At 56.3% G+C, this 57,391-nt stretch carries 52 protein-coding genes and 1 other RNA gene (2 of these 53 only partly in view); 32 read left to right on the forward strand and 21 right to left on the reverse strand.

Going from position 1 to position 57,391, the window contains the following annotated elements:
- From carB to grpE, 6 genes are all read right to left on the reverse strand, one after another.
- Positions 1–351, reverse strand: partial view of a carbamoyl-phosphate synthase large subunit gene (gene carB, locus ACP7BO_RS21395; RefSeq protein WP_426212617.1) — the start only. It extends 2,871 nt beyond the left edge of the window; the window shows 351 of its 3,222 coding nt (coding positions 1–351); its start codon is at positions 349–351; its stop codon lies off the left edge, out of view.
- Between the two features lie 114 nt (positions 352–465).
- Positions 466–1,602: a glutamine-hydrolyzing carbamoyl-phosphate synthase small subunit gene (gene carA / locus ACP7BO_RS21400; RefSeq protein WP_397454851.1), complete on the reverse strand. Its 1,137-nt coding sequence runs from the start codon at positions 1,600–1,602 to the stop codon at positions 466–468.
- A 259-nt stretch (positions 1,603–1,861) separates the two neighbouring features.
- The gene (gene dapB, locus ACP7BO_RS21405; RefSeq protein ID WP_426212620.1) at positions 1,862–2,668 is read right to left on the reverse strand and encodes a 4-hydroxy-tetrahydrodipicolinate reductase; all 807 of its coding nucleotides are present in this window, start codon (positions 2,666–2,668) and stop codon (positions 1,862–1,864) included.
- A 10-nt stretch (positions 2,669–2,678) separates the two neighbouring features.
- A complete protein-coding gene (dnaJ, locus tag ACP7BO_RS21410; RefSeq protein ID WP_060695328.1) occupies positions 2,679–3,803 on the reverse strand; it encodes a molecular chaperone DnaJ in 1,125 nt (374 codons plus the stop codon).
- A 322-nt stretch (positions 3,804–4,125) separates the two neighbouring features.
- Positions 4,126–6,036 (reverse strand): molecular chaperone DnaK, encoded by a 1,911-nt coding sequence (dnaK, locus tag ACP7BO_RS21415; RefSeq protein ID WP_426212622.1) that lies wholly within the window; start codon positions 6,034–6,036, stop codon positions 4,126–4,128.
- Between the two features lie 100 nt (positions 6,037–6,136).
- Positions 6,137–6,703 (reverse strand): nucleotide exchange factor GrpE, encoded by a 567-nt coding sequence (gene grpE / locus ACP7BO_RS21420; protein WP_060695332.1) that lies wholly within the window; start codon positions 6,701–6,703, stop codon positions 6,137–6,139.
- Between the two features lie 253 nt (positions 6,704–6,956).
- On the opposite strand from grpE, the gene recN reads away from it, so the two are divergent.
- Positions 6,957–8,639 (forward strand): DNA repair protein RecN, encoded by a 1,683-nt coding sequence (recN, locus tag ACP7BO_RS21425; protein ID WP_397454854.1) that lies wholly within the window; start codon positions 6,957–6,959, stop codon positions 8,637–8,639.
- A 96-nt stretch (positions 8,640–8,735) separates the two neighbouring features.
- On the opposite strand, the gene fur is transcribed toward recN, so the two are convergent.
- Positions 8,736–9,149 (reverse strand): ferric iron uptake transcriptional regulator, encoded by a 414-nt coding sequence (fur, locus tag ACP7BO_RS21430; protein ID WP_003439580.1) that lies wholly within the window; start codon positions 9,147–9,149, stop codon positions 8,736–8,738.
- 97 nt (positions 9,150–9,246) lie between these two features.
- Between fur and ACP7BO_RS21435 the strand changes: the two genes are divergently transcribed.
- Complete coding sequence (locus tag ACP7BO_RS21435; RefSeq protein WP_397454855.1) at positions 9,247–9,780, forward strand: outer membrane protein assembly factor BamE; 534 nt, start codon at positions 9,247–9,249, stop codon at positions 9,778–9,780.
- A 57-nt stretch (positions 9,781–9,837) separates the two neighbouring features.
- On the opposite strand, the gene ACP7BO_RS21440 is transcribed toward ACP7BO_RS21435, so the two are convergent.
- The 3 genes from ACP7BO_RS21440 to ACP7BO_RS21450 are packed head-to-tail and all read right to left on the reverse strand — an operon-like array spanning position 9,838 to position 11,993.
- Positions 9,838–10,155 carry an RnfH family protein gene (locus tag ACP7BO_RS21440; protein WP_426212626.1) on the reverse strand — a complete coding sequence of 106 codons (318 nt, stop codon included), beginning with the start codon at positions 10,153–10,155 and terminating at the stop codon, positions 9,838–9,840.
- Entirely contained in the window at positions 10,148–10,582 is a 435-nt protein-coding gene (locus ACP7BO_RS21445; protein WP_397454857.1) for a type II toxin-antitoxin system RatA family toxin, read from the reverse strand. The genes ACP7BO_RS21440 and ACP7BO_RS21445 overlap by 8 nt, the downstream gene beginning before the upstream one ends.
- Positions 10,583–10,589: 7 nt before the next feature.
- Positions 10,590–11,993, reverse strand: a complete 1,404-nt coding sequence (locus ACP7BO_RS21450) for a sodium-dependent transporter (protein ID WP_426212628.1) — start codon at positions 11,991–11,993, stop codon at positions 10,590–10,592.
- 140 nt (positions 11,994–12,133) lie between these two features.
- On the opposite strand from ACP7BO_RS21450, the gene smpB reads away from it, so the two are divergent.
- A complete protein-coding gene (gene smpB, locus ACP7BO_RS21455; RefSeq protein WP_003439570.1) occupies positions 12,134–12,616 on the forward strand; it encodes an SsrA-binding protein SmpB in 483 nt (160 codons plus the stop codon).
- 60 nt (positions 12,617–12,676) lie between these two features.
- On the opposite strand, the gene ACP7BO_RS21460 is transcribed toward smpB, so the two are convergent.
- Positions 12,677–13,444 carry a GntR family transcriptional regulator gene (locus tag ACP7BO_RS21460; RefSeq protein ID WP_426212632.1) on the reverse strand — a complete coding sequence of 256 codons (768 nt, stop codon included), beginning with the start codon at positions 13,442–13,444 and terminating at the stop codon, positions 12,677–12,679.
- A gap of 252 nt (positions 13,445–13,696) precedes the next feature.
- Here ACP7BO_RS21460 and ACP7BO_RS21465 point away from each other — a divergent pair, with 252 nt between their 5' ends.
- The 9 genes from ACP7BO_RS21465 (at position 13,697) to ACP7BO_RS21505 (ending at position 24,615) form a co-directional block, all read left to right on the forward strand.
- On the forward strand, positions 13,697–15,391 hold the full coding sequence (locus ACP7BO_RS21465; protein WP_073510079.1) for a lactate permease LctP family transporter: 1,695 nt from the start codon (positions 13,697–13,699) through the stop codon (positions 15,389–15,391).
- Positions 15,392–15,530: 139 nt separating this feature from the next.
- Positions 15,531–16,355, forward strand: coding sequence for a (Fe-S)-binding protein (locus ACP7BO_RS21470; RefSeq protein ID WP_426212635.1), 825 nt, complete (start codon positions 15,531–15,533; stop codon positions 16,353–16,355).
- Positions 16,352–17,812 carry a LutB/LldF family L-lactate oxidation iron-sulfur protein gene (locus tag ACP7BO_RS21475; protein ID WP_426212637.1) on the forward strand — a complete coding sequence of 487 codons (1,461 nt, stop codon included), beginning with the start codon at positions 16,352–16,354 and terminating at the stop codon, positions 17,810–17,812. The genes ACP7BO_RS21470 and ACP7BO_RS21475 overlap by 4 nt, the downstream gene beginning before the upstream one ends.
- Positions 17,809–18,480 (forward strand): lactate utilization protein C, encoded by a 672-nt coding sequence (locus ACP7BO_RS21480; RefSeq protein WP_397454863.1) that lies wholly within the window; start codon positions 17,809–17,811, stop codon positions 18,478–18,480. The genes ACP7BO_RS21475 and ACP7BO_RS21480 overlap by 4 nt, the downstream gene beginning before the upstream one ends.
- A complete protein-coding gene (locus tag ACP7BO_RS21485) occupies positions 18,477–21,281 on the forward strand; it encodes an FAD-binding and (Fe-S)-binding domain-containing protein (protein WP_426212639.1) in 2,805 nt (934 codons plus the stop codon). Before ACP7BO_RS21480 ends, ACP7BO_RS21485 begins: the two co-directional genes overlap by 4 nt.
- A 241-nt stretch (positions 21,282–21,522) precedes the next feature.
- A complete protein-coding gene (locus ACP7BO_RS21490) occupies positions 21,523–21,822 on the forward strand; it encodes a hypothetical protein (RefSeq protein ID WP_073510082.1) in 300 nt (99 codons plus the stop codon).
- A 76-nt stretch (positions 21,823–21,898) separates the two neighbouring features.
- Positions 21,899–22,290, forward strand: a transfer-messenger RNA (tmRNA) gene (ssrA, locus tag ACP7BO_RS21495).
- Positions 22,291–22,472: 182 nt separating this feature from the next.
- Positions 22,473–23,708, forward strand: a complete 1,236-nt coding sequence (locus tag ACP7BO_RS21500; RefSeq protein ID WP_090399718.1) for an integrase domain-containing protein — start codon at positions 22,473–22,475, stop codon at positions 23,706–23,708.
- A gap of 244 nt (positions 23,709–23,952) precedes the next feature.
- Complete coding sequence (locus ACP7BO_RS21505) at positions 23,953–24,615, forward strand: hypothetical protein (protein ID WP_090399716.1); 663 nt, start codon at positions 23,953–23,955, stop codon at positions 24,613–24,615.
- A 3-nt stretch (positions 24,616–24,618) separates the two neighbouring features.
- Here ACP7BO_RS21505 and ACP7BO_RS21510 read toward each other — a convergent pair whose 3' ends face one another.
- Both ACP7BO_RS21510 and ACP7BO_RS21515 read right to left on the reverse strand, forming a co-directional pair.
- Positions 24,619–25,704: a hypothetical protein gene (locus ACP7BO_RS21510; protein WP_426212642.1), complete on the reverse strand. Its 1,086-nt coding sequence runs from the start codon at positions 25,702–25,704 to the stop codon at positions 24,619–24,621.
- Between the two features lie 364 nt (positions 25,705–26,068).
- Positions 26,069–26,293 carry a helix-turn-helix transcriptional regulator gene (locus tag ACP7BO_RS21515; protein WP_090399712.1) on the reverse strand — a complete coding sequence of 75 codons (225 nt, stop codon included), beginning with the start codon at positions 26,291–26,293 and terminating at the stop codon, positions 26,069–26,071.
- 366 nt (positions 26,294–26,659) lie between these two features.
- Between ACP7BO_RS21515 and ACP7BO_RS21520 the strand changes: the two genes are divergently transcribed.
- Both ACP7BO_RS21520 and ACP7BO_RS21525 read left to right on the forward strand, forming a co-directional pair.
- Positions 26,660–26,989 (forward strand): hypothetical protein, encoded by a 330-nt coding sequence (locus ACP7BO_RS21520; protein ID WP_090399709.1) that lies wholly within the window; start codon positions 26,660–26,662, stop codon positions 26,987–26,989.
- Between the two features lie 49 nt (positions 26,990–27,038).
- Positions 27,039–28,007, forward strand: coding sequence for a DUF932 domain-containing protein (locus ACP7BO_RS21525; protein WP_090399707.1), 969 nt, complete (start codon positions 27,039–27,041; stop codon positions 28,005–28,007).
- Positions 28,008–28,069: 62 nt separating this feature from the next.
- Here ACP7BO_RS21525 and ACP7BO_RS21530 read toward each other — a convergent pair whose 3' ends face one another.
- A complete protein-coding gene (locus ACP7BO_RS21530) occupies positions 28,070–28,315 on the reverse strand; it encodes a helix-turn-helix domain-containing protein (RefSeq protein WP_090399705.1) in 246 nt (81 codons plus the stop codon).
- A 151-nt stretch (positions 28,316–28,466) separates the two neighbouring features.
- Here ACP7BO_RS21530 and ACP7BO_RS21535 point away from each other — a divergent pair, with 151 nt between their 5' ends.
- Entirely contained in the window at positions 28,467–29,135 is a 669-nt protein-coding gene (locus tag ACP7BO_RS21535; RefSeq protein WP_143513823.1) for a hypothetical protein, read from the forward strand.
- 75 nt (positions 29,136–29,210) lie between these two features.
- Here the strand turns inward: ACP7BO_RS21535 and ACP7BO_RS21540 are convergent, their stop codons facing one another.
- The 5 genes from ACP7BO_RS21540 to ACP7BO_RS21560 all read right to left on the reverse strand — a co-directional run bounded on the left by ACP7BO_RS21540 (position 29,211) and on the right by ACP7BO_RS21560 (position 35,604).
- The gene (locus ACP7BO_RS21540) at positions 29,211–32,327 is read right to left on the reverse strand and encodes an N-6 DNA methylase (RefSeq protein WP_203307652.1); all 3,117 of its coding nucleotides are present in this window, start codon (positions 32,325–32,327) and stop codon (positions 29,211–29,213) included.
- A gap of 94 nt (positions 32,328–32,421) precedes the next feature.
- Positions 32,422–33,507, reverse strand: a complete 1,086-nt coding sequence (locus ACP7BO_RS21545) for a DNA cytosine methyltransferase (protein ID WP_426212647.1) — start codon at positions 33,505–33,507, stop codon at positions 32,422–32,424.
- The gene (locus ACP7BO_RS21550; RefSeq protein WP_162207700.1) at positions 33,488–33,637 is read right to left on the reverse strand and encodes a hypothetical protein; all 150 of its coding nucleotides are present in this window, start codon (positions 33,635–33,637) and stop codon (positions 33,488–33,490) included. The genes ACP7BO_RS21545 and ACP7BO_RS21550 overlap by 20 nt, the downstream gene beginning before the upstream one ends.
- An 866-nt stretch (positions 33,638–34,503) precedes the next feature.
- Entirely contained in the window at positions 34,504–34,761 is a 258-nt protein-coding gene (locus ACP7BO_RS21555) for a hypothetical protein (RefSeq protein WP_426212649.1), read from the reverse strand.
- A gap of 66 nt (positions 34,762–34,827) precedes the next feature.
- Positions 34,828–35,604 (reverse strand): DNA-binding transcriptional regulator, encoded by a 777-nt coding sequence (locus ACP7BO_RS21560; RefSeq protein ID WP_426212651.1) that lies wholly within the window; start codon positions 35,602–35,604, stop codon positions 34,828–34,830.
- Between the two features lie 134 nt (positions 35,605–35,738).
- Between ACP7BO_RS21560 and ACP7BO_RS21565 the strand changes: the two genes are divergently transcribed.
- The 8 genes from ACP7BO_RS21565 to ACP7BO_RS21600 all read left to right on the forward strand — a co-directional run bounded on the left by ACP7BO_RS21565 (position 35,739) and on the right by ACP7BO_RS21600 (position 44,681).
- Positions 35,739–37,397, forward strand: coding sequence for a bifunctional 3-(3-hydroxy-phenyl)propionate/3-hydroxycinnamic acid hydroxylase (locus tag ACP7BO_RS21565; protein WP_426212653.1), 1,659 nt, complete (start codon positions 35,739–35,741; stop codon positions 37,395–37,397).
- A 1-nt stretch (position 37,398) separates the two neighbouring features.
- Complete coding sequence (gene mhpB / locus ACP7BO_RS21570) at positions 37,399–38,352, forward strand: 3-carboxyethylcatechol 2,3-dioxygenase (RefSeq protein WP_426212655.1); 954 nt, start codon at positions 37,399–37,401, stop codon at positions 38,350–38,352.
- 17 nt (positions 38,353–38,369) lie between these two features.
- Complete coding sequence (locus ACP7BO_RS21575; RefSeq protein ID WP_060695365.1) at positions 38,370–39,233, forward strand: alpha/beta fold hydrolase; 864 nt, start codon at positions 38,370–38,372, stop codon at positions 39,231–39,233.
- A 14-nt stretch (positions 39,234–39,247) separates the two neighbouring features.
- Positions 39,248–40,054: a 2-keto-4-pentenoate hydratase gene (mhpD, locus tag ACP7BO_RS21580; protein WP_073510085.1), complete on the forward strand. Its 807-nt coding sequence runs from the start codon at positions 39,248–39,250 to the stop codon at positions 40,052–40,054.
- Between the two features lie 32 nt (positions 40,055–40,086).
- On the forward strand, positions 40,087–41,022 hold the full coding sequence (locus tag ACP7BO_RS21585; protein WP_426212657.1) for an acetaldehyde dehydrogenase (acetylating): 936 nt from the start codon (positions 40,087–40,089) through the stop codon (positions 41,020–41,022).
- Positions 41,023–41,032: 10 nt separating this feature from the next.
- Positions 41,033–42,052: a 4-hydroxy-2-oxovalerate aldolase gene (gene dmpG / locus ACP7BO_RS21590; RefSeq protein ID WP_397454875.1), complete on the forward strand. Its 1,020-nt coding sequence runs from the start codon at positions 41,033–41,035 to the stop codon at positions 42,050–42,052.
- 85 nt (positions 42,053–42,137) lie between these two features.
- Positions 42,138–43,343 (forward strand): 3-(3-hydroxy-phenyl)propionate transporter MhpT, encoded by a 1,206-nt coding sequence (gene mhpT / locus ACP7BO_RS21595; protein ID WP_426212660.1) that lies wholly within the window; start codon positions 42,138–42,140, stop codon positions 43,341–43,343.
- 72 nt (positions 43,344–43,415) lie between these two features.
- Positions 43,416–44,681: an OprD family porin gene (locus tag ACP7BO_RS21600; protein WP_426212662.1), complete on the forward strand. Its 1,266-nt coding sequence runs from the start codon at positions 43,416–43,418 to the stop codon at positions 44,679–44,681.
- 187 nt (positions 44,682–44,868) lie between these two features.
- Here the strand turns inward: ACP7BO_RS21600 and ACP7BO_RS21605 are convergent, their stop codons facing one another.
- Positions 44,869–45,750 (reverse strand): LysR family transcriptional regulator, encoded by an 882-nt coding sequence (locus tag ACP7BO_RS21605; RefSeq protein WP_426212664.1) that lies wholly within the window; start codon positions 45,748–45,750, stop codon positions 44,869–44,871.
- A 116-nt stretch (positions 45,751–45,866) separates the two neighbouring features.
- Here ACP7BO_RS21605 and ACP7BO_RS21610 point away from each other — a divergent pair, with 116 nt between their 5' ends.
- The 9 genes from ACP7BO_RS21610 (at position 45,867) to ACP7BO_RS21650 (ending at position 54,839) form a co-directional block, all read left to right on the forward strand.
- Entirely contained in the window at positions 45,867–45,995 is a 129-nt protein-coding gene (locus ACP7BO_RS21610; protein WP_426212666.1) for a hypothetical protein, read from the forward strand.
- Between the two features lie 3 nt (positions 45,996–45,998).
- The gene (locus tag ACP7BO_RS21615; RefSeq protein ID WP_426212668.1) at positions 45,999–47,036 is read left to right on the forward strand and encodes an SDR family oxidoreductase; all 1,038 of its coding nucleotides are present in this window, start codon (positions 45,999–46,001) and stop codon (positions 47,034–47,036) included.
- 272 nt (positions 47,037–47,308) lie between these two features.
- Positions 47,309–48,037: a helix-turn-helix transcriptional regulator gene (locus ACP7BO_RS21620; protein WP_426212670.1), complete on the forward strand. Its 729-nt coding sequence runs from the start codon at positions 47,309–47,311 to the stop codon at positions 48,035–48,037.
- A 369-nt stretch (positions 48,038–48,406) separates the two neighbouring features.
- Positions 48,407–49,279 carry an alpha/beta hydrolase gene (locus ACP7BO_RS21625; RefSeq protein ID WP_426212672.1) on the forward strand — a complete coding sequence of 291 codons (873 nt, stop codon included), beginning with the start codon at positions 48,407–48,409 and terminating at the stop codon, positions 49,277–49,279.
- A gap of 20 nt (positions 49,280–49,299) precedes the next feature.
- A complete protein-coding gene (locus ACP7BO_RS21630) occupies positions 49,300–49,740 on the forward strand; it encodes a hypothetical protein (protein ID WP_426212674.1) in 441 nt (146 codons plus the stop codon).
- A 162-nt stretch (positions 49,741–49,902) separates the two neighbouring features.
- Positions 49,903–50,793, forward strand: coding sequence for a LysR family transcriptional regulator (locus tag ACP7BO_RS21635; protein ID WP_060695386.1), 891 nt, complete (start codon positions 49,903–49,905; stop codon positions 50,791–50,793).
- A gap of 248 nt (positions 50,794–51,041) precedes the next feature.
- Entirely contained in the window at positions 51,042–52,358 is a 1,317-nt protein-coding gene (locus tag ACP7BO_RS21640) for an MFS transporter (protein WP_426212676.1), read from the forward strand.
- Positions 52,359–52,436: 78 nt separating this feature from the next.
- Positions 52,437–53,420 carry a M14 family metallopeptidase gene (locus ACP7BO_RS21645; RefSeq protein ID WP_426212678.1) on the forward strand — a complete coding sequence of 328 codons (984 nt, stop codon included), beginning with the start codon at positions 52,437–52,439 and terminating at the stop codon, positions 53,418–53,420.
- 738 nt (positions 53,421–54,158) lie between these two features.
- Positions 54,159–54,839 carry a response regulator transcription factor gene (locus ACP7BO_RS21650; protein ID WP_426212680.1) on the forward strand — a complete coding sequence of 227 codons (681 nt, stop codon included), beginning with the start codon at positions 54,159–54,161 and terminating at the stop codon, positions 54,837–54,839.
- A gap of 156 nt (positions 54,840–54,995) precedes the next feature.
- Here ACP7BO_RS21650 and ACP7BO_RS21655 read toward each other — a convergent pair whose 3' ends face one another.
- Positions 54,996–57,391, reverse strand: partial view of an aminotransferase class III-fold pyridoxal phosphate-dependent enzyme gene (locus ACP7BO_RS21655; protein ID WP_397454887.1) — the 3' portion only. The gene runs 142 nt beyond the window's last position; the window shows 2,396 of its 2,538 coding nt (coding positions 143–2,538); its start codon lies off the right edge, out of view — the gene reads right to left on this strand; it ends in the stop codon at positions 54,996–54,998.

The following is a 57,391-nucleotide window of genomic DNA, read 5'->3' on the forward strand; positions in this document are numbered from 1 at the left end:
GCCGATCATTTCTACGCCGAACTTCTCCAGAACGCCTTCACGCTCCAGATCCAGTGCGCAGTTCAGAGCAGTCTGGCCGCCCATGGTCGGCAGGAGAGCGTCCGGACGCTCTTTTTCGATGATCTTGGCAACAGTCTGCCATTTGATCGGCTCGATGTAGGTCGCGTCGGCCATGTCCGGGTCGGTCATGATGGTGGCCGGGTTAGAGTTCACCAGGATGACGCGATAGCCTTCCTCGCGCAGAGCCTTGCAGGCCTGGGCGCCGGAGTAGTCAAATTCACACGCCTGGCCGATAACAATCGGGCCAGCGCCGAGAATCAGGATGCTTTTAATGTCTGTACGTTTTGGCATGGGTTTGTCACTCAAATCCGCAGGTCAGTCGGCAAGCTGTCGATCAAGTCTCTGAAGCACCCAAGGGGCCGCCGGAGTACGGGGCCGCCATTGGGCACTACAACTAGAGGATGATCAGCGGCGCTTGGCCATCTCATTGATGAAGCGATCGAACAGCGGTGCTACGTCGTTCGGGCCAGGGCTGGCTTCAGGGTGACCCTGGAAGCTGAAAGCGCTCTTGTCGGTCAACTCGATACCTTGCAAGGTGCCGTCAAACAGCGACTTGTGGATCGCACGCACGTTGGCAGGCAAAGTCGCTTCATCAACCGCAAAACCGTGGTTCTGACTGGTGATCATCACTACGCCCGTGTCCAGATCCTGAACCGGGTGGTTCGCACCGTGGTGGCCGTGACCCATTTTCACAGTCTTGGCGCCAGACGCCAGTGCCAGCAACTGGTGACCCAGGCAGATACCGAATACTGGAGTTTCGGTTTTCAGCACTTCCTGAATGGCCGTGATTGCGTAGTCGCATGGCTCGGGATCGCCAGGACCGTTGGACAGGAACACGCCATCCGGATTCAGTGCCAGCACATCGCTAGCCGGAGTTTGTGCCGGCACAACAGTTACGCGGCAGCCACGCTCAACCAACATGCGCAGGATGTTCCACTTTACGCCGTAGTCGTAAGCAACGACGTGATAAGGCAGCTCGGACGCTTCAATGGTCGGATGGCTGTCGGTGGCCAGGTTCCAGACACTGGAGCGCCACTCGTAAGCCTTATCGGTGCTGACAACCTTCGCCAGATCCATGCCTTTAAGGCCCGGGAAGCCACGCGCAGCAGCAATGGCAGCTTCGTCAGAAATGTTGTCACCGGCCATGATGCAGCCGTTCTGAGCACCTTTCTCACGCAAAATACGGGTCAGGCGACGGGTATCGATACCTGCGATAGCCACAACGTTATTGGCTTTCAAGTAGTCAGAAAGAGACATCTTGTTGCGCCAGTTGCTGGCAACCAACGGCAGATCACGAATAACCAGACCTGCGGACCAGACGCGATCAGACTCGGCATCTTCCGGCGTAGTACCGGTATTGCCAACATGCGGGTAAGTCAGGGTCACGATTTGCTGAGCGTAGGATGGATCCGTCAAGATCTCCTGGTAGCCAGTCATTGCGGTGTTAAACACCACCTCTCCAACGGTCTGACCGTCGGCTCCAATGGCTTCGCCGCGAAAAATGCTGCCATCAGCGAGGGCGAGTATGGCTTGCTTAGTCAAGAAGACCTCCCGTAAATAAAGCCTGAAAGGGCGATCGCAGGTTGTAAAAAAGCGGAGTGACGTATGGACACGTCACCCCGCTTCTTCATCGAATTATCTGCGCGCTTTTAGTGGACACACTAAAGCTGTAGCTTACAGAAAAAGGCTTTTTTGGTCTACCGCTAAAGAGCCTAAAAGGCAGAGGAATGCGACAGGACATCGCTTAGCGGTTAAAAATCAGGCTGCTGGTGCGCCAACAGCCTGATTTTACAGAGACAACTCAGCGCAGGTCGAGCACATCCTGCATGTCATACAGCCCGGCCTTGCGCCCGTCGAGCCAAAACGCAGCACGAACGGCGCCTTTGGCGAAGGTCATACGACTGGATGCCTTGTGGGTGATTTCAAGACGCTCACCCTCGGCGGCAAACAGAACCGTATGATCCCCCACCACATCACCGCCACGAACCGTCGCAAAGCCGATGGTCTCGCGATCGCGGGCACCGGTGTGGCCTTCACGCCCGTAGACCGCAACCTTTTGCAGATCACGCCCCAACGCATCGGCAATCACTTCACCCATACGCAACGCAGTACCCGAAGGCGCATCAATCTTGTGCCGGTGATGCGCCTCGATGATTTCAATATCAGCATCATCGCCCATCACCCGGGCTGCCATATCAAGCAACTTGAGCGACAGGTTGACGCCAACACTGAAATTGGCCGCAAAAACAATTGGAATATCTTTACCGGCTTCAACCAGCAATTGTTTTTGCCCTGCATTGAGCCCCGTAGTACCGATGACCATGGCCTTGCCCGATGCGCGGCAAATCTCTAGGTTTTTCAACATCACTTCGGGAAGCGTGAAATCAATCAACACATCGAAGTCTTCAACGACAGCCTGCAGATCTGCAGACAACGGCACGCCGATACGACCCAACGCTGCAAGCTCGCCCGCATCCGCGCCGATCAACGAGCTGCCCGGACGAACGATTGCGGCTGTCAGCCCGGACAGCGGCGAACGCTGCTGTACCGCATCGACCAACGTCTTGCCCATGCGCCCAGCAGCGCCCATCACAGCTATACGTCGCATGCCCCGCTCCTTACAAGTCGCCGAAGAAGCGCTTCACGCCTTCGAACCAGCCCGTTGCGTTCGGCGAGTGACTGCTATCGCCTTCAAGGGTCGAGCGAAACTCTTCCATCAACTCACGCTGACGTCGGCTCAACTTCACCGGAGTCTCAATCACCACACGGCACATCAGGTCGCCAGCACCACCACCGCGCACCGGTGCCACACCTTTGCCACGCAGTCGGAACTGCTTGCCGGTTTGAGTACCCTCGGGGATTTTCAACTTTACACGGCCATCAAGGGTCGGCACTTCAAGCTCGGCACCCAATGCAGCATCAGCAAAGTTGATCGGCACTTCACAAAACAGATGCTTGCCATCGCGCTGGAAAATCGCGTGCTCACGCACCTCGATCACCACATACAGATCGCCAGCAGGACCGCCCTGCACCCCAGCTTCGCCTTCGCCCGAAAGACGAATGCGGTCACCCGTATCAACACCCGCAGGCACTTTTACGGAAAGGGTTTTGTATTCTTCTACACGGCCTTCGCCACGGCAGCTGTCGCACGGATCAGAAATGATCTTGCCCTGACCGTGGCAACGCGGACAGGTTTGCTGCACAGCAAAAAAGCCCTGCTGCATGCGCACCTGACCAATACCGCCACAGGTCGTACAGGTAACCGGCGAAGAGCCCTTCTTGGCGCCAGAACCGTCACATGGCTTGCAGTTGACCAGCGTCGGCACACGAATATTGACCGTGGTACCGCGCACAGCCTCTTCCAGATCAAGCTCCAGCGTGTAGCGCAAATCGCTACCGCGCTGAGCGCCGCCCCGGGAGCCACCACGACCACCGCCGAAGAAATCACTGAACACATCACCGAAGATATCGGAGAAGTTCTGCCCGCCAAAACCGGCACCGCCGCCACCCATTTGCGGATCAACACCGGCATGGCCGTATTGATCATAGGCGGCACGCTTGCTGGAGTCCGACAGTACCTCGTAAGCCTCGTTGGCTTCCTTGAACAGCTCTTCGGAAGCCTTGTCATCCGGGTTGCGGTCCGGGTGGTGCTTCATTGCGAGGCGACGATAAGCCTTCTTCAACTCCACTTCAGTGGTAGTACGCTCAACACCCAATATTTCGTAATAATCGCGCTTTGCCATAATTCTTTGCACTCTCAAGGACGTTCGGCAAAACCCTCCCGAGCCTCACCAAACCCGCCGGACCCCAGTAAAGACCAAGCCCGACTCACGTCTTTTTCAACGATATTGGTTTCTGATTAACAGCCAATGCATCGGCCAACAGGAGCGGTTACAGCCGACCGGAAACAAAAAAGATCCGGACTCCAACCGCAAGCATTCGACCTTGTCGCATGCTGTAAAAATTCCTCTACTCCAGACACGCCAACGCGGGAGCAAGCTCCCGCGCGGCGACATCCTACCAGTCACCGCTAATGCACGGTCAACCGGCCGACCAACAAGCTAATTACTTGTTGTCTTTTACTTCTTCGAACTCAGCGTCGACAACGTCGTCAGCCTTGGTTTCTTCAGGCTTGGCCGCTGCGTCTGCCGGGTTAGCTTGCTCGGCGTACATTTTCTGTGCGACCGGAGCAGACACCTTGGACAGCTCTTCAACCTTGGCCTCGATAGCAGCCTTGTCATCGCCTTTAACAGCGGCTTCAAGTGCAACTACTGCAGCTTCGATTGCAACTTTCTCTTCTGCGGTCACTTTATCGCCAGCATCAGCGATCATTTTACGAGTCGAGTGAACCAGTGCGTCGCCCTGGTTACGTGCAGCTGCCAGCTCTTCGAACTTGCGGTCTTCTTCAGCGTTGACTTCAGCGTCACGAACCATCTGAGCAATTTCTTCCTCGGACAGACCCGAGTTAGCCTTGATCACGATGGACTGAGACTTGCCAGTCGCCTTGTCTTTCGCGCTAACGTTCAAGATGCCGTTGGCATCGATGTCGAAGGTCACTTCGATCTGAGGTACGCCACGTGGAGCAGGTGGAATGTCAGCCAGGTCGAATTTACCCAACGACTTGTTCTGGGCAGCTTGCTTACGCTCGCCTTGCAGAACGTGAATGGTCACAGCACCCTGGTTGTCGTCAGCTGTCGAGAACACTTGCGATTTCTTGGTAGGAATCGTGGTGTTTTTCTCGATCAGAGCAGTCATTACGCCGCCCATGGTTTCGATACCCAGAGTCAGCGGGCTCACGTCCAGCAACAGAACGTCTTTTACATCACCAGCCAATACCGCGCCCTGGATAGCAGCACCCATTGCAACTGCTTCGTCAGGGTTCACGTCTTTACGTGCTTCCTTGCCGAAGAACTCGGTAACCATTTTCTGAACCAGTGGCATACGGGTCTGACCACCGACCAAAATCACGTCGTTGATCGCGCCAACTTCAATGCCGGCATCTTTCAGAGCAATGCGGCAAGGCTCGATGGTGCGCTGAACCAGATCTTCAACCAGCGATTCCAGCTTGGCGCGCGAGATTTTCACGTTCAAGTGCTTAGGACCGGTGGCATCTGCAGTGATGTAAGGCAGATTCACATCAGTCGACTGGCTCGAAGACAGTTCGATCTTGGCTTTTTCAGCAGCTTCTTTCAGACGCTGCATCGCCAGCGGGTCACCCTTGAGGTTCATGCCGCTTTCTTTCTTGAACTCGTCAACCAGGTAGTCGATCAGACGGATATCAAAGTCTTCACCACCCAGGAACGTGTCGCCGTTAGTTGCCAGCACTTCAAACTGGTGCTCGCCATCAACTTCGGCAATTTCGATTACCGAAACGTCGAAAGTACCGCCACCCAAGTCATAAACGATGACAGTGTGGTCGCCTTTCGCTTTGTCCATACCATATGCCAGAGCAGCAGCAGTTGGTTCGTTGATGATACGTTTTACGTCCAGACCCGCGATACGGCCGGCATCTTTGGTAGCCTGACGCTGGCTGTCGTTGAAGTAGGCCGGAACGGTGATAACCGCTTCAGTCACTGGCTCGCCGAGATAGTCTTCGGCGGTTTTCTTCATTTTCTTCAGAATTTCAGCCGAAATTTGTGGCGGAGCCATTTTCTGGCCGTTCACTTCAACCCAGGCATCGCCATTGTCAGCCTTGACGATTTTGTAAGGCACCATCTGAATGTCTTTCTGTACAACTTCTTCGTCAAAACGACGACCGATCAGACGCTTCACCGCGTACAGGGTGTTATGCGGATTGGTCACTGCCTGACGCTTGGCCGACTGGCCAACCAGAATTTCGCCATCGTTGGCGTACGCAACGATCGACGGCGTAGTACGCGCGCCTTCTGCGTTTTCGATAACTTTTGCTTTACCGTTTTCCAGAACCGAAACACACGAGTTGGTGGTCCCGAGGTCAATACCGATAATTCTGCCCATGTTTACTCTCCCTAAATTTGAATTTTTTTGCCGCAGCAGTAATGACCAACTGCGGCATTACTTAACGCTTGACTTCTAAATGGGGGCCTTGCGGCCGATTTCAAGCCTGCTCGTCAATCGATGGCGAAACCGGCGCTGGAGCCTTGCTGACTACGACCATAGCCGGGCGCAGCAAGCGCCCATTGAGCTGATAACCTTTTTGAAACACCTTGAGCACACTGTTTGGCTCCAGGTCAGCGCTTTCCTGCATGGCCATCGCTTGGTGGTGCTCGGCATTGAAGGGTTCGCCGTGCGGATCGATAGCTTCAAGGTGATAACGCTTCAGGGTGTCCTGGAACATTTTCAGGGTCAGCTCGATCCCTTCACGCATTGGACGAATGCTTTCATCATCCGGATTCGACAGCTCAAGGCCGCGCTCCAGACTGTCCATCACCGGCAACAGGTCACCAGCAAATTTTTCCAATGCAAATTTGTGTGCTTTTTCAACGTCCTGTTCTGCACGGCGGCGAACGTTCTGTAGATCGGCAGCTACGCGCAAAGCCTGATCATTAGCGGCTGCCAGCTGCTCTTCAAGCACTTGCACGCGGGCTACCAGATCTTCGCTTCCAGCATCCGCGGCCTGACTAGCGTCTTGGTTCTGCGTATCCATAGTCTGTTCGTCTGCCATAGATTTCTCCTTTCAAACTTTGTCCGCGAGCTCGACTCGCGCTTCTGCCAAGGTATATGGGGTCGCAATTTTCAGGTTCAAGAGCCAAAAAGCAGTAAGTGTGGTCTTTAGCCGCGCGCGAAAGCCCCCTATGCACAATCAAAACGACCTAAAAAAACAAAACCACCAAGCAAATCGGACTAAACGAAGGCATTGTCAGCACGAAACAAAACACTGTATAAATAACCAGACATTACGTTTTGGAGCAGCTCCTATGCTGGTGCACCTGTCCGTACATAACTACGCCATCGTTGAACATCTCGATCTTGAACTGGATCGCGGGATGAGTGTAATCACTGGCGAGACCGGTGCCGGTAAATCGATCATGCTCGATGCGCTGGGCCTTACTTTGGGTGACCGCGCCGACAGCGGAGTAGTTCGCCCCGGTGCCGAAAAAGCCGACATCCTGGCCACCTTCGATCTACAGGACATTCCAGAAGCACGGACCTGGCTCGCAGAACGCGACCTCGACGTCGATGGACCGTGCATCCTGCGCCGCGTGATTACGGCCGAAGGACGCTCACGCGGCTATATCAATGGCACGCCCTGCCCTCAAGGCGACCTGAAAGCACTGGGCGAACTATTAATTGATATCCACAGCCAGCACGAGCACCAGTCACTGCTTAAACCCGACACTCACCGGCGCCTTCTGGACGAATATGCTGGCGCTACCGATCTGGCCCGCCAGGTACAACTGGCCGCACAGCGCTGGCGCCAGACCCGTCAGGAACTGGAGCACCTGTCCAACTCCGGGGACGAGCAACGCGCACGCCATCAGCTATTGAGCTACCAGCTCGAAGAACTCGAAACGCTCTCATTGGGTGAAAACGAACTGGAAGAACTGGAGCAGGAACACAAAAACCTGACCAACGCTGAGACCCTGCTGACGATCTGCCGCCAAGTGGTTGAGCAATGCAGCGAAAACGACTCCGGCAATGTTCTTAATGCCCTGACAGTGAGTCTGAATCGCCTGTCGAGCATCAACAACAACTCTGGCTCATTGAGTGAAGCCACCGATCTGCTGGCCAGTGCGCAAATTCAAGTCGAAGAGGCCGTGGGTGAACTTAATCGTTTCCTCGATCACTTTGATGCTGACCCGGGCCGCCTTCAGTACCTCGAAGAGCGGCTGGACACCATCTACACCCTTGCTCGTAAACACCGCGTTCAGCCCAATGACGTTGCGGCCCTGCAACAACGGCTACTGGAAGAGATCGAAACTCTCAATGCCAACGATGAGTCCATTGAGCGCCTGGGCAATGAGCTGGCCGCCTACTCCCGCCACTACCAGGAATGCGCACGCGCTCTAAGCGAGTTGCGCAGCCATGCAGCTACACGCCTTAGCAGTGCAGTAGAAGAAGAAATCCAGCGTCTGGGCATGCCCGGCGGTCGTTTCGTGATCGAACTGCGCGCGCAAAGCAGTAGTGACCCTATGCCTCACGGCCTGGAACAAGTCGAACTTCTGGTCAGCGCCAACCCCGGACAGCCACTCAAAGCGCTGGCTAAAGTTGCCTCTGGCGGCGAGTTGTCGCGCATCAGCCTGGCCATCCAGGTCATAACCGCTCAAACCTCGCGTGTTCCCACCCTCGTATTTGACGAAGTCGACGTGGGGATCGGCGGCCCGACTGCTGAAATCGTAGGCCAGCTGCTGCGCCGACTCGGCGAGCGCGGCCAGGTGCTGACCGTGACTCACCTGCCGCAAGTAGCAGCGCAATGCCACCAGCACCTTTTCGTGCACAAGGTTCGCGAGAGCGAGACCACACGCACGGCAGTATCGAAACTGAGTAAGAAGGAACGCGTAGAGGAAGTAGCGCGCATGCTCGGCGGCATCGACCTGACCAAAGAGTCACTGGCTCATGCCAAGAAAATGGTGGTCACTGCCAAGAATATGGCTGCTTAGCGACGAACGGCCACTTAAAATCAATATTCAGATAGCACGAAGGCGACCTTGGGGTCGCCTTCGTTCGTTTCGCGAACCGAAATTCGCGCGACATGCTTATTTAGTTTTCTTGCGTACGTACAGCACCAGATTGTGGTCCACCAGCTCGACGCCATGTTTGGCGGCGATGGCATGTTGCAGTTTTTCAATATCTTCGTCGAAGAACTCGATCACTTCACCGCTGTCCACGTTGACCATATGGTCGTGGTGTCCACCGTCGGCATCGGCCAATTCAAAGACCGCATGACCGCCATCGAAATTATGGCGGATCACCAGCCCTGCGGACTCAAACTGCGTCAGTACACGGTAAACCGTGGCCAGACCGACGTCTTCGCCAGCTTGCATCAGCGCCTTGTAAACATCCTCGGCACTCATGTGACGCTGCTCGGCAGAGTCAAGCATTTGTAGAATCTTGACTCGTGGCAGAGTCACCTTAAGTCCGGCCTTACGTAGTTCGCTATTTTCAACCATGGTTAGCTTTCTCGCGGAAGCGCTTCGCAGCTTCTCTTAATACGGGTATGATCGGCGTTTACGTTGTCCCAGCCAAGATAGTGGAAGTCGCCCACCGATGCAAAACACCAAGCTCTTGCTAACCAGTTTCACCTTTGTGGGACTGCTCGCACTCGCCGGTTGTTCATTCCCCGGGGTTTACAAAATCGACATCCAGCAGGGCAATGTCGTCACGCAGGACATGATAAACCAGTTACGCCCGGGAATGACCCGCCGGCAAGTGCGGTTTATCATGGGCAACGCCCTGCTGACCGATACATTCCACCCGGATCGTTGGGATTATTTGTATAGCCTGCAACCCGGTGGCGGTGAACGCCAACAAGAACGCGTGAGCGTGTTCTTCAACGAAAACGACCAGCTCGTGAGCTTGTCAGGCGACTTCAAGCCTGGTGTCAGCCGCGACGAAGCAATTCTCGGCAAAGACGCTGCTACAGGGGTAACTGTCCCTCCAGCGCCAGAAACTGCGCCGAGCGAGAAGAGCGATGCCCCGCCCAAGCCAGGCTCGCTGCTCGATCAGATCCAGAAAGACGTCGATGGAGTCGAAACAGTTCCTGTGCCGACCCCTGCACCTCTGGATACAACCGAACAATAAGCGTTCGGCACAAAAAAGCCCGGCATGCCGGGCTTTTTGTTATCTGCCATAAAGTGACTACAGCTGGCTCAGACGTTTGGCTTCTGCGGCTTTGGCTGCACGCTGGCGCCGAATCTCTTTAGGGTCAGCCAGTAACGCCCGGTAGATCTCAACCCTGTCACCGTCCTGCAGCATCTGGCTGGCTGGCGCGGCAACCTGCTTGCCGAAAATCCCCAGGGGACAATTCAGCAGATCCAGCTCAGGAAACTCACTGTCGATACCCGACGCCAATACCGCTGCCCGCACCGTCGTGCCTTGCGGCACCGCCAAAGCAAGCAAACGCTGACGATCAACCGCCGCGTAGACGATCTCAATCTCAATCACAGGGTCAGCCATACAACTGCTTGGCGCGCTGGCAAAACGCATCGACCAACGTATTGGCTGCCTGATTGAACAAAGGCCCCAATGTCGCCTTCACAATCGCCCCGGCGTAATCAAAGGTCATATCCAGGCTGATCTTGCAGGCTTTCTCGCCCAACGGCTTGAACACCCAGAGGCCGTGCAACTTGGTAAATGGCCCCTCTTCAAGATTCATCTCAATCGTTTGCCCCGGCACCAGCGTATTACGCGTCACAAAGTGCTGGCTCAAACCGCCCTTGGCCACACCCAGACTGGCGCGCATCAGCACCTCGGTGCTTTCTAGGATCTCGGCCGAGGAACACCACGGCAAGAACTCCGGATAACGCGCAACATCGTTAACCAGGTCATAAAGAGCCTGCGCCGGATAAGGCAGCAAGGCAGAGCGTTGGATATGGGTAGTCATGTCAGCGTTACTTCCACAGCTGGGCGGCAAACACAATCAGAATGCCGAGTGGCGCCACATAGCGCATCAAGAAAAGAGTCAGGGTGAACATCACCGGGCTGCGCATCGACAATTCGTCGCGCACCGCGCCTCGCCCCATGATCCAGCCTGCAAAGACCACAAAGCACAGTCCACCTAAAGGCAGCATGATACGCGAGGTGAAGAAATCAACGACACCAAAGAAGTCCAGTCCGCTGGCAGCACCCCACTGGTAAAGGTGAAAGCCTGACTCTTCGCTCACAAAAAACTTGGCTTGTTTCCAGATATTGAACGAAAACACCGTACCCAACCCGACAAACCAGCATGTAAAGGCCAGCCAGAATGTCACCCAAAGGCGTCGAACCCTGGTTCGCTCAACCAGGTAAGCCACCATCGGCTCAAGCAACGAGATGGCCGAACTCCAGGCAGCCACGGCGACCAGAACAAAAAACACCACCCCCATCAGCTGACCGAATGCGACGTTGCCAAAGGCAAACGGCAAGGTCACAAACATCAGGCCAGGGCCTTCGCTCGGGTTCAAACCCGAAGCGAATACAATTGGAAACAATGCCAGCCCAGCCAGCAATGAGACAAAGGTATCGATCAGTGCCACACCGACGACCGTCCCGGAAATCGACGCGTTCTTCGGCATATATGCGCCGTAGATCATGATAGAACCCACGCCCACACTCAGCGAAAAGAACGCATGGCCCATTGCTGCAAGCAAACCGTCGAGCACCCGGTCGGGATTGAAGTCGAACATGAAATGCACGCCTTCCATGAAGTGCCCGGTGGTCATGCTGTAACCCAGCAGCACCAGCAACAGCACAAACAGGATAGGCATCATGATCCGCAAGCTACGTTCAAGCCCCGCCACCACTCCCCTGGCAATCACAAATGCTGACAGAAGCATGAACGCCGTATGCCAGAACGTCAGCCTCCAGGGGTTGGATATCACGCCACCGAAGTAATCGCCCACCTGCTCAGCCGTCGCCCCCTGAAAGTCGCCCTTGCCCATATTGATGATGTAATCCAGCGACCAGCCACCGACCACACTATAAAAAGACAAAATCAGCAGCGCGGTGATCATCCCGGCAAAAGCCCCCCACGACCAACGCCCGGAGTGACCCGCCTCAACCGCCAATACCTTCAAGGCATTCGCCGGACTGAGTCGCGCTCGCCGCCCGATGAGGGTTTCAGCCAGCATCACCGGCACACCAATCAGCGCGATACATGCCAGGAACACCAGCACAAAAGCGCCGCCGCCATAGACGCCAACCATGTACGGGAATTTCCAGATACTGCCCAAACCCACAGCAGAACCGGTCGCAGCGAAAATAAAGACCCAACGGCTTGCCCAACTGCCGTGGACAGAAACCTTGTCTGTCGACATCGTTACTACGCCCAACCACTAAAAAAAGAGGGCGCATTGTCCGGGAATCACCCTACGTGCTCAAGCACGTAGTCCTACGCGCACAAACTCGCAGGTTGGCCGTAGCCGACACGCTAGCAACTGCCTATAATGCCGGCCCTATGGCTAAACAGAAGAAACACCCCACAGGGACCATCGCGCAGAATAAAAAAGCGCGACACGATTACTTCATCGAACATCGGTTCGAGGCTGGTCTGGTCCTGGCCGGCTGGGAAGTAAAAAGTCTGCGTGCAGGCAAGGCACAGCTGGTCGACAGCTACGTGCTACTCAAGGACGGTGAAGCCTGGCTGCTTGGCAGCCATATTGCCCCCCTGACGACAGCCAGCACCCACGTCATTGCCGACCCTACGCGCAGCCGCAAACTGCTGCTTAACCAGCGCGAGCTGGAAAAGCTGTTTGCCGCGGTGCAGCAGAAGGGTTACGCCTGCGTCTGCCTCTCGCTTTACTGGAGCAAGCACTTGATCAAGTGCGAAATTGCCCTGGGTAAAGGCAAGAAGGAATACGACAAGCGTCATACCGAGCGTGAGCGTGACTCCGATCGCGAACTGCAGCGTGCAGTTCGCAACAAGGGCAAGGAAGACTAGACGTCCCTCCCCTGAATATCTGCAGGAGCGAGCTTGCCTCGCTCCTGCAGGTCTGGCATTTCACAACCCATTACGCCGCTCTGCCCGCGCCATGCGCTGAACTTCCTGACGCACTTCTTCCAGCACTTCCTGCACATACACCAGATGCCGGCTTGCCACTTCCCGGGCATCTTCCGCACGACCCTCGATAATTGCCAGGTACAACTCGCGGTGCTGACTGATCAGCATGTCGCGCGTTTCGCTGCGCTGCTTGTACATGCCACCGATATTGGTCACTACGTTGCGCTTGAGCAGATCGAATAGCCCGCGAATCGTGTGCAGCAACACGGCATTGTGACTGGCCTCCGCAATGGCCAAATGGAAGTTGGCATCGGCTTCTCCCTCCTGCGCCCGACTGACTTCATCGACCCGCGCATAACAATCCTGCAACTGCTCGAACGCCAGGCGCAGGCGCTCACGGTCCATCTCGGTTGCACGCAATGCCGCGTAATACGCACATGACGCCTCAAGGGTATGCCGGAACTCCAGCAGATCGCGCTGCGCTTCGGGGTTGCTTTCCAGCAGTTGCAGCAACGGGTCGCTAAACGTCGTGCCCAGCGAACTCGCCACATAATTGCCACCGCCCTGGCGACTGACCAGCAGACCTTTGGCCGACAACTTTTGAATCGCTTCACGCAATGAAGGGCGCGACACACCAAATTGTTCCGCCAGCGCACGCTCAGCCGGCAATCGCTCGCCGGACTTCAGCGTTCCCTCAAGGATCATGCCCTCAAGCTGCTCGACAATATCGTCCGACAAACGGCGCTGACGAATTTGATCAAACCCCATAACTGCTCTCCACCCTCCCGGCCACGCGCCGGGGGTCGCTATTCTCGCCGATTGGCGCAATCGGCACACTCATCAGAAACGCCGCTCTCGACCCCATCAGATGCACTGAACACGAACACCGCGAGAAAAGATTTAAGAGCGGCAAATTGACACATACCGCATAACGCTTTTAACCTAGCCGGTAGCGGTTGTAAATTGGTAATACCAATTATCCAAATGCGCTCGACCAATAACAATTAGGGGCCACCCCATATGCAAACCTGGCAACAGCTCTATAGCCCGCTCGGCAGCCTCGGCCTGTCCGCTCTCGCGGCTGTCATTCCGATTGTGTTCTTCTTCCTGGCCTTGGCCGTGTTCCGTCTCAAAGGACACGTCGCCGGGAGCATTACCCTCGCCCTGTCGATTGTGGTGGCCATCTTTGCCTTCCAGATGCCTGTCGACATGGCCTTCGCAGCAGCCGGCTATGGATTTGCCTACGGCCTCTGGCCAATTGCCTGGATCATCGTTGCCGCGGTGTTCCTCTACAAACTGACGGTTAAAAGCGGCCAGTTTGAAATCATCCGCAGCTCGGTCCTGTCGATCACTGACGACCAGCGCCTGCAAGTGCTGTTGATTGGCTTCTGCTTCGGAGCGTTCCTCGAAGGTGCCGCCGGTTTCGGCGCGCCGGTTGCGATTACTGCCGCATTGCTTGTAGGCCTGGGTTTCAACCCGCTGTACGCCGCGGGTCTGTGCCTGATTGCCAACACCGCCCCCGTGGCCTTCGGCGCCCTTGGCATCCCGATCATCGTCGCAGGCCAGGTAACGGGTATCGACTCGTTCAAGATCGGCGCCATGGCTGGCCGCCAACTGCCTTTGCTGTCGCTGTTCGTACCGTTCTGGCTGGTGTTCATGATGGACGGCCTGCGCGGCGTACGTGAAACCTGGCCGGCAGCCCTGGTAGCCGGCTTGAGCTTCGCCGTCACCCAGTACTTCACCTCGAATTTCATTGGCCCTGAACTACCGGACATTACCTCGGCCCTCGCCAGCCTGGTCAGCCTGACGCTGTTCCTGAAAGTCTGGCAGCCAAAGCGCACTGCAGGCGCACAGATCGCCGGCGTGTCCTCTGACGTAATCGTGACCGCCAGCGCAGGAGGTTTCGGCAAGCCAAGCAACCTCATGGCTTCGCCTTACAGCCTGATGCAGATTCTCAAAGCCTGGTCGCCGTTCCTGATCCTCACCGTTCTGGTGACCATCTGGACCCTCAAGCCGTTCAAGGCCCTGTTCTCACCGGGCGGCTCGATGTATGGCTGGGTGTTCAACTTCGCCATCCCGCACCTTGATCAATTAGTGATCAAAACTGCCCCCATCGTAAATGCACCGACCGCCATTGCCGCCGTGTTCAAACTGGACCCGATTTCAGCAACCGGCACAGCGATTTTCTTCTCTGCATTGATCTCGATGCTGATCCTGAAAATCAACATCAAAACTGGTCTTACCACTTTTAAAGAGACCCTCTACGAACTGCGCTGGCCGATCCTGTCCATCGGCATGGTGCTGGCCTTTGCCTTCGTCACCAACTACTCGGGCATGTCTTCCACCATGGCTCTGGTACTGGCAGGCACAGGCGCGGCGTTCCCGTTCTTCTCGCCGTTCCTCGGCTGGCTGGGCGTGTTCCTGACCGGCTCCGACACCTCGTCGAACGCCCTCTTCAGCTCGTTGCAAGCCACCACTGCACACCAGATCGGTGTCAGCGACGTATTGATGGTCGCGGCCAATACCAGCGGTGGCGTGACCGGCAAGATGATTTCTCCGCAATCGATCGCCGTGGCGTGTGCGGCCACCGGCCTGGTGGGCAAAGAGTCCGACCTGTTCCGCTTCACCCTCAAACACAGCCTGTTCTTCGCCACCATCGTTGGCCTGATCACACTGGCACAGGCCTACTGGTTCACCGGCATGCTGGTGCACTAATAGGGCTATGGTTACTGCACGATAAAAGGCGCCGGCCTGCATGTCGGCGTCAGTCATTCAAAACCCGGTCTGCCTGGCGGCTGAAGACGGTTTCAGCCGCTGACGCGGACACATAACCGGGACCACCCGGAGACGCCTGATGAGCGAGCTTTTTTACAACGCCGTGCCGAATGCGACCCGCGTCGCCCCGCCTCTTCCAACACCTCGTCAATACCCTTCGCACAAGCCGCGCAAGGTCTATCTGTTTGGCACCTGCGTAGTGGACCTGTTCTTCCCCGAAGCCGGGATGGACGCCATTCACCTGATCGAACGCGAAGGTATCGCAGTCGACTATCCCCAGGGCCAGAGCTGTTGTGGACAACCGGCTTACACCTCCGGTTACACCGATCAGGCCCGCGAAGTTGCACGTTCACAGCTGGCGTTGTTCGCCGAAGACTACCCCGTGGTCGTGCCGTCCGGTTCTTGTGCCGGGATGTTGCGCGAACACTACGAAGACTTGTTCAAGGACGAACCCGAGACGTTGAAAAAGGTCCATGCCCTGGCCGAACGCACCTTCGAACTCACCGAATTCCTGCTGTTCGTGTGCAAGGTGCAATTCAAGGACAGTGGTGCCCCCGTCAAAGTGGCGCTGCATACCTCATGCTCCGCCCGGCGCGAAATGAACACCCACCTGCATGGCCGCGAAATGCTCGCGCAACTGAGTAATGTTGAGCGCATCGACCACAGCCACGAAAGTGAATGCTGCGGTTTTGGTGGGACATTCAGCGTACGCATGCCGGATATTTCCGGGGCCATGGTCGCCGACAAGACCCGCGCCTTGATTGAAACCGGCGCGCACCAGGTACTGACTGCCGACTGCGGCTGCCTGATGAATATCAATGGCTCGCTGGAAAAACAGAAACAGGCCCTGCGCGGCCAGCATCTTGCCAGCTTCTTGTGGCAGCGCACCGGAGGACAGCAATGAGCACCAGCACACTGATCCCCACCGTCGCGGTTGAAGAAGACTTCCGCGAGCGAGCCCACGAAGCCTTGGCTGACACGCAACTGCGAAATAACTTTCGCAGTGCCATGGACTCGTTGATGACCAAACGCGCCGCGTCCTTCAGCGACGCCCATGAGCGCGAGCATTTGCGAGCCCTGGGCAATGCCGTGCGCGCCCGCGCCTTATCTAAACTGCCCGACCTGCTGGAACGACTGGAAGCCAACCTGACTCGCAACGGGGTACAGGTGCATTGGGCCGAAACCGTCGACCAGGCCAATGAAATCGTGATGTCGATTGCTCGCCGGCGCGCTGCCAAGCAAGTGATCAAAGGCAAATCGATGGTCAGCGAAGAGATGGAGATGAACCACGTGCTTGGCGCCCAGGGCATTGAATGCCTTGAGTCCGACATGGGCGAGTACATCGTTCAACTCGACAACGAGAAGCCATCCCACATCATCATGCCCGCGATCCACAAGAACGCCGGGCAAGTGGCTGACTTGTTCCACGAAAAACTCGGTGTGGACTACACCAAAGACGTCGATCAATTGATCCAGATCGGCCGACGCGTCCTGCGCCAGAAATTCTTTGAAGCTGACATCGGCGTGTCCGGGGTCAACTTCGCGGTCGCCGAAACAGGCACCCTGTTGCTGGTGGAAAACGAAGGCAACGGCCGCATGTCCACCACCGTGCCGCCGGTGCATATCGCCGTAACCGGCATCGAAAAAGTCGTCGAGCATCTGCGTGATGTGGTGCCGCTGCTGTCATTGCTGACACGCTCGGCCCTCGGCCAGCCGATCACCACCTACGTCAACATGATCTCCGGCCCGCGCAAACCCGGCGAACTGGATGGCCCCGAAGAAGTGCATCTGGTACTGCTCGACAACGGCCGCAGCCAGGCATTTGCCGACAGCGAGCTACGTCAGACGCTGAACTGCATCCGTTGTGGTGCCTGCATGAACCACTGCCCGGTGTACACGCGCATTGGCGGTCATGCCTACGGCGAGGTTTACCCCGGTCCGATCGGTGCAATCATCACGCCGCACATGGTGGGCCTGGCCAAAGTGCCGGATCACCCTAGCGCCTCGTCGCTGTGCGGTGCCTGTGGCGAAGTGTGCCCGGTAAAAATTCCGATCCCGGCCCTGCTGCGCCGCCTGCGCGAAGAGAACGTCAAGGCACCGGATGCCTCGCCTCGAATCATGCGCGGCCAGGGCAGCAAGTACTCGCGTAAAGAGCGTCTGGTCTGGAACATGTGGGCCAGGCTTAACAGCTCCCCCACCCTGTACCGCGTGTTTCTCAAGGCCGCTACCCGCCTGCGCGGGCTCACGCCGAGCAATGTCGGGCCGTGGACGCAAAACCACAGCGCCCCCAAACCCGCTGCCCGCTCCCTGCACGATATGGCCCGCGAGCACATGGCGAAGAAATCGGGAGACCCGCGATGAGCGCTAAACAAAACATCCTCAACAAACTGCGCAACAGTCTGACAGGGACCACACCGGTGCCTGACAACTTCGACGAAGTGCTGGTAACAGAGCCGTGGACCTACACCCCGGAACAACGCATCCCTCAGCTACGCAAACTGATGGAAGCGGTGCATACCGAGATCCACCTCAGCACCGAACAGGACTGGCCTGCACTGTTGGCGCAATTGGTCACCGACCGGCAGTTACCGAGCCTGTTGATCGCGCCCGCCACAGCACACGGCCAGAAAGTGACGGCGCATTGGGCGCAGAATCCTGCGTTGCCGACTCTCAAGGCCTACAACCGTCCCGTGGAAGAATGGAAAGCCGAACTGTTCAATGACACCCCGGCCAGCCTGACCACGACCCTGGGCGCAATTGCCGCCACCGGCAGTTTGATCATGTGGCCGACGCCTGAAGAGCCGCGCTTGATGAGCCTGGTGCCACCCGTGCATTTCGCCCTGCTCAAAGCCAGTGAAATCCGCGACAACTTCTATCAAGTGCAGCGAGAAATGAACTGGGCAGCCGGCATGCCAACCAATGCCCTGCTGGTGTCCGGCCCATCGAAAACCGCCGACATTGAGCAAGTGCTGGCCTACGGTGCCCACGGTCCGAAAGACTTGGTGGTGTTGATCCTGGAGGATGCATGAGCCTGCCCGCTGCCTTTGTGCGAGACGCTGAACGATTGATCGCGCAAGACCGCCGTTTCGACGATCCGCTTTCAACCCTGGCTTTTGGTACTGACGCGAGCTTTTATCGGCTGATTCCCAAGCTGGTGATACGCGTCGAGTCTGAGGACGAAGTAGTCGAACTGTTGCGCCTCGCCCGCCGCGACCAGGTGCCGGTGACTTTTCGCGCCGCCGGCACCAGCTTGTCGGGCCAGGCCATCAGCGACTCGGTGCTGATCGTGCTTGGGGATAACTGGAACGCCAAGGAGATACGCGGCCAGGGTATGCAAATTCGCCTGCAACCCGGCGTCATCGGCGCCCAGGCCAACGCCTGGCTGGCACCGTTCGGGCGCAAGATCGGCCCCGACCCGGCCTCGATCAATGCCTGCAAAATCGGCGGCATCGTCGCCAACAATGCCAGCGGCATGTGTTGCGGCACCGCGCAAAACACCTACCACACCCTGGCTGGCCTGCGCGTAGTACTGGCCGACGGTACCCGGGTCGACACCGAAGACGCGAGCAACGTCGCCGCCTTCCGCCAAAGCCATGGTCCATTGCTCGAACAGCTGGCGACATTGGCCCGCGAGACCCGCGCCAACACCGAACTGGCTGCAAAAATTCGCCATAAATACCGTCTGAAAAACACCACCGGCCTGTCACTCAACGCCCTGGTGGATTTCGACGACCCGCTGGATATTCTCAGCCACCTGCTGGTGGGTAGCGAAGGCACCCTGGGCTTTATCAGCGCGGTGACCTACGACACGGTGATCGATCATCCGAACAAAGCCTCGGCACTGATCGTGTTCCCCGATGTTGAAACCTGCTGCAACGCCGTCACCGTCCTGAAAAATCAACCGGTGTCAGCCGTAGAACTATTGGACCGTCGCAGCCTGCGCTCGGTGCAGGACAAGCCGGGCATGCCGGCTTTCGTACAACAACTGTCGGCCAATGCCTGTGCCCTTCTGATCGAATCCCGCGCCGCAACCTCGACTTTATTACACGAACAACTGGCACAAATCATGGCGTCAGTGGCGGCGTTCCCGGTCGAGAAACAAGTCGACTTCACCGAGGACCCGGTCGAAAACGCCAAGCTGTGGGCAATCCGCAAAGACACCTTCCCGGCCGTCGGCGCCGTACGCAAAACCGGGACCACGGTGATCATCGAAGACGTGACCTTCCCGGTCGAACAACTGGCCATCGGCGTCAATCGCCTGATCGAGCTGTTCGACAAACACCACTACGACGAAGCGATCCTGTTTGGCCATGCACTGGAGGGCAATCTGCACTTCGTCTTCACCCAGGGCTTCAACAACCCCGAAGAAGTGGCGCGCTACCAGGCGTTTATGGATGACGTGGCGCAGCTGGTTGCCGTGGAGTTTGGCGGTTCGCTCAAGGCTGAACATGGCACCGGGCGCAATATGGCGCCGTTCGTAGAACTGGAATGGGGCAGCGATGCCTACCAGTTAATGTGGCAGCTCAAGCGCTTGCTTGACCCCCAGGGCATTCTCAACCCCGATGTGGTTCTCAGCGAAGACCCGCACATCCATCTCAAGCACCTCAAACCGATGCCCGCCGCAGACGAGATTGTGGATAAGTGCATCGAATGCGGTTTTTGCGAGCCGGTGTGCCCATCAAAAGGCCTGACCCTCAGCCCGCGCCAGCGGATTGTGATCTGGCGCGACATTCAGGCCAAAAAACGCGCAGGGATTGACACCCTTGAGCTAGAAAAAGCCTACGCCTACCAAGGAATCGACACCTGCGCCGCTACCGGTTTATGCGCACAGCGTTGTCCGGTCGGCATCAACACCGGCGAGCTGGTAAAAAAACTCCGGGCCCGCAGCGCCAGGAATGTGAAAACCGCCGACTGGCTGGGCAATCATTTTGCTACCACGCTGCAAGGTGCCCGTTTCATGCTGCATGCGGCCAATGGCGCACGCATGCTGCTGGGCGCGCCACGGCTGGGCAAAATCTCGGCCGCACTGACCAAAGCCAGCAAAGGCCGCGTGCCGTTGTGGACCAATGCCATGCCACAACCCGAACGCGCGATTCGACTCAGCCCTGCGGTCAAGGATGCACGACCGCGAGTGGTATATCTGGCGGCGTGTGTTTCGCGAGTGATGGGGCCTGCGGCAGGCGATAGCGAGCAAATCTCGCTGCTGGATAAAACCCGTGGTCTGCTGGAAAAAGCCGGTTACCAGGTGGTGTTCCCCGACAACATGGACAGCCTGTGCTGCGGCCAGCCGTTTGCCTCCAAAGGCTATGCCGAACAGGCGGAACACAAGCGCCAGGAACTCATTGGCGCACTGCTGCATGCCAGCCGCGGCGGGCTTGATCCGGTCTACTGCGACACCAGCCCGTGTACCTTGCGCCTGGTGCAAGACCTTAAAGAATCGCGTCTGGACCTGTATGACCCGGTGCGCTTCATCCGCACCCACCTTGTGGACAAGTTGAGTTTCACCCCGCAAGCCGCACCGATTGCTGTGCACGTCACGTGCAGCACCCAGCACTTGGGCGAAAGTCAGGCGCTGATCGACATCGCACGCCTGTGCAGTTCCCAGGTGGTAATTCCCGAAGGGATTCATTGCTGCGGATTTGCCGGCGACAAAGGCTTCACCACACCGGAGTTGAACGCCCACTCGCTGCGTACTCTGAAAGACGCCGTGCAGCATTGCAGTGAAGGTATATCGACAAGCCGCACATGCGAAATCGGTCTGAGCCAGCATGGCGGGATTGATTACCACGGGCTGGTGTATCTGGTAGACCGGGTGACCACCGCTCTGTAGGAGCGGGCTTGCTCCCACAGTTTTTGGAAATTTTTGTGGGAGCTGGCTTGCCAGCAATGCCCCTTACGGCCACCCAAAAAACGCCCCGCTTTTGGGCACAAAAAAAATGATTCAGTGATGGCCAAATACAAGCAGAACTCCTGAGCACGGCTATAGTCAATTGGCTTAATGCCCCACGATTTGGGGCATATAACCGAGCCCGGAAACACCGGGCCTATCATGTGCACAAGGAGTTTTCCCCATGAAGCGTACCGCTCTTGCTGGTCTGTTTATTTCCGCTGTGATGTTGGCCTCTCCGGTGTTTGCGGCTGAAACCATTCCTGCGAAGGATGATTTGTGCGCCATCAACCTGCAAAAAATTGAAAACGCCATGGCTACTTCTGGCCAGACAAGCGAAAACACCTCCGACGACATCAAGGCCGGTTACGATAAGGCTAAAGCCGAAAAAGCTGGCGGCGATGACAAAGCCTGCATTTCTACCACCACCCAAGTGCTCCAGCGGATCCAGGATGTCAACAAAGGTGGTGGTGACGGCAAGTAAACCCTTGATGGGGTTGGCCTTCTGCGCTGGATAGGCGTAGACTCCGCTAGCTTGCTGGTTATACACAGCAAGCATCGGGGCCGTTTAGGATTCGACGCCGGTTGCGAAACTCTAGGTGCATGCCGAGTTGGTAACAGAACTCGTAAATCCACTGTTGCAACTACTTATAGTTGCCAATGACGAAACCTACGAGGGTCAAGCTCTCGCAGCGTAAGCTGCCTTAGCCATCCTCCTGGTACCTTCGGGTCCAGCAATCACTAGGGGATGCCTGTAAACCTGAAGTGATTGTCATATAGAACAGGATCGCCGTGCAGTACGTTGTGGACGAATCGGCTAAAACTTACACAACTCGCCCAAAGCACCCTGCCCTTCGGGTCGCTGAGGGTTAACTTAATAGATACGGCTAAGCATGTAGTACCGACAGCGGAGTACTGGCGGACGGGGGTTCAAATCCCCCCGGCTCCACCACTTTTACATCTAAAGACGTCCAAGGGCGTCTTTTTTTGTGCCTGAAATCCAGCAAATACGGGGCTTTCAGGTCCAATGGTGTCCGATGGTATCTGAGTTCATCCTACAATTCGTGTATTCCACGTGGTATTCCAAACCCACGACTGGTATTTTTTGGAATACACGCAGTATCGGAGATCACCATGGGTGCTCAAGCCACGCGGCTTTCAGACGTCAAAGTCAAAGCAGCGAAACCAAAAGAAAAAGACTACATCCTCACTGATGGCGACGGCCTTCAAATGAGGGTGAGAGCCAATGGCTCAAAGCTGTGGAATTTTAACTACATTCACCCAGCAAGCAAAAAACGAATCAACATGGGCCTTGGCACCTTTCCGGAGGTGAGCTTGGCTCAAGCCCGGAAACGGACCGTAGAAGCCAGGGAGTTGGTAGCGCAAGGGATAGATCCGAAGGAGAAGCGCGACGCGGATCGAAAAACCTTAAGAGCGACTACGGAACACACATTTAAAAACGTAGCCACCGCGTGGTTCGAGCTCAAAAAAGACTCCGTCACGACTGCCTATGCTGAGGACATCTGGCGTTCGCTGACGCTGCATGTTTTCCCCGACTTGGGTACGACCCCGATCTCAGCGATCACTGCGCCGGAGGTCATAAAATTGCTTAGACCGCTTGAGACCAAAGGCAGCCTTGAGACCGTGAAGCGACTGAGCCAGCGTCTTAACGAAATCATGACTTACGGCGTGAACTCCGGCCTGATTCACTCAAATCCACTCAGCGGGATTCGCTCGGTCTTCAAGAAACCGAAGAAGAAAAACATGGCAGCGCTCGCGCCAGACGAACTGAAAGAACTAATGATGACTGTGGCCAATGCCAGCATAAAAAGGACTACACGTTGCTTGATTGAGTGGCAGCTTCACACCATGACTCGCCCCGCAGAAGCAGCTACCGCACGGTGGGCAGACATCGATATCGGCAAGAAGATCTGGACAATACCAGCGGAGCGGATGAAAAAGCGTCGGACTCACATCATCCCACTCACGGAACAGGCTTTAGGGCTTCTAGAGGCTATAAAGCCGCTGAGTGGCCACCGCGAGCATGTTTTCCCAGCAGACCGTAATCCCCGAACCCATTGCAACAGCCAAACGGCCAATATGGCGCTGAAGCGTATGGGATTTGAAGGCCGCCTTGTGAGCCATGGAATGCGCTCAATGGCCAGCACCATCCTCAACGAGCACGGGTGGGATCCTGAGCTGATCGAGGTTGCGCTTGCTCACGTCGACAAGGACGAGGTACGTAGCGCGTATAATCGGGCCGATTACATTGAGCGTCGACGCCCAATGATGAAGTGGTGGAGCGAGCATATCAAGGAAGCGGCTACCGGAAACCTTTCAATCGCCGCAATCATTGACTGCCAGGACTGAAGCCACACTTCAATGAGTTGGAAGACCAACGTCTCATCTTCGGGTGGCCCGTGAGCAGGCATTAGCTTGCGATCTACAGAGCTAAGTGAAGGCAGCGTTTTTTCGCTGCCTTCCTGTCTGATAAAGTGGCACGCCATGATGGCAGTGGTTCTTGCAACGACTTACGCGCCCCAAGTGAATTGTTAGTAAATGAACAACCTAATAACGATTAGACAAAACACCACAAACTCCAGGAACGATACGAATGTCGTTTGAAAAGCTGTCTAAAATTAACATAGATGAATTCATTCACGGTTTAAGACAATCACTTCGAACGTCGTATGAGCTCATATTCGAAGATACTGAATTTGACGAATACATGCAGAGCATTCGAGTCAACATAGAGAGCGGCGATCTCGATCAGGAGCGCCTGAATGATGAGCTAATTAACTATCTTGCTTCAACTCCTCTCAGTCCCCATTACCCTTTTTTACGTGCTGCCGCTCTAACCGACTTAACCCTACAAGCTCTAGCTCGCAAGGATTATGAAGCCTTTATAGCGTTGGCTTTGCAGGCCAGCGCCTACGTTGAAGGCGCTGCTGTGCATGCGCAATTCAATTCACTACTGGATATCCCCGCTGCACTACGTCGACGAACCACGCAAGCAGCAGCGGCAGCCCGAAGTGAAACATTCCAATTAGCGAAGGATCAGGCACTGCTGTTAATCAGCCAAAGACGTCCAAGCGACGGCTGGGATGATCTGACACATGCAGCAGAGTCAATAGAAGAGGAGCTAGGCGCCTTTATAAAAAGTAACAAAATCAGTTTAACGAAAACGCGGATCGTGAGCAATCTGAGACAATGGTCTAAAGAAGACGCAAGCTTTCGAGACTCATTAAACCGTATACTTACACCTTCCGCCAGGTAGTTTTCATACTCCAAGACAGGACGACCGACGAGGCCGCCCTCTTTTCTTAACTGCCCGCTTCGGCATCTCTCCACGACCGAAAGTTCTAGCTCTTCCATCTATAACTATTCGAACGTAATATTCAATCTTAGTTAAGTAAACCGCTGCTTTTTGCAAATTCTTTCGCTTATCCTTGTCAGAGTGCTCAATCATACCAATGCCGCAAGCACGATACGCATCCTTTCTACGATTGCAATTGTAATACACCCCTCTTCCGTGGGTCGCTTTGTCGGCCCATGTCTCACCGATCATTCTGGCCCAGCCTATATCCTCCCTGACCCGAGAACCATCTAAAAAAAACATGCAGTGATAATGATATCCTTTGGACAGTCCGTACTCCAACTTCCAGGAATGCCCTAGCAATGTGTTTGTAGGAAGCTTACGCCTCAACATACCCATTAACCTTTCTCTATGCAATTTTACATCTTCGAAATCTAATTGCTCTCGCACTCCTCCACCGCCGACCAGCTTCGAATATCCTAAATCCACTCGCAGAACCAATACTCGTGATGTGTCTTTAAAAATAGCATCGATATACGCGATCAGGCTTTTGTAATTTTTATTGGAAAGTCTACGGTGTGCATTTAGCTGCTTTCTGAAAGCCGCACCACGCACCAAGAATCTAATCCGCTCAACAGCAACATTAATCGAATCGACAAGCGCAAGCAGATCACCGTGAAAGTTTTTTAGATTTCGGTGACTGTAATATTGAAAAGCATGTTCTTCAGTCGCTTGAAAGAAAACATTAACCAATGGGCTGAAATCATGAATTGGGTAATACCGCTGAATCTCCTGCTTGGCCCAGATATAAACCAACAGTTTTTCCCCCATGCTGGTCAGCTTTACTTTCTGCCCACCATAACCTTCGTGGAGATATGCCACATCATCATCAGTCTCGGCCACTTTTTGAACGAGCTTCTCTATTGCGCTAATTTTCAGTATCGCACTTCTTTCCCCATTGACTGCGATTGCTCCGGATGTACCACTATCGAAATACGATGTGGTACTTTCCAACAATGCCTCTTCAACGTATCTATCTACTCTTTTCATCCCCACCTCTGCATCATCATTCTATAATCCTGTGCCATGTGCGCACAGTTTTAGCCAGCACAACAAACGTCTCACCTGACGGAACACTCATTCATTGCTTACTTTCATTATTCGACAAACCTATTCACCATTGATAGCTCACTGACAAAAGTCAGAGCTATCAATAGGTATATATGCTCACAAATGCTTAGAGCTAATACTAATTAACACCAATAACAAAGAATCCAGAATTCCTCTATAGGAGATTCATAAGGGAGTCTAGGCACAGGAAGAAATCTGCAAAGCGTTGGTCCGGAGCAAAAAGGCATAGTTGCAGAACCACAACCATCGAGTTAGTGCTACGCCAGATACGACCAACGGCGACTCAGAGCTCAGAGTCGGTTGCCCTAGACTGAATCCAGTCGTTGATATTCGCTTCCAGCCATCCAACAGCTGAGCAGCCAAGCTTTATCGGCTTGGGGAAGGTTTTATCGTACCTGGGCGAATTGACGTTCATCCGATCATAAATTGTGGACCGCGATAAACCGATACGGTCTTGGACCTGCCTCAACCGGAGAACCCTTATTTGCCGTTGCGCCTGCGCTTCCATCGTCAACCTCTCGTGAGTCAAATTGGCTATGGATCGACTTTAAATATTCATGCGGATCGCGTGCGAAATTGTGCTTACGTAAAAAAATACACCACGCTTACGCCCTAAGAATGACGACCTGAAGAACTAACCCAAGCTTTCCTGAAGAACCAACACGCACAGCGGTTGTAGACCTAACTGGAACACGACACTTATAACCAAATAGAATATTAAAATTACTTCATATGCAAATATAAGCAGAACTGATTAAAGCGAAATATCAATACCCCATTCAAACTTATTTGAAATACATATTACTTAATTGAATATATAGATTATTCAAAGCGAAACCCCATCTACGACAATAACGCCATTACGGAAACTCAAATGAACAACTCTTGCCCGAACTGCAACTCTTCTCGCATAACCACTAGAAATATCGGACGAAAGACTGGCGGTTTCATTGGATCTATAGGAGGTGCCACAAGTGGTGCCACGGGAGCGTTATCAGGTGCAGAGCTAGGCGCAACTCTAGGTGTAACTGGTGGCCCTATAGGCATTGCGATAGGGGGTATCGCTGGCGCTCTTATCGGTGGGATATTCGGTGGAGTAGCTGGTGGCATCGCTGGCGCGACTGTTGGGGAACAGGTCGACACGAGAATACTTAACAACTTGCAGTGTTTAAGTTGTGGCCATTCTTTTACGCCCAGAAGCTAATAACTCAAAAGGCTTTGAACTTCATAAATCTTTGTTAGCGAGTTAAATAATGGCTCATCTTATCGATCAAATGGCTTATGTCGGTGCTACTCCTTGGCATGGACTTGGCAACCAACTAACGAAAAAGCAACCTCTGGAAGTCTGGCAACAGGAAGCGGGCATGAACTGGCTGATACAGGAAAGCCCGGTCCACTACAAAGCTGGGTCTGTCGGCCACCTGGGAAGCATTCACACCTTTCCTGAACAGAAAGTACTGTACCGCTCCGATACGAAAGTCGCTCTCTCGGTCGTATCTCAACGCTACCAAGTGGTGCAGCCCCGTGAGGTATTAGAGTTCTACAGAGACCTCACCGAGGTTTCAGGCTACGAGCTAGAAACGGCCGGGGTACTGAAAGGTGGTCGTAAGTTCTGGGCGCTGGCCCGAACAGGGCAAGGCACGACGCTCCGTGGTAACGACCAGGTAAATGGCTACCTGCTGCTTGCCACCTCCTGTGACGGTACGCTGGCCACGACGGCAACACCGACCACGGTGCGGGTGGTATGCAACAACACGTTGACCATAGCCCTGGACGGCGTAGCCAACGCTATCAAAGTGCCGCACAGCACGCGTTTCGATTCACAAGCGGTGAAAAAGCAGCTCGGTATCGCCGTCTCTCAATGGGACGAGTTCATGTACCGAATGAAAAATCTGTCTGAGCGAAAGGTTCAGTGGCCCGAGGCGATGAGTTTCTTCATGAACGTATTGTGTGACACCAGCCCTGATAGTCCGCTACCGACAGTCCTGCCTAATGAGCGGGCATTGCGGAAGGTGCAAAGTCTATACGAAGGACAGGGACGCGGATCGACATTGGAGTCGGCTCAGGGTACTGCCTGGGGGTTACTCAACGCTGTAACGGAGTATGTGGACCACGAGCGTCGAGCTCGAAGTAGTGAGTACCGCATGGATTCCGCATGGTTCGGCCAGGGGGCAATTCTCAAGCAACGAGCACTAAATGCGGCCCTAAAGCTTGCGGCATAAAGCAACGGCCTCTTAGCCCGAATCAAACAGGCTGGGAGGTCGTCGTTGGAAGACAGTGATTTTCAAAGCCCGGCGTCACCCAGCAGCTCAGATGGCTTGCGTTGGATCGCTTTGGCAATGCGCAAGATATTCAAGAACGTAACATTTCGTTCTCCACGCTCGATTTTTCCCATATGGGACCGATCGATCTGCGCGAAGTCGGCTAATGCTTCCTGGGAAAGCCCAAGCTCAAGTCGACGAGCACGCACAGCAGCCCCCAAACGTACAAGGTCACGGTCTTTATCAAGGCTTGCGGAGATTCTTTCCATGCCGAGAATCGTTGCGCTATGATGCCTAAACGACCACGGTATTTACGACCCTTTTTCGGGTTCGTTGACGTAGCGTGCGAGACCCCAACCGAGCCCCTCACGGCATCAACGCCAAGTCTTCAAAACTAAGGTAAGGAAAGCAACGGAAGCTATGAAAATTTCTAATGTACTTTTCGCAACAGCACTCATAATTTTATCGACGCAATCTAAAGCAGATCTTTGGAGCCAATATCAAACCCCGAACGCTATAAAATGTGAAGTTTTAAGAAGCAACATTAAGCACTGTACCGATTCAACTAGACCAGAAAAACATGTAGTACAGTACCAAGACCAAAGTGGTCAATCCACAATGCGAGAAGAGTCTACTATTGAGGTCGTCACATGCATTCCACAGCTAGATAAATGCATAGACAACAGTCGTAACTATCGTGGCAAAAGCAATACTGAAAAAGACATGAAGTACGTTGTGTACTTAGATTTTTATGTCCATCCAGGAACCGACGGAACTGACTGGGCATATAAAAATGGTACAGGGCCTTTATTCGGAGGAGCTCCAGCAGGCAACAACGTAGCAACACCTATGACCTCCTCTGTGAAAGCAACGCCAACAGCTAACGGTACTTACGACATCTGGTGCGACCCACAAGGCGATAGCTGCGACCTGACCATTGACGGAGGGAGTGATCAAGTCAGTCGCGCCAGGTTGCCTGTGTATGTCCCGGTGGCTTCCGACACAAGCAATTGCACTATGGAGTTCTGTTATAACTCCAAGCAAGACGTAATTGGCCTCAACCCTGACTACCATCTCTGGAAAAAATAGCTCCTGGGCCTACTCTAATGTTTATAGCTGAGGCGTGATTTTCTATCAGTAGAAGTCACGCCCCCGTCAAAGCCATTAAAAATTCAATAATTTTTTGACATGCATATCAAGAGCTAAAAGCTCACTTTCGGCCGCACCATTAAGCCTAGCGGTGATCTCAAGTGATAAATCTCGGATCGCCCTAATTTGCGCATTACTTTCATCGTAGCGTGGGATATTCAAGTATTCCGCCACGCTCACCCCTAAACTTAACCGAGAAGCATAGGCCGATACTGTGCTGGAAATCACAGGAGCATTTAGAAAGCCGGTTAGATATGCAGCCTCTCCCTCGGTTTCAGCGGGAATAAAGTAAAGTTTGTGATCCGGGATCACTATTTTTTCACCAGAAAAGCTAGTAACCGCACTTCCTACATAGGCTGCGGCAAAAACTTTTCCGATCTCACGCCACAATACCTTGTAAGGCGAAAACGTATATGCACCAGTGCTCCATAGTGAATAAAACGCCTGCCCCTTTTGGAACCTCTTGAGGCTAGAGCGACCTTCAAGATGGGATTTAAAACGATTCAAAAATTTGAACACCAACGGAGAATGAACCGCGAGTTCAGTATCTCCATGCATCCCACGCTGAGGAACTATGATACGTAGATGCTCGTCCGGAACAGCACAAAACGGTCTGACTCCCTGACCTCTGAGTAGCGGAAAAAGGTGTTCGGACTCAATTCGAGCGGTTATCTCCGGAATACCTTTCGTTTTACCGATGGAGGCGGCATTTCGTACTGTAACTGTATTTTCATCGCCCTCCTCCGCCTCATAGACCCAAAACACTCCGTTACGGTCTGCCGTAACGCCTTTGCGAGCTTGGTACACTCGCTCTGCACCAGCAAAAACTTTAGCGAACACCACCTGCTCTTCATGCGGGCCGGTAAGCCAAGGTCGGCCTCCCTCCCCACCCGGCACAGGAACAGCCGTATATTCGATCTGAGTTGCAGCTCGACGAAACTCCTCAGCACTCCTTGACCTCCGTAAAGTTGAGGCCGGCACATCACCCGTAGTCCAGACACGGTACGGTACAGGAAAAACAGTCGAAGCATCTCGTTCTAGAGCCAGGAAACGAGGCATGTTGGTCACACCGTCGAATGGACTGATTGCATCAAAATCCTCAACCAATAGCACTTTACAGTTCACGTTATTGGGACCGACAGAGAATCTGCGGAAGCCAGCGCTTGAGGGAGTAGTAAAGACCGAGCCGGGCAGGAAAAAGCCAAGCCGCCCCGAGGGGGCCAGGTAATGATAGATCGCTTGGTAAGTCACAACTGTGGAAATATCTGCCTCGATTCCACCGACCCATTTATCGTTACTGAAAACACCAAGCTGCTTGCATTGCGCCTGAATCGTCTTGGTGTATTCCTCCGGAAGATTGCTCCATTTCACCCAGGGAGGATTACCGCAAACATGACTCGATGGTGGGATGGCACCCGCCGCAAAACGATCAGCAAGAATGGCGCACCAAATCCCATTCCATCCTTGCTCATGGAGCGACACTAGGTTTCCGACAGTCGTCTCGACAGTTTGAATATCGTAATCATCCAACTGCATTCCCTTAAGATCAGGTCGAATCGCACTGTTTATTTTAGCGGCAATAACATCTGCATCGATTAACCCCCGGATTCTTGTAAATACCTTGAAGAATTCCGCATGGCTAATCATCGCCTCCGGCACTGAAAACTCTCTAGGGCCGACCTCGGTCTGCATGACATAGCTGTAGCTTGGGAAAAGACCGCTGCTTACGCGAGCAGGGTTTATGGCGTCAGCCAAGTAGACCGGCAAGCGTATAGGATCAGCAGGATCCAAAAATGGGGAAAGAAATACAGCCAGGGATCCCTTGGCGGCAAGTACTGCTAACGGATTCAAATCGATTCCATGCAGCCCCAAAAGCAGAGACTTTGCAGTGGCGCTATCGCCTTGCTGTAATCGACGCCGACGCAGCGCCTCCAACAGGAACGTGCCTGAGCCGCATGTCGGATCAGTAAGCGAGTCTTCCGCCCCCCACTCAATGAGATCCATCCCATGCTCGGCAAGCCAGTCAGGTGTATAGAACTCCCCAAGAGCGTGCCGGACTTCGCGAGGAATAAAGCGCTCGTATATTCCCTTAAATAAATCTCGCGTAGTATTCGGATGTTTTTTTGCGATTGTGAAGTCGACTCCGGAGAGCTTCCCAAACAATGCGTCTAAATGAGGACTGTAATCCTCCCAACCACTATCATCTAAATACCAAGCAAAAAAATCGCCGCTGAGCATATTTAGAATACCTGAGTGCTCAAAAAGCTCGCCCGTTTCAACTGCACGCAAACGATCAACCACTGGCACAGTCGAATCCAGAAGATTTTGGCTCGGCCGAGGAAGAGCGCATGCAGTGACAATTTTGGCGATTATCGCAATATAAGTATTCAGAGCAAAAAGATAAGCAGCAGGATTTTCATCATAGGGTTGATCATGGGATATTTCTTGCCGAGCAAGCAGCGTCTTCATATTAGCAGGCTGAAAACCGACAACTTGACTAAAAAGCCTGCGCCACTCTGTAAAAAGCATCTTCGTTTTGGAAGTACGAGAGGTCGACTCCGCTCGACATATACTGTCGTAAAGAGCAGGAATTAGAGCAATCCCATGATCGGAATCTGGCCCAACCAGCGCCTGTAATAGCTGAGGGTGAACAAGCGGACGGCCATCCTGCTCAAGTAAAGCCAATAATCGATTTGCGGCGCTGATGTCAAAAGGAATGACACCATCCCATTGCGGGCATGCATCTTCAAAACTGCCAAAGCTGATATGGGATCCATCCCATATAACTAATACATAGTCTTCTAAAAGACGGCCTTCTTCGGCCGAGATAAGGACAGCGTATTCTTCAGCTTGATCACGAGCATGCTTAGCCTTGCTATTGAGACGTCCAGTGAACGATCTCGGAGGCTCATACTCGATTACCACTGCTCCATGTGCTACATCAGCAAACTTAGTGGGTTTACCGGCTTCTTTAAGCGCTCTTTCCAGCTGGAATGGCGTCCATGGAATATTTCGTGCTTCGCAAGCTACCTTAAGAGCACCTTCCAGCTCATGTCGCAACTGCGCCTCGTTCCTTGCGGCCTCAGAAGCAGACGCAACTTTACTGACGAGCTGTGATGCAATTTTTGGCACTGCCATAACCCTATTAGAATTGACGTAATTTTTATCGTCGCAGAAGACTAGAGAATCCAAACGCCGTCAGCGCCTCTACCTTGTTCAGATTTTTCTACGCCATGCTCTTCAATCCAGCTCCGGTAAAGAGATGTTTGAAAATTGCCTCAGCAAGCATTGGCGGTACGGCATTACCAATCTGAGTAAACTTCGAGTCGGTATCGCCTACCGGCTCGAAATCACGCCCAAATGTTTGAATGCGGGAGCACTCTCTCCAGGAGAGTCGTCTCGGTAGTTCAAGGATAGGTCGAGTAGGGTCTGCGGATAGGTGTTCATACTCGTCCGAAAAGTCCCACCTTTGCTTCCACCCATCAGCCAAATTCGACCATGTCAGTTTCATTACTGGACTTGCTGGATGCAGCGTTATATGCCGCGAATTAGCAACCACTGTATACGCTGGTTCACTCCACTTAGCTTTACGGTTCCGGGACATAAAGTACCAAGAAAAATGGCCTTCAGGATCATGCGGACGCTCATAAAACTCTCCCTCAGGCCATAGAGGCAAATCCAAAATTGCATCGCCATGAGAAGTATAAGGCTTCAGATCAGGGTTTTTCTTTGTTGCCTTCCCGTGTGTTTCAGGCGGAAATTCAAAAACTTGGTTTAGGTCCTTCCTTACTCCGACAATAATTAGACGCTTGCGAGATTGAGGAACTCCATATGCCTTGGCGTTTATGAGGTGATGACTCACAACATAGCCCTCCTGCCTGTAGGCCGTCTCCTGTTCCTCCAGAAAGCTACCCGCCCCCAATTGCTTCAATCCAGAAACATTCTCCGCCACGAAATATTTAGGACGGACGAGGCTGATTACTCGCAAAAACTGCTTATAGAGGTTCGTGCGCTCGTCTCTCTTGGGGTCCCTGTTGCCAGCCATAGAAAAAGACTGGCATGGATATCCGCCGACGACGACATCGGCACTCGGAAATGCGAGGATCTGCGATATATCGCCATTCCTCACATCAGTATCAGGAAAATACTTTTCCAGCGTTTTACACGCATCCTTAAGGATGTCGTTTGCAAAAACGATGTGGCCTCCGGCGGCCTCGATACCGAAGTCCATTCCGCCGCATCCGGAAAATAAAGACAGGACCCGGATTTCTTCCCCATCTTTCTCAAAAATATTATTCACGTTGACCCGCATCAGATTTCTTTTCTTCCGAGCTCTCGCCCTGCGCCAAAAGCGGCCAGCGCGCTTTCAAGTACCCATCGACCGCATCCCGTACCACCCATGCAAGCGAGACCCGGTGTTCTGCCGCGATCTTTTCCAGCACGGAGTACTGCTCTTCAGGAAAGCTTATGGATGCACGAACGCTACGCTCATGAGCGCCTGCGTCCTGCCGTCTTCGCTGTATCGACATAACATGCATACTCGCAAAATTCTCTCACCACCTTACACCAAAGTGGTGAACTGTGGATACATCCAGCAGTCTAAAAAACCGTGACGATTCTTGACGACCTATGGGACATTCGTAAGGACGATCCGTCGACCTATCCATCGCTGTACCCGGCATTGCCTCACGACATCACAAAATGGGGGACAAAAACATCAACAACCATAATCCCCAGCAAAACAAGGTCAAAACTCAATAACAACGCCGCCCACAAGCCGGGCTAACCTAAAATCTAAGTGGCAAGAACATGATGGATTTAGACGCGATACTGACGTTACAAAGGGGCATCTGCTTTGCTCGGCTCCCACGGTCAGGTGGAACATCATCGACCTGGCCGATCACGCCTCAAAGCATTTCAAATGGACTTGGTATTCCAAAGAGTATTCCAAGAAAAAACAAAATACGTACAAACCTATAAAAACCAATAAGTTATGAATCCAGTTCAGATTACCCCGGCCCACCAAATAGCTGTCCAGACCTGTCTCAGACAGTCTGCGAAACACCCAAGAAGCCCGCCCCGTGCGGGCTTTCTTGTTTCTGGGCATTCGTGAATACCCCCCCACAGCATTACGCGCCCCGCGTATGCCTGCTTGCCGGCGCCCCACAGGGCAACAGAGCTACGCAACGGCCCTTCCAAGGTGTTCTGCCGATGGAATGGATGGAGTTCCTGCCCGCTGTATCTCTGCAACGACGTGGCTCGGTTTGTCAGTGAACACGTTGAACTGCCTGGCCAACGCGCTTACTCGTCACGCCCGTTTACCTGTAATTGAAGAGTCAGGTCGCCTTCGCCACTGGCGATAGTGGCCATGGCTTCGACTGTCTGCCTGAGGGGGGGAAATGCGGCGTACGCTCAGGCTGATAACGGTAGACAGCACCAGAGCGATGACTAACTCCAACAGCGCCATCTGCGCCAGGTCTTTGCGAATGTTGACCCGGCACATGCTCATGACCGGGCGCAGGTCCTGGATGAAAAAGTACTCATGGTCGGCACAGCGTGCAGGCAACTGGTGTTTGCTCCCCCAACACCAGTAAGCCTTACCCGGTGAGTTGGCTATCAGACGCAGGCAACATCAGCCCAATTGAGCCTGGATCTGTCTCACTACGCACTGCATCGCCGGCAAGTAGCGACGGGCGGCTTCCTCAATGGGCATCGCTTTAGCGATGTACACCAGGTTCAGGCAGCCCATCACCTGTTCGTGGTGTATGACCGGGATGGCAATGGCGGCGATCTTGCGTTCTAGGCCCCAGTGCGAGTTGTTTTCGCCATACCCCTTGGCCAGGGTGTGCTCCACCAGCCGATCGACAAAACGACGATCGGCGGCCAGCACCGATTGTTCATCTTCGCGGCTGATCATCAATTCGATCAGCTCTTCGCGTTCGGCGGGTGGGCAGAACGCAAAGTACGCACGCCCGGTCGCGGTCATTAGCAAGGGCAGGCGCCGGCCAACCATGGAGCGGTGAAACGACAGGCGGCTGAAGCGATGAGTGGTCTCGCGAATGACCATCGCATCGCCGTCCAGCGTGCACAGGTCGGTGGGCCAGATCACTTGCTGCAACAACTCTCCGAGCAAGGGCGCGGCGATGGAGGAGATCCATTGCTCATCGCGAAAACCTTCACTGAGTTCGCGCACTTTCAACGTCAGACGATAACTGTCATCCGACTCGCTACGCCGCACATAACCCTCAGCCTGCAAGGTCTCCAACAGCCTGCGCACGGTGGTGCGATGCAGCCCGCTCTGCTCAGCCATTTGCGCGGTACTGGCGCCGCCGTCGAAGCGGTTCAAGCCATTAATCAGTGCCAAACCCCGCATCAGGCCACGCACGGCTTTGTATTCGGTCTCGCTCATGGCTGGGTCCTTTATTGTTGTAAATCAATCATGTGCATTCAGTGCACGCTAACAAGAGTTCTCGTTGTCGACCAGCCCTGTGATTTCCATACTTCGCTCAATAAGAAATCCAAAAGCGCTGTACGGAGATGACCATGAGTTCTGCATCCACTCCTTCCTCATTGAACCTGACCACCGATGTCGCGATTGTCGGCGCCGGCCCGGTTGGCCTGATGATCGCCAACTATCTGGGTCAATGTGGCGTGAACGTCACCTTGGTGGAAAAGCTCGCCAGCCTGATCGACTACCCCCGCGCCATCGGTCTGGACGACGAAAGCCTGCGTACTTTTCAAGCCGTCGGCCTGGCCGAGAACGTGCTGCCGCACACCACGCCGTGGCACGCCATGCGCTTCCTGACTCCCAAGGGTCGCTGCTTTGCCGATATTCAGCCGAAAACCGACGAGTTCGGCTGGTCACGCCGCAACGCGTTCATTCAACCCTTGGCCGACCGTGTTTTGTTCGAAGGTCTGGCGCGTTTTGCCAACGTCAAGGTGTTGTTCAGTCGCGAACTCGAAGGCTTCGAGCAAAGCGAAAGTGGTGTAGCGCTCACGCTCAAAAATTCAGAGGGACGCAGCGAGCGCTTGCAGGCCAAGTACCTGATTGGCTGCGACGGCGGCAACAGCCTGGTGCGGCGCAGCCTGGACATCAGCTTCGAAGGCAAGACCGCCCCCAATCAGTGGATCGTGGTCGACATTGCCAACGACCCGCTGGCCACGCCCCATGTTTATCTTTGCTGTGACCCCGTGCGTCCTTACGTGTCCGCCGCCCTGCCCCATGGCGTGCGTCGATTCGAATTCATGGTGATGCCCGGCGAAACAGAGGCAGAGCTGAGCAAGCCCGAGAACATGCGCAAGCTACTGGCCAAGGTGTTGCCGAACCCGGACAACATCGAGTTGATCCGCAGCCGCGTCTATACCCACAACGCTCGTCTGGCCGGTCAGTTCCGTCAGGGCCGGGTGCTGCTGGCAGGCGATGCCGCGCATATCATGCCGGTGTGGCAAGGCCAAGGGTACAACAGCGGCATGCGCGATGCCTCGAACCTGGCGTGGAAGCTGTCGCTGGTGATCAAGGGGCTGGCGGCCGACAGCCTGCTCGACAGCTACGAACAGGAGCGCCGCGACCACGCCAAGGCCATGATCAATCTTTCAGTGCTCGCGGGCCACGTGCTGGCACCGCCCAAACGCTGGCAAGGCACCCTGCGCGATGGCGTGTCGTGGTTGCTCAACTACCTGCCGCCGGTCAAACGCTACTTCGTGGAAATGCGCTTCAAACCGATGCCGCAATACACCCGGGGCGCCTTGATCGTGCCGAGTGAAAAGGGCTCGCCGGTAGGCAAGATGTTCATTCAGCCGAAGGTGTTGACTGACGCCGGCACCACAGTGTTGCTGGATGAAGTGATCGGCGAAAACTTTGCAATTATCGCCTGGGGCTGCGATCCGACCTGGGGCCTGACGCCGGCGCAAATTACGCAATGGAAAGCCCTGGGCACGCGCTTTATTCAAGTATTGCCGGATGTCCAGCTCAGAGCACCGAGTGATGCCGGCCCTGATGTGATCCGCGTCGGAGACAGCACCGGTCGTCTCAAGGAATGGTTCGCTCGCGGCAGTTCGTCTATCGCCCTGGTACGCCCAGACCGCTTCCTCGCCGGCCTGGCCATCCCCCAGACCATTGACCAAACCTGCGAAGCACTGGCCCGGGCGCTCAAAGTCCTGCCGCAACCGGCTGCGAAAGCTGTTGTTAGCAAGGTGGCGTGATATGAGCGCCTATCTGCATTGCATGTCTCACACCCCACTGGTGGGCTACGTAGACCCAGAGCCAGAAGTGCTGGCCGAGGTCGACGACATGATCAGCGGTGCCCGTGAACGCATCGCCCGCTTCGACCCGGAGTTGGTGGTGCTGTTTGGCCCCGACCACTACAACGGTTTTTTCTACGACATGATGCCGGCCTTCTGCATCGGCATGGCGGCCGACGCCATCGGCGATTTCGACACCGCCGCCGGTCCCCTGAACGTGCCCAAAGCACTGGCTGAATCCTGCGCCAAGGCTGTGTTGGATGCCGGTATCGACGCCGCTGTGTCTTATCGCATGCAGGTCGACCATGCGTTCGCCCAACCGCTGGAACTCTTGCTGGGTGGCTTACAAGGTTGCCCGGTGATCCCGGTGTTCATCAACTCGGTCGCCGTGCCCCTGCCCGGCTTCAAGCGTGCCCGTCTGCTCGGTGAATCGATTGGCCAGTGGGCGCAGTCGCTGAACAAACGCGTGCTGTTCCTGGCCTCCGGAGGGTTGTCCCATCAACCTCCGGTGCCGGAACTGGCCAAAGTCGATGCGCGCATGGCCGATCGGCTGATGGGCAGCGGTCGCCAATTGCCAGCTAACGAGCGACAGGCGCGCCAGGAACGAGTCATCCAGGCTGCCCGGGATTTCGTTGAAGACCAACACAGTCTGCACCCGCTAAATCCGGTTTGGGACCAGCAGTTTCTCGACACCCTTGAACAGGACCGCCTCAGCGAACTCGATGCGCTGGGCAATGACGAGCTGTCGGCATTGGCCGGCAAATCCACACATGAAGTGAAAACCTGGGTCGCCGCCTTCGCCGCCCTTAGAGCCTTCGGCCCGTACCAAACCGAAGGTCGTTACTACCGTCCAATTCCCGAGTGGATTGCAGGCTTCGGCGCTATCGGCGCACAGCCGCTGAACAACCACCATTGAATTCAAGGAACTCTGCCATGACAACCACTGCATTCACCGAAGCTTCCACCAGCCGCTTTGCCCGTATCAAGGAAGGCGATCTGGACCTGCAACTGCACTACAACGACGTTGGCGAAGGTGCCGAAACCGTGGTCATGCTGCACGGCTCCGGCCCGGGCGCCAGCGGCTGGGCCAACTTCCAACGCAATATCGAGCCGCTGCTCAATGCCGGTTACCGCGTGATCCTGATGGATTGCCCAGGCTGGAGCAAAAGCGACACGATCGTCAGCGAAGGCTCGCGCTCGAACCTCAATGCGCAAGCGCTCAAGGGCCTGCTCGATGTGCTGGACCTGGACCGCGTACACATCATCGGCAACTCCATGGGTGCCCACAGCACCGTCGCCTTCGCCCTGGAATATCCTGAGCGGATCGGCAAACTGATCCTGATGGGGGGCGGTACCGGCGGCCCAAGCGCATTTGTTCCCCAGCCCACTGAAGGCATCAAGCTGATCGGCGCGCTGTACCGCGAGCCGACCATCGAGAACCTGAAGAAGATGATGAACGTCTTCGTTTTCGATGCCAGTGGCCTGACCGACGAACTGTTCCAGACCCGCCTGGACAATATTCTGGCGCGCCGCGAACACCTGGAAAACTTCGTCAAGAGCAGCACTCTGAACCCCAAGCAATTTCCGGATTTCAGCCACCGCCTGCACGAAATCACCGCCGACACCCTGATCGTCTGGGGCCGTGAGGACCGCTTCGTGCCGATGGACACTGGCTTGCGCTTGCTGGCCGGCCTGCCCAAAGCCCAACTGCATGTGTTCAACCGTTGCGGGCACTGGGCGCAGTGGGAACACGCCGAGAAGTTCAACCGCATGGTCCTGGACTTCCTGACCCACTGATCACCGAGGCCGACATGAACCTGACTCAAGACACACTGCGCCAGCTCGCTGCTGACCTGCGCCAGGCCGAAGCCCACGGCGAAGCCATCGGGCCACTGCGCGAGCAGATCGGCGAAAACAACGCCGAGGCCGCTTACAGCATTCAACGCCTCAACGTCGACCACGGCGTGGCCAACGGCCGTCGCGTGGTCGGCCGCAAGATCGGCCTGACCAATCCCAAGGTGCAGGCACAGCTGGGCGTCGACCAGCCAGACTTCGGCACCCTGTTCGCCGACATGTGTTACGGCGATAACGCCAGCGTGCCCGTGAACCGCGTGCTGCAACCGAAGATCGAGGCCGAAATCGCCTTGATCCTCGAACGCGATCTACCCTGCGCCGACACTACATTTGCCGACGTCGTGGCGGCCACCGGCTGGGTCGTCCCGGCACTGGAAATCGTAGGCAGCCGCGTACAGAACTGGAACATCCGCTTCGTCGATACCGTGGCGGACAACGCCTCTAGTGGCTGCTTTGTATTGGGTGGGCCGGCTCGACGCATCGACGGACTTGACCTGCGCCAAGCGAGCATGCGCATGACCCGCAATGGTGAAGAAGTGTCCAGCGGCAGCGGCGCCGAGTGCCTGGGGCATCCGCTCAACGCGGCCGTCTGGCTGGCCCGGACCATGGCTCGCCACGGCGATCCGCTGCGGGCGGGCGACATCATTCTGACCGGCGCACTCGGGCCGATGGTGGCGGTGGCCGGTGGTGATCGTTTCGAAGCTGAAATTGAAGGCATCGGCACAGTCGGTGTGGACTTCACGGTAGACAGTAGCGCCGAGTGATCGGCGACTTGCGTGCACATGAGGCAATAACAATGAAGAAACTCAAAGTCGCCATCATCGGTTCCGGCAACATCGGCACCGACCTGATGATCAAGATCCTGCGTAACGCCAAGCATCTGGAAATGGCCGTGATGGTCGGTATCGACCCGGCCTCGGACGGCCTGGCCCGCGCCGCGCGCATGGGCGTGGCTGTGACCCATGAAGGCGTTGAAGGCCTGACCCGCATGGACACCTTCAAGGACATCGACTTCGTGTTCGATGCCACCTCGGCCGGCGCCCACGTCAAGAATGACGCCTTCCTGCGCTCGATCAAACCTGGCATCCGCCTGATCGACCTGACCCCGGCAGCCATCGGCCCGTACTGCGTGCCGGTCGTGAATCTGGAGCAGAATCTGGGTCAGCTCAACGTCAATATGGTCACCTGCGGTGGACAGGCGACGATCCCGATGGTCGCGGCCGTGTCGCGCGTGGCCAAGGTGCATTACGCCGAAATCGTCGCCTCGATCGCCAGCAAGTCCGCCGGCCCCGGCACCCGCGCCAACATCGACGAATTCACCGAGACCACCTCCAAAGCCATCGAAGTGATCGGCGGTGCAGCCAAGGGCAAGGCGATCATCGTGATGAACCCGGCCGAGCCGCCGCTGATGATGCGCGACACGGTGTTTGTGCTGTCTGAAGCGGCCGACCAGGCGCTGGTCGAGGCCTCCATAGTGGAGATGGCTGCGGCGGTGCAAGCCTATGTACCGGGCTATCGCCTCAAGCAAAAAGTGCAGTTCGACATCATCCCCGAAGACGCGCCGCTGAACATTCCCGGCCTGGGCAGATTCTCGGGGCTCAAGACCTCGGTGTTCCTCGAAGTTGAAGGTGCAGCCCATTACCTGCCGGCTTACGCCGGTAATCTCGACATCATGACCTCCGCTGCCTTGGCTACTGCCGAGCGCATAGCGCAGTCGATGCTCAACGCCTGAGGAGACCGACATGACCTTTAATCCCGGCAAAAAAATCTACATCTGCGACGTGACCCTGCGCGATGGCAGCCACGCGGTTCGCCATCAGTACTCGCTGCAAAACGTGCAGGACATCGCCCGCGCTCTGGACAAGGCCAAGGTCGATTCGATTGAAGTCGCCCACGGTGACGGCCTGCAAGGTTCCAGCTTCAACTACGGCTTTGCCGCGCACACTGATCTGGAATGGATCGAAGCCGCCGCCGACGTAATCAGCCACGCCAAAATCACCACCTTGCTGCTGCCCGGCATCGGTACGGTTCATGACCTCAAAGCCGCGTACAACGCCGGTGCCCGGGTGGTGCGCATCGCCACCCATTGCACCGAAGCGGATGTCTCGAAACAACACATCGAGTACGCCCGCGAACTGGGCATGGACACCGTCGGCTTCCTGATGATGAGCCACATGATCCCGGCCGAACAGCTGGCAGAACAGGCCAAGCTGATGGAAAGCTACGGCGCGACCTGCGTGTACATGGCCGACTCCGGTGGCGCGATGAACATGCAGGACATTCGTGACCGTTTTCGCGCGTTCAAAGCCGTGCTCAAGCCGGAAACCGAAACCGGCATGCACGCGCACCACAACCTGAGCCTGGGTGTGGCCAACTCGATCACCGCGGTCGAGGAAGGTTGCGACCGCATCGACGCCAGCCTTGCCGGCATGGGCGCCGGGGCCGGCAATGCCCCGCTGGAAGTGTTCATCGCCGCCGCCGAACGCATGGGCTGGAACCACGGCACCGACCTGTACACGCTGATGGACGCCGCTGATGACATCGTGCGCCCGTTGCAGGACCGGCCGGTGCGGGTCGACCGCGAAACCCTGGCGCTGGGTTATGCCGGGGTTTACTCAAGCTTCCTGCGCCACGCCGAGATCGCCGCTACCAAGTACGGCCTCAAGACCCTCGACATCCTCGTCGAACTGGGCAAGCGCCGGATGGTCGGTGGTCAGGAAGACATGATCGTCGATGTGGCGCTGGACCTGCTCAAACGCTGAACCGTGCATCACCCCCGGCTGGTCGCCCACGCAGCGGCCGGACGGGTTTTCTTTGCCCACTACAACAATAAAACGGGTATTGCACATGACATCGCTAAACGTGATGACGCCGTTACACATGGCGCGGACCATCGGTCTGTGTTTCCTCGTTGCCCTGATGGAAGGCCTGGACCTGCAAGCCTCGGGGATCGCCGCCCAAGGTATGGCGGCGGCTTTCCAACTGGATAAATTACACATGGGCTGGGTCTTCAGCGCCGGCATTTTCGGCTTGCTGCCCGGTGCCTTCCTGGGCGGCTTGCTGGCGGATCGTATCGGCCGTAAACGTGTATTGATGGCGTCGGTAGCCCTGTTCGGATTGTTCTCGCTGGTCACGACCATGGCCTGGGACTTCAACAGCCTGCTGGTCGCCCGTTGCCTGACGGGCGTTGGATTGGGTGCTGCTTTGCCCAACTTGATTGCCCTTAGCAGCGAAGTGGCTGCCCCACGCCTGCGTGGCACCGCCGTGAGCCTGATGTATTGCGGTGTGCCGCTGGGTGCTGCGCTGGCGGCCGGCATTGGCATCGCCGATCTGGCCGGTGGCTGGCAGGTGGTGTTCTACGTCGGTGGCGTCGTACCTCTGTTGATCGTGCCGATGCTGGGCCTTTACCTGCCGGAGTCGGCGCTGTTTCGCAGCATCAAGGACACGCCGCCCGTCAGTGTGGTCCAGGGGCTGTTCCGCGATGGCGCGGCGCTGCCGACAGCAATGATCTGGGTCAGCTTCTTCTTTACCCTGATGATGGTTTACATCCTGATCAACTGGCTGCCCAGCTTGCTGGTCGGTCAGGGTTTCAGCGGTCGCCAGGCCAGTTGGGTGATGCTGGCGCTGCAAATTGGCGCAGCGACCGGCACCTTGCTGCTGGGCTGGTTCATGGACCGCTTGCCGGCCTGGGCGCTGTCGGCGCTGATTTATCTGGGCATTCTCGCTTCGCTGACCGCCCTGGGTCTGGCCACTGAGATGCAGAGCATGCTGGTGGCCGGGTTCGTTGCCGGCTTTTTCGCCACAGGCGGGCAATGCGTGCTGTATGCCCTGGCACCGCATTTCTATCGTCCGTCCGTGCGCACGACAGGTGTCGGCTGCGCGGTCGCCATTGGTCGATTGGGCGCCATGAACGGCCCGTTGGTGGCCGGCAAGATGCTCGCCTTGGGCACCGGCACCACCGGGGTGATGCTGGCCTCGGCGCCGGGGATTGTCATCGCGGCGCTGGCGATGTTTTACCTGTCTGTGCGGCGCAACGCCTCGCAAGCGGACTGACTTTCTACCCGTTACACCCCGCGTCGAGATGGGCGCGGGCTTATTCCAACAACAATAAAAGTGAACACTGCCATGCTCAGGAACTCTCTTGGGACGCTCAGCGCCTGCGTTTTATCCCTTGGTCAGGCTTTCGCCAGCGGTTTTGTCGACGACAGCCACGCCGATCTGGTGATGCGCAACTATTACTTTGACCGCAATTACGTGAATGCCACACCTCAGGCCGCCGCCCGCGAATGGGCACAGGGCTTCATTCTCAATGTGCGCTCCGGCTTTACGGAAGGGCCGGTGGGGTTCGGCCTTGATGCTCAAGGTTTGCTGGGGGTGCGCCTGGACTCCTCACGCGCTCGCACCGGTACCGGCCTGCTACCGTATAGCGCCACCACCCGTGGGCCGGCCGATGAATATTCGGAGCTGGGTCTGACGGCCAAAGTCAGGGCGTCGAAAAGCGAGCTGCAATTGGGCACCATCAGCACGTTCCTGCCGATCGCTTTCGCCAGCCCTACTCGCCTACTGCCACAGACGTTTCGCGGCGCGTACCTCAAGTCCCAGGAAATCGACAAGCTGACCCTGCACGTCGGCTGGCTCGACCGCATCAACCTGCGCGACTCCACCGACTACCAGAAAATGTCGGTGGCCTCGCCCAACGGGCGCTTCAAAGGTGCGGCGCAATCCGAACGCTTTACCTTCCTCGGAGGCGACTACGACTGGTCACCGCAACTGACCCTGAAGTACTACCACGCAGAACTCGCGGACCTGTACCGCAAAGACTTCTATGGCTTTATCGACAACCGGGCGATGGGCCCCGGCAGCCTGAAAAGCGACTTTCGCCTGTTTGTCACGGGTGAGGACGGCGCGGCCAAAGCAGGCACAGTAGACAACCGCAACGCCGCCCTGATGCTGACGTACAGCCTGGGAGCCCACAAATTCGGCGCCGGCTACATGCAACTGAGCGGCAAGACAGGCATGCCGTACCTGTTTGGCACTGAGCCGTTGGTGATCACCGAAGGCTCCCTGAGCTCCGACTTTCTGAACCCCAAGGAGCGCAGCTGGCAAGTGCGCTATGACTACAACTTTGTCGCCCTGGGTCTGCCCGGACTCAATGGCATGCTGCGCTACGTCAGCGGCGATAATATCGAGTTGCCCAAATTGGGCGGCAGCAACCTGACAGAAAGCGAAAAGGACATCGAACTGAACTATGTGCTTCAGGGCACGCCCCTCAAAGGCCTGGCCCTGCGGGTGCGTAACGCCTGGTACCGCAACGACTTCAGCGCCCAGGCCAGCCATCGGGATGACAATGAGCTGCGGGTGAATGTCGATTACACATGGAAATTATGGTGAGTGCCGGCCGGTTCCCGGGTGAGGCGCCAATGCTTGCATCACGAAGATGCGCGTACACCGTCACGGCCTCCCCCTGCATCCTCTGAGGCACCACACCCGGTGCTTCTTGCATCCCGCATAACTTGATCACGATGATTGAGGCTTCCACCTGAGTGGGGCCTCATCAACTCGGTCGCGCGCGCAACATTTAATCTTCGACACGTTCAACGCTCAGAGCCTCCAGCAATACCCGCTCCAGGATGTCAAAGAAACCTCTGATGTGTGCCTGCTTTAACGCCTGAGGCCGAGTGACCAGATAGACCTCCATATCGGGCAACTCAAGGTCCACAAACACTTCGTTCAGGCCCTTGGCCAAAATACGGGGCAGTACAGCCACGCCCATACCTTGCCTCACCGACTCCAGTTGTACGGCGAACGAGTTCACGCTGATTTGTGCACGGCCCAGACCCGCAGCCTTTGCGGCACGCATTTGAGGCAACATGTCCAGCGGAGGGAGCAAGGCGATGTTGACCGCCGTAGCCAGGCTCACCCCAGGAAACCGCTTCAGGTACCTGGCATCAGCAAAGACGCCGTAAGCGAGCTTGCCCATGGGGCGATAAATCAGCGATGGCTCTCCCAGGTGCGCGGTGCGCAGAGCAATGTCTGCCGCCCCGCGGACGATCTTGTGGAAGTCGGCGGTGACCATTAACTCCACGCTGCAACGCGGATGCAGGGAAGTAAAACGACTCGCAGCCTGCAGCACACAAGAAGAGAACCCCTCTCCGGCACTGACCAGAACACTGCCGCACAGCTCTGTTTGCCCCCCGGACACGTCCGCCGCCGTTTGGCGCCTCAACCCCGCCTCCGCAGCCACTGCAACTTCCACCAGGGATTGACCCCGCGCGGTCAACCAGCAGCCCTCAACGCCTCGCTCAACCAGTGGTTCACCCAGGGCCGCTTCCAGTTGGGTCAGGCGACGAGACACCGTAGACGCCGCGATACCCAGCAGTTGCCCGGCTTGAAGAAGACTGCCACGCCGCGAGACGGCCAACAGCAGACGAAGGTCGTCCCAGTTTGCTTGCAACGCCATACCTCCCATCCTCCCTGGTTTGCATATATGCAAAGCCATTATGCAGCAGTCGCTGTTTTTCAGACCCGGTCTCAGCGGTATATCTACCGGCCTTAGAAACGACTGGAATGGAATGTATGACTACGGGCTCCAACGACTATGCAGAACGCGCCGCTCAGGTCTTCAATCGCCGTGATGCAGGCGGCGAAGAGGTGTTCTTCGACAGCGTGGTGCTGATGCCGTCAGCCCAACAGCAAGAGGGTTAAGCCATGCGCAACGCTTTCGTTACTGGCGCAACCGGCTTGCTGGGAAACAACCTGGTGCGGGAACTGGTCGCACGCGGCTACTGCGTCAAAGCCCTGGTCCGCTCAAGAGCCAAAGGTGAACAGCAGTTCAACGACCTCCCGGGGGTGGAGCTGGTGGTGGGTGACATGGCCGACATCGACGCGTTCGCAGCATCGCTGCAAGGCTGCGATACGGTGTTTCATACGGCGGCGTACTTTCGCGACAACTACAAAGGGGGCAGCCACTGGGAAGAACTCGAAAAGATCAATGTCGCCGGCACCCGAGAGCTGCTGCAACAGGCCTACCACGCGGGGATACGCCGGTTTGTTCACACCTCTTCGATTGCCGTGCTCGACGGAGCACCCGGCACCGCTATCGATGAGACCTGTCTGCGGGCCGAAGCCGATGCGGATGACTACTACCGCAGCAAGATCCTCGCCGACCGTGTCGTCCTGGCGTTTCTTGAAACTCATCCCCAGATGCATGCCTGCATGGTGCTGCCCGGCTGGATGTGGGGACCTGGCGATATGGGCCCGACCTCCTCGGGGCAATTGGTCAATGATGTCGTCAACGGCAAATTACCCGGGCTGATCCCCGGTACCTTCTCCGTAGTCGATGCCCGTGACGTGGCATGGGCCCAGATTGCCGCCGCTAAACATGGACGGCGTGCAGAGCGCTACCTCGCGGCCGGCCGGAACTTGACCATGCGCCAGTTGGTACCCGCTCTGGGACGTATAGCGGGTGTCAAACCCCCTGCCCGGCAACTGCCATTGCCCGCGTTATACCTTTTGGCGGCGGTGCAGGAGGTCTATGCGCGCCTTACCGGCAAGCCCATTTTGCTGAGCATGGCGACGTTGCGCCTGTTGATACGCGAGGAGCACCGGACCTGTTTTAACCACCGCAAAAGTGAACAGGAACTCGGGCTCAGTTTTCGAGCGCTGGAGCTGACGATGTCTGACACGGTGACGTGGTACCGGGAACATGGCTGGTTTAAAAAGAACAAGGCCGAAAACAAACGCTGAGCCATACAACCGATCCGCAGTCACCCGCCGTCCGTGCCGCATGCCCGCACGCAAGCCGCTGAGCGGCACCGTCAGCAAGCGCAACTCAACGGGCCACTGAACAACCCGACATCTTGAAAAGGCCGCAGCGTGCCTGCCTGGGCGTGCGGCTGAAGTGCGCCTTGATTACGCTGCGGGCCGGCAACTCAGGTGCCCGACAGAATGAAAATCTTGCATTGCCTACAGCATTTGCGCAGAGTTGATTTAACCCGGCCGGATATTGAGCGCATGACATGGACAGTCAATCCAATCACTCTGATTTTGTCGTGTCCGGCCCGCCCCCTTCAAACGTATGTTTACAATCAGAACTTGAAAATCAGCTGGGGATGTTTCAAGAACTAAGTTATGCCTACTTTGCCGTGCCACGCAATCGCGTGGTCGCGCCTCTTATTGTTTCAAACTACCCCTCACCCTGGCTCAATACTTATAAGCAAGCCCGATCGCACTTGATCGATCCGATCATTCATTACGGACTTAAAAGTTGTGCACCATTTTCCTGGAGTGCTGCACTTCAGGCTGTTTCCTGTGACCAGAGTCGGGAACTGTTTCGACGTTCCAGCGAGCACCGGATCTGCTCTGGCACCACCTTTGTCCTGCATGACCCCTGTGGCGTGTTCAGTTCGTTGAGTCTGTGCAACGGCGGGCAGCAGGCCGATTTTGATCGCCTGCTGGCCGACCGGCAGGGGCAGATACAGATGGCACTGATCCACTTTCATAGCTGGCTAATGAGCCTGCGTACGGTAGACGAGCTGTTTTCGACCCTTGCAAACGGGCCGCTTTCGGCCAGGGAAATGGCAGTGCTCAAATGGGTCAAGATGGGCAAGTCCTACCGGGAAACAGGGCTGATCTGCGCGATTTCCGAACGGACGGTCAAATTTCACATGTCCAACATTGCGGCCAAACTACAGGTCTGCAATGCCAAGCAGGCGGTTTATGAAGCTCAGCGCCAGGGTCTGCTCTGAGTGCACCCAGGCGCTTGCCGGTCTCTCGTGGTAGTGCAAATACAGCGACCGCATACTATTAATTGACGGACCAGAAAGATAATAAATACAACTTCGCCGGTTCAACTATCTCACCCGGCAACACCCTGTACTCAAGTGCAATTACAGGTTGCAGCCCGATATTCTCCTCACGCTATCTGTACCTAGATACAGTTGTTCTCCACAGGTAATTACGGCACATTATGCCCGGCAGTGCTCAAGCCCCTGACCACTGCGCAACACTAAACTTTTCAATATTGCGCCAAACAAGACAATGACAGCCCGAACCTCTGGATCAGGCTTGCGCATGCTGTTTGGCGGTCCTGCCAATACATCGAAACAGGGAAGATCATGGAAAAGCCCGCGTCTTCAGAACCGCGCCAGGCCCTCATGCCGATCGCAACGCCCGGGTGGCCCGGTGTTGCCATTTGCAGGCTGTTCATCCGGGTTATGTTTCGCCAGGTCCAGGGCTGGAAACGCGACGTGCCAGCTCATGCGGCGGCCTTTGTCGAAGTCTCGCGCGACGGCAGCCGGCTGGAGGGAGCCTCTGTGCGCACCACCGCCATTCAGCCCCGGGGCGTCGTGATGTTGTGCCACCCGTTCCTCAAGTACGGCATGCATTATTTTTTCGAGAACAAACTGGATCAGGCATTTCTGGATCAGGGTTATCACGTGGTCGCTTTCAATTTCAAAGGCTTCGGCCGCAGCACCATCGGCGGTCATGCATTTGCCGACGATGTGCTGGCGATTGCCCGGCGAGTGACACAGGACAACCCGGGGCTGCCCGTCCACCTGGTGGGCTGTTCGTTTGGTGGCTATCACCTGGCCCATGCCCTGGCACGGGATGCCACGCCCTTTACCTCGGCGGTGCTGGACAGCGTGCCGGTTTCGGTGCGCAGCTACTTCACTCGCGGACCGCTGCGGCACGCCATGCGCTGGATCAGCGGCAGTCGCCTGGCGGTGCCCACGGGGACCTGTGCCATTGATCACTCATTGCAAAGCGTGCGCTATTTACCGGTCGCCTATTTCTACGGGCTCAACGACCGCTTTATCCCGGCTGCCAGCGTGGCAGGGCTAAAGCGCGATTGTGGGACCTTGCATATGGTCGGCTTCGAGGGCTGTCGTCACCTGGAAAACCATAAGAACCACCGGGATCGGTACTTCGAGGAAATCTTCGCTTTTTTCAATCGGGCAGAAGCTCAAACGCCTGTCGTACCGGCATAACCACGCCAAGGAACAATGGAATGGGAAACGAACACAACATGGCGCTGGTGATCGGTGCCGGGCTCAGCCTGCTGGCGGCGCTGATGCATGTCGGGGTCATCATGGGGGGGCCTTCGTGGTATCACCTGTTTGGCGCTGGCGAGCGCTTTGTCCGGGCGGCCAGGGCCGGGCGACGGTTTCCGGCAGTGGTCACGGCAGGGATTGCCCTGGTGCTCACCGCATGGGCGGCCTATGCACTGTCCGGTGCCGGGGTGATCGATCCGTTGCCCCTGCTGCGCCCTGCATTGTGTGCGATCACCCTGGTTTACCTGCTGCGCGGCCTGCTGGGCCCCTTCGTACTGGCCGGTACCGGGCGCAGTACCCGCTTCATCATGATCAGCTCGGCGATCTGTCTGGTGTATGGGCTGGTGCATCTGTTCGGGCTGGTGCAAGTGTGGAGCTCACTCGCGTCACCTGGCTGACCGCCAGTCTCAGTTGCGGGTGCCCGGCAAACTGCACTCGATCATCGCGCACCAGTTGGCGTATCGTTCGGCAAACATTCCAGCACCCGCCAGGGGCTGGAGCAGAAATACACCGTCAGCCATTTAGTTGAAGCGTTGACGGGTCGCCGAGCAGGAAACCCCATGCAACTTGAATGGCTTGAAGACTTTATCGAGCTGGCACGCACCCGCAGTCTGTCCCGTGCTGCCGAGAATCGTTGCGTCACCCACCCGGCGTTCGGCCGGCGCATCCGGGCACTGGAAGAGTGGGTCGGCTCGGCGCTGATCGAGCGCAAGCAACCGCTGTCGCTCACGCCTTGCGGTGTATTGTTTCTTGATGCTGCCACGCAGTCGCTGGCATTGCTGACTGCGGTCAGGGCGCAATTCCAGGGCACCACCCTGAGCCGCGACGAACCGGTGCGGATCGCTACAGGCCGTACTCTGGCCTGTGATTTTTTCCCCGACTGGTACCAGTCGCTGAACCGCCAACTGGGCAGTTTTCCGGTGTCACTGGTTACCAGCGGCGCCCAGGAAGCAATCAGCAAACTGTCCGCCGGCGAGGTCGACTTGCTGCTGAGTTTTTCCAGCCCCTTGACCCAGACGCTGATGGACCCGCAGCGTTTCGACTCGCGAGTGCTGGCCAGTGAAGAGTTGTTGCCGGTCAGTGCACCCGACGCCCATGGGCAACCGCGACAGCAAATAGCCGTCGACAGCAGTGCCCTGACCATCCCCTGGCTGGCGTTTTCGCCGACCCTGGCCCTGCGCGGGGTGCTGGCCCAGCACCTGGAGCAACTGCCTCAGCGTCTGGCCCTGCGCATGGTTTATCAGGCTGATTCCTATGACGCCATTCTGGAAATGGCCAAGCGTGGCATAGGCCTAGCGTGGCTGCCGCGCATGGTGGTCAAAGGGGCACTGGAGTCCGGCGATTTGCTGATTGCGGGCAGCGCCGAGTTCCGCGTCAGCTTCGACGTTTCGCTGCATCGCTTGCGCGCCAACCAGAGCGAACTGGTCATGAAAATCTGGAACAGTCTTTGACCGCTCAGATACCGCAACAGCCATAAGATCCCAACCCTTCAGGCCTGAAAACGGCCTGCGGCAGCGGCTTTACAGGCCCTGTGCCCAAACAGCTCAAACCTGTGCCCAAACAGCAATTGCCGTTGCCGGGCACTTGCTGCAACTTCACCGGGCTTCACCCATAAAAAATAATGCCTTCGATCTTGCCTGGCCGCACTGCGGCCCGGTGAATCCGGATGCCAACTGTGAAATAGACCTGGTGCTCACCCATGACAGTTCAATCATCCGCCGTACCCTTGGTACGTGCTGCGACCAAGCGAGGCCCATGGAAGGAAATCGTCGCTGCCAGCGTCGGCAACGCGCTGGAATTCTACGACTTACTGATCTACGGCTATTTTGCGGTGGTCATCAGCAAGCAGTTTTTCCCCTCCGATAACGAAACCACTTCATTACTGCTGGCCGTGGGCTCGTTCGGCATTTCCTTTTTGATGCGCCCGCTGGGCGCCATCGTCCTCGGTTCATACGCCGACAGGGCCGGGCGCAAGGCATCGTTAACGATGTCGATCCTGCTCATGTTGCTCGGCACCGCGATCATTACCTTCGCTCCGACCTATGAGCAGATCGGCCTGCTGGCACCGCTGTTGATCATTGTTGCGCGCATGCTCCAGGGCTTTTCCACAGGCGGGGAATTTGGTGCAGCGACGGCGTTTATGGTTGAACACGCCGATGCCAAACGCCGGGGCTTCTTTGCCAGCTGGCAATTATCGACCCAGGGCCTGGCGACGGTTTTGGCAGCGGGCGTGAGCGCGCTCCTCAGCTATGTGCTGTCGGATGTGCAATTGAACACCTGGGGCTGGCGGGTGGCATTCGGCATCGGCCTGCTGATCGGCCCCGTGGGTTTTTACATCCGCACGCAAATCGATGAAACCCCGGACTTCAAGAAAACCGTGGCCAATATCGCGGTCAAGACTCCGTTGCGCGATGTCCTGATCAAAGGCCATGTCAGCCTGTTGCTGGCCATCGGCGTCGTTGCCGGAGCCACGGCATTCAACTACGTACACAAGCTGTACATGCCGATCTATGCCCTGAAACAATTGCACATCGCCGCTACTTCCTCGTACCTCGGGGCCTTGATGACCGGCATCACGCTGATGATCATGGCGCCGGTATTCGGCGGGCTTTCCGATCAGTACGGTCGATTCCGGGTACTGACCATCGCCCTGTTGATAACCGGGTTTTCGTCCTACCCGATGTTCGTGCTGCTCAACACCTTCCCCAGCCTCTCAACCCTGTTAATGGTGCAAGCGATTGTCGGCGTGTTGATCGCGGCCTGCCTGGGGCCCATCCCGGCAATGCTCGCCGACATCTTCCCGACCAGTATTCGCGGGACAGGACTGGCGCTGAGCTACAACTTTTCAGTCACCCTGTTTGGCGGGTTCGCCCCGTTGATCGTGACCTGGATGATCGATGCTACCGGCAACAAACTGGCCCCTAGTTTTTATGTGATGGCGACCGTTCTGGTCAGCGTAATGGCAATCATCTGCCTGGGACGACGCATGCGCGGCATCAGCGCTGCAGCCAGTTAAACAGCAGCAAACCCATCTTGCCTGTCGCGCCCTGAACCCGGTGCGACACACGCAAAAGCTGATCTGACGGAGACACAAATGAAGACCCTTGAACAAGTTCGCGCAGCGCTCATACCCTACCCCGTTGAAGTCGAATTTCCCGATATCGAACCCTGGAAAACCGGTAACTGCGGGATCGACTACGTCCACAGCTTCGACAGTGGCCAGCCCGGGCCCCATGTGCTGATCATGGCACTGACCCATGGCAACGAAGTCAGCGGAGCGATCGCGGTAGACACCTTGCTGCGCAGCGGTGTGCGCCCGCGTCAGGGACGACTGTCGCTGGCATTCGGCAATGTCGAGGCCTATCACCGCTTCAATCCACAGGACATCGACGCGACCCGCTTTGTGGACGAGGACATGAACCGTGTCTGGCTACCATCGGCGCTGGACGGCGAGCGCGACTCGGTAGAATTACGCCGCGCCCGTGAATTGCGGCCGCTGATCGACAGTGTCGATTTACTGCTCGATATCCACTCGATGCACGAAGAGTCCGCACCGCTGATGATGTGTGGTGCTTGCAGCAAAGGTCTGGAGTTCGCCCGGTCGCTGGGCGTACCTGCAACCGTCGTCGCCGACGCCGGCCACGCCAACGGACGACGCATGCGTGACTACGGCGGATTTGGCGATGCCGCCAGCCACAAAAACGCGCTGCTGATCGAGACCGGCCAGCACTTTTCAAAGAAGAGCGAACACGTGGCCCTCGATGTGGCAGCACGTTTTCTGATCGCCACCAAAGCCGTCGCCGAAGCTGACGTGCAGGGGTTTCTAAGCCAGCAACAGCCCGTCACCCAACAGTTTCTGCAGGTCACCGAGCCGGTGATCGCCAGCAGCATGGACTTCAGTTTCAGCGAAGACTTCCGAGGCCTCGAACGAATCCCCCGGGCTGGTACGGTGATCGCACGGGATGGCCAGCGCGAGATCGTCACCCCGTATGACAATTGCGTGCTGATCCAGCCGTCACTGCGCCATCTGGGCCAAGGGGTTACGGTGGTGAGACTGGCGCGAGTGCTGGCTATTTAACCGGGCTGCATGCCGCCTGCACAGGAAGCACAAACCAGGGTAGCCGGGTCGGCCTTCACAACGGGCCATCCGGATACCCGCACAAGCCCCACAAAATGAGCATTCCCGGCACGGCACCATGCCTGGCTTTTACCTCTCCCCCTGCCCCGAGTTGCCTGCACACTGGCAATAACTTCGGCGGCCCTGCTTCGCCGACGGCTTATCCAGAACATGGGCATTGCGGCGCTCTATGACGAGGCTGGCCAATATGGCATGAGCCATCGCGTATTCATCCCCCCGAGAAACCTCTGCCAAAAGTGCTGGAATTTATCCAGATACTGCGAGCAAACCTCACGCCACCCGCAGCAATAGATGACGCTGCGGGGTATGCAGTGGGCATTAATTAAATGCGGGCATGAATTCATTTATTCAGACAAATACATTTCCTAATGTATCTAGCTTCGGCATTAGCGAGGTGGCGCTTACAACATTAATCATGTTTTTTATTACCGGGCCACAGCTGACGACTCAAGCCCAACCCGGCACACAGCCTGTCTAGCCTAAACGTTAACCGGGCTGTAACCCACTGCATGTTAAATTAGACACAAGACGAAATGCCGACACTGCTGGCATTAGCATACAAACACCACCCAACAATGAATGTGAAGAATGGCGAAACAGTTCGTCGTTCTGCACACCTTTTTAACGAAACATACTTAACATGTGGCCCGCCAGAAAAATTGGCCACGGAGTTGTCAAGTGCACTCGCAAAAACCCAACGGGATGAACATATTATTAATCGGCGATGATCGTTCTTTGGGTGAAGGCCTTCAGGCTTTTCTTCATAACAACGGTTTTACTTGCATATGGGAGCGTGACATCACAGACATTAAACACATCTGGCGATCCGCAAGCCTGGCTATATTGGACCGGCAAATACTTGGCAAAGACAGCACCCGGCTTCTTCCAGGCTTGCTTACGATAAAAGCATTACCTGTGATTATTCTCACGACTTGCGCCGACGTAGAGGAAAAGATTGCTGCACTGGAAGCAGGAGCGCGTGACTACGTCACAAAGCCATTTGCCCATATAGAACTCCTGGCCCGTATACGTGCTCAGATAAGACCCTTGGGTGAGGGAAACCTGGAATCCGGTGAACTTCTGCTAGTCCCCGCCAAACGTTTAGTCTTCTGGAAAGGACAGAATATTTCTCTTACCCATAAAGAGTTTGAGTTGTTGTTAATCCTTGTACAAATGGCCGGACGTGTTTTTACCAGGGAGGAATTACTTAACCAGGTATGGGGGTATAAAAAATTCCCCTCGACCCGGACGATTGACATGCACATCCTGCAATTGCGGCGAAAAATCCCCAACATCAAAATATCGACCATACATGGCGTTGGTTATCGTCTGGCCGATGACGTACACCCGGATATTTAACGTCAAGTGACACTCCACTCGGATCAACTGCATTCGCCCTCAATTAACCGCCCTGCTCTTCACAAGTCGGTGTCCCGGACGTATTCCATAAAATGCCGTCCGGGCATGTTGCCAAGTTTGCCGGTTTTGCATAACCGGACCGGCCACTGAAAAGCATCAGGTAAGGAAGGTCGACATGTCTTGGCAAACGGTACGGAATGCCTGGGCAAAATGCGCCGCTTCAGCCTCGCTTAGTACCAAGGGTGGCTGGATACGTATAACCCGGTTGTTATTCGCGGTGACAAAGGTCAGCACGCCGTGCTCCTTCGACAGTTTGATGATGAAGCGCAGCACGAACATCTCCTCAAAGTTCTTCTCCACCTCACTGATCGCCTCCTGGATATGCTGCCTGGCTTTATCAGAAAGCATTCGGTAGGTACCTGCTGCGTTCCCCGGTATACGACTGGCAAACTCGCGTACGAATGCCTCCACCCCCCCTTGGAAACTGTATTCAAACTCGATGGCAATCATCAGCCCTGTGCCCCGCACCTCGCGAATGAAAGGGTAGGCACTGGCCACTTCACGCAAGTCGGCCTTGAGCTGGCCACCAACACGGGCGGCATTACCGGCCAGGTCTTCGTCGATGATCACGTCAAGAGTCGCAAGGGCCGCAGCAGAGGCAAAGTTGCCGCCACCGAAGGTCGAAGTATGCAAGGCGAAGGTGTCGATGCTGCCATAGGCTCGATCCCACAGCGCTGCGCCGGACAGCGTAGCGCCTATGGGCACGGCACCGCCGGAGAGGGATTTTGCCAGCACCAGAATGTCAGGCACCACCTCTTCCCATTCACACGCAAATAATTTGCCGGTACGCCCGAGCCCCGTCTGGATCTCGTCGAGAATCATCAGGCAACCATGAGCACTGCACAGTGCGCGCACCTGTCGCAGATAGCCCGCAGGCGGCAGGATCACCCCGCCCTCACCCTGGACCGGTTCCAGGATAAAAGCACCAATTTGCCCCTGGACCAGGGCCGCTTCCAGAGCAGCAATGTCACCAAAAGGAATCGAATCACAACGTTCCAGCAACGGTTTGAAGGGCTCGCGGTGCTTACTGCGACCGGTCACTGATAACGCGCCCAGAGTCTTGCCGTGGTATCCGTTCTCGCAATACAGCACCCGCGGACGGGCCATGGCAGCCATGGCTAATTTCAACGCGGCTTCTATGGCTTCGGTGCCGGAGTTACTGAAAAACACCCGTTCAAGATTGCCCGGTGCCAGTTCGCAGAGTCGCTGCGCCAGCAAGCTGGTTTGTTGCGGCACCGATACGTATTGCACAAAGGTTGGGTGCTGCTGTTGCAGGTAAGCCTGCAATGCCTGGTTGACCCGCGAATGGTTGTGCCCGGTGTTCAGGCAGCCATAGCCGGCGACAAAATCCAGATAACGGTCGCCATTGAGATCGGTCAGCCAGCATCCACTGCCCCGGGTAAAGACTCGTTCGATATGGTTGAACCGGTAGAACGCCTGCAACACCGGGTTGATGTGCTGGCCAAAGCAGCGCAGGACTTCGTCGCGCACTTGCGGCGCACAATCGCTGGGGGCGGCCTCGGCACCGCGATGGTGAAAGCGGCGCAAGGTCTGAAACGCCTGCGGGTGCAGGCGCTCGCCACAGGAGGCCATCGGCGATGGCGAAAAACCATGTTCGCCGGCGATCCGGCCTATCTCCAGCACCTGCTCCTCGGGCAATTCACGGCCTATGGAAAAAGCTTGCGCGCGGCCTTCCAATGCCAGAACCAGGGTTTCGGCCAGACAGCCATTAAGGAACTTCTTGGGGGCCAGCCCAAGAGACTCGGTTCCAAAGCGCACGGCCTCGCTGGCGGACACCAGTCCACCGTCGATGATCAGGATGTCGTTGCGGTCGTGATGAAAAGGCAGCACGTCCCTGGGCAATGCAGCGTCCACCACTACTGAGCCCGGGGCCAGTCGATACGGGTCGATCACCCCGCCGCTGGAGGTCGCTGCGACGTAGAACAGCACCTCGTCGTAACAGGTAGCGATCTCGGGAGTCAGGCACACCTGAGGGTGCATTTGCACCGGCAGGTAGCTGAGACTTTTATGGCCCTGCTCGACACTGCCCCGGTGCACCAGGCGCAGGCGGCAACCCTTGCGCGCCAGCAGCCTGGCAATAACCAGAGCGATAGAGCCGGGGTAGCCGACCACCGCCACTTCGCAGTCAGCGGGCGACACATCCAGGCGGGCCATGGCTTCCAGCACGTTCTTGTAGGCCGCAAAGGCAGTCAGCGAATTACCGGTGGTCACCGCCACGCCGCTACGGTCCAGCGTTTGCAAACCACGGTTGCCGACAATCGCGGTAAAGCCCCCCAGACCCACCAGCTGGGCACCTTGCGCGCTGAGGCTTTGCACACCTTCCAGTACGCGCTCAGCGATCGTTCGCGGCTGGCTGAGCATCTGCTCGGCGGTGAGCGGCAGGTAATGCAAAATACCTTCGCAGGTAGCCCCGGTGGCACTGACGATACGCCCGAAATCAGCGAACGGAACCAGGTTGCGCGGCTTCCAGA

Source organism: Pseudomonas sp. TWR2-1-1, from assembly GCF_049897045.1.
GTDB lineage: Bacteria > Pseudomonadota > Gammaproteobacteria > Pseudomonadales > Pseudomonadaceae > Aquipseudomonas > Aquipseudomonas versuta.

What these genes read in the sequence shown, in the direction of transcription:
- ACP7BO_RS21585 (WP_426212657.1), top strand. Translation starts at nt 40,087, where the DNA reads ATGAAGAAACTCAAAGTCGCCATCATCGGTTCCGGCAACATCGGCACC.
- ACP7BO_RS21450 (WP_426212628.1), bottom strand. Translation starts at nt 11,993, where the DNA reads ATGTCGACAGACAAGGTTTCTGTCCACGGCAGTTGGGCAAGCCGTTGG.
- ACP7BO_RS21510 (WP_426212642.1), bottom strand. Translation starts at nt 25,704, where the DNA reads ATGAAAAGAGTAGATAGATACGTTGAAGAGGCATTGTTGGAAAGTACC.
- ACP7BO_RS21560 (WP_426212651.1), bottom strand. Translation starts at nt 35,604, where the DNA reads ATGAGCGAGACCGAATACAAAGCCGTGCGTGGCCTGATGCGGGGTTTG.
- mhpB (WP_426212655.1), top strand. Translation starts at nt 37,399, where the DNA reads ATGAGCGCCTATCTGCATTGCATGTCTCACACCCCACTGGTGGGCTAC.
- ACP7BO_RS21630 (WP_426212674.1), top strand. Translation starts at nt 49,300, where the DNA reads ATGGGAAACGAACACAACATGGCGCTGGTGATCGGTGCCGGGCTCAGC.
- ACP7BO_RS21575 (WP_060695365.1), top strand. Translation starts at nt 38,370, where the DNA reads ATGACAACCACTGCATTCACCGAAGCTTCCACCAGCCGCTTTGCCCGT.
- dnaJ (WP_060695328.1), bottom strand. Translation starts at nt 3,803, where the DNA reads ATGGCAAAGCGCGATTATTACGAAATATTGGGTGTTGAGCGTACTACC.
- ACP7BO_RS21480 (WP_397454863.1), top strand. Translation starts at nt 17,809, where the DNA reads ATGAGCGCTAAACAAAACATCCTCAACAAACTGCGCAACAGTCTGACA.
- dmpG (WP_397454875.1), top strand. Translation starts at nt 41,033, where the DNA reads ATGACCTTTAATCCCGGCAAAAAAATCTACATCTGCGACGTGACCCTG.
- ACP7BO_RS21490 (WP_073510082.1), top strand. Translation starts at nt 21,523, where the DNA reads ATGAAGCGTACCGCTCTTGCTGGTCTGTTTATTTCCGCTGTGATGTTG.
- ACP7BO_RS21445 (WP_397454857.1), bottom strand. Translation starts at nt 10,582, where the DNA reads ATGACTACCCATATCCAACGCTCTGCCTTGCTGCCTTATCCGGCGCAG.
- ACP7BO_RS21545 (WP_426212647.1), bottom strand. Translation starts at nt 33,507, where the DNA reads ATGCGGGTCAACGTGAATAATATTTTTGAGAAAGATGGGGAAGAAATC.
- mhpD (WP_073510085.1), top strand. Translation starts at nt 39,248, where the DNA reads ATGAACCTGACTCAAGACACACTGCGCCAGCTCGCTGCTGACCTGCGC.
- ACP7BO_RS21635 (WP_060695386.1), top strand. Translation starts at nt 49,903, where the DNA reads ATGCAACTTGAATGGCTTGAAGACTTTATCGAGCTGGCACGCACCCGC.
- fur (WP_003439580.1), bottom strand. Translation starts at nt 9,149, where the DNA reads ATGGTTGAAAATAGCGAACTACGTAAGGCCGGACTTAAGGTGACTCTG.
- ACP7BO_RS21565 (WP_426212653.1), top strand. Translation starts at nt 35,739, where the DNA reads ATGAGTTCTGCATCCACTCCTTCCTCATTGAACCTGACCACCGATGTC.
- ACP7BO_RS21605 (WP_426212664.1), bottom strand. Translation starts at nt 45,750, where the DNA reads ATGGCGTTGCAAGCAAACTGGGACGACCTTCGTCTGCTGTTGGCCGTC.
- ACP7BO_RS21520 (WP_090399709.1), top strand. Translation starts at nt 26,660, where the DNA reads ATGAACAACTCTTGCCCGAACTGCAACTCTTCTCGCATAACCACTAGA.
- ACP7BO_RS21610 (WP_426212666.1), top strand. Translation starts at nt 45,867, where the DNA reads ATGACTACGGGCTCCAACGACTATGCAGAACGCGCCGCTCAGGTCTTC.
- ACP7BO_RS21535 (WP_143513823.1), top strand. Translation starts at nt 28,467, where the DNA reads ATGAAAATTTCTAATGTACTTTTCGCAACAGCACTCATAATTTTATCG.
- ACP7BO_RS21640 (WP_426212676.1), top strand. Translation starts at nt 51,042, where the DNA reads ATGACAGTTCAATCATCCGCCGTACCCTTGGTACGTGCTGCGACCAAG.
- ACP7BO_RS21525 (WP_090399707.1), top strand. Translation starts at nt 27,039, where the DNA reads ATGGCTCATCTTATCGATCAAATGGCTTATGTCGGTGCTACTCCTTGG.
- ACP7BO_RS21440 (WP_426212626.1), bottom strand. Translation starts at nt 10,155, where the DNA reads ATGGCTGACCCTGTGATTGAGATTGAGATCGTCTACGCGGCGGTTGAT.
- ACP7BO_RS21475 (WP_426212637.1), top strand. Translation starts at nt 16,352, where the DNA reads ATGAGCACCAGCACACTGATCCCCACCGTCGCGGTTGAAGAAGACTTC.
- dapB (WP_426212620.1), bottom strand. Translation starts at nt 2,668, where the DNA reads ATGCGACGTATAGCTGTGATGGGCGCTGCTGGGCGCATGGGCAAGACG.
- ACP7BO_RS21515 (WP_090399712.1), bottom strand. Translation starts at nt 26,293, where the DNA reads ATGGAAGCGCAGGCGCAACGGCAAATAAGGGTTCTCCGGTTGAGGCAG.
- recN (WP_397454854.1), top strand. Translation starts at nt 6,957, where the DNA reads ATGCTGGTGCACCTGTCCGTACATAACTACGCCATCGTTGAACATCTC.
- ACP7BO_RS21470 (WP_426212635.1), top strand. Translation starts at nt 15,531, where the DNA reads ATGAGCGAGCTTTTTTACAACGCCGTGCCGAATGCGACCCGCGTCGCC.
- ACP7BO_RS21620 (WP_426212670.1), top strand. Translation starts at nt 47,309, where the DNA reads ATGGACAGTCAATCCAATCACTCTGATTTTGTCGTGTCCGGCCCGCCC.
- ACP7BO_RS21600 (WP_426212662.1), top strand. Translation starts at nt 43,416, where the DNA reads ATGCTCAGGAACTCTCTTGGGACGCTCAGCGCCTGCGTTTTATCCCTT.
- ACP7BO_RS21615 (WP_426212668.1), top strand. Translation starts at nt 45,999, where the DNA reads ATGCGCAACGCTTTCGTTACTGGCGCAACCGGCTTGCTGGGAAACAAC.
- ACP7BO_RS21505 (WP_090399716.1), top strand. Translation starts at nt 23,953, where the DNA reads ATGTCGTTTGAAAAGCTGTCTAAAATTAACATAGATGAATTCATTCAC.
- ACP7BO_RS21485 (WP_426212639.1), top strand. Translation starts at nt 18,477, where the DNA reads ATGAGCCTGCCCGCTGCCTTTGTGCGAGACGCTGAACGATTGATCGCG.
- ACP7BO_RS21530 (WP_090399705.1), bottom strand. Translation starts at nt 28,315, where the DNA reads ATGGAAAGAATCTCCGCAAGCCTTGATAAAGACCGTGACCTTGTACGT.
- grpE (WP_060695332.1), bottom strand. Translation starts at nt 6,703, where the DNA reads ATGGCAGACGAACAGACTATGGATACGCAGAACCAAGACGCTAGTCAG.
- dnaK (WP_426212622.1), bottom strand. Translation starts at nt 6,036, where the DNA reads ATGGGCAGAATTATCGGTATTGACCTCGGGACCACCAACTCGTGTGTT.
- ACP7BO_RS21435 (WP_397454855.1), top strand. Translation starts at nt 9,247, where the DNA reads ATGCAAAACACCAAGCTCTTGCTAACCAGTTTCACCTTTGTGGGACTG.
- ACP7BO_RS21465 (WP_073510079.1), top strand. Translation starts at nt 13,697, where the DNA reads ATGCAAACCTGGCAACAGCTCTATAGCCCGCTCGGCAGCCTCGGCCTG.
- ACP7BO_RS21500 (WP_090399718.1), top strand. Translation starts at nt 22,473, where the DNA reads ATGGGTGCTCAAGCCACGCGGCTTTCAGACGTCAAAGTCAAAGCAGCG.
- mhpT (WP_426212660.1), top strand. Translation starts at nt 42,138, where the DNA reads ATGACATCGCTAAACGTGATGACGCCGTTACACATGGCGCGGACCATC.
- smpB (WP_003439570.1), top strand. Translation starts at nt 12,134, where the DNA reads ATGGCTAAACAGAAGAAACACCCCACAGGGACCATCGCGCAGAATAAA.
- ACP7BO_RS21625 (WP_426212672.1), top strand. Translation starts at nt 48,407, where the DNA reads ATGGAAAAGCCCGCGTCTTCAGAACCGCGCCAGGCCCTCATGCCGATC.
- ACP7BO_RS21645 (WP_426212678.1), top strand. Translation starts at nt 52,437, where the DNA reads ATGAAGACCCTTGAACAAGTTCGCGCAGCGCTCATACCCTACCCCGTT.
- ACP7BO_RS21460 (WP_426212632.1), bottom strand. Translation starts at nt 13,444, where the DNA reads ATGGGGTTTGATCAAATTCGTCAGCGCCGTTTGTCGGACGATATTGTC.